Consider the following 54,183-nt stretch of genomic DNA (forward strand, 5'->3'; position numbering starts at 1 on the left):
ACCAGCCGCGCCCCGGCTCGGCGCCCGACCGCCGCGTCGCGCCCGCGCCGCCCCGAGGAGGATCCCCATGGCTCCCGCCCGCATTCCCGAACCGGCGCCCCGCCACCTCCGCCCGTCGCGCTTCTCGCACATCGTGCTGCAGACGCCGCGCTTCGAGGAGATGACGGCCTGGTACAAGACCGTCCTGTCCGCCCGGCCGCTGCTCGAGAACGACGTCGTCTGCTTCCTGACCTACGACGAGGAGCACCACCGCGTGATGATCGGCCGCAACCCGAACGCGACGCCGCGCGACGCGCGCGCGGCGGGCGTCGTGCACTTCGCCTACGCGATGGAGTCGCTCGCGGATCTCGTCGGCGCCTACGAGCGGCTCGCCGCGGAGGGGATCGAGCCCGTGCGCTGCATCGACCACGGCTTCACGACCTCGCTGTACTACGCGGACCCGGACGGCAACGAGGTCGAGCTCCAGGTCGACAACTTCGCCACGCGCGACGAGTTCAACGCCTGGTTCGCGACGGGAGCCTTCGACCGCAACTTCGTCGGCGTCGCGTTCGACCCGGCGCGCATGGTCGCGCTCCACCGCAGCGGGCTTCCCGAGGCGCAGATCCTGCAGCGCGAGCTCACGGCGTGAGCGCGCCCGGAACGCGCCTCGCCCCGCTCGCGCCGGGCGCTCTCGACGACGCACAGCGCCGCCTGTACGACGCGGTGGTCGCGAGCCCGCGCGGGCAGGGCGGCGCGCGTGCGCTGCTCGTGCGCGACGACGGCTCGCTCACGGGCCCCTTCGACGCGTGGCTGCGCACGCCCGCGCTCGGCGCGCACCTCGAGCGCGTCGGCATGGCGCTGCGCGAGGACACCGCGCTCGCGCCCGCGGCGCGCGAGGTCGCGGTGCTCGTCGTCGCGCGCGCGTGGAGCGCGGCGTTCGAGTGGGGCGTGCACCGTCTCGTCGCGCGCGCGAGCGGCGTCGCGGACGATGCGATCGAAGCCATCGCGCACGGGCGCCGGCCCGCGCTCGCCGACGCGGCGGCGCAGGCCGCGCACGACGTCGCGCGCGAGCTCGTCGACCGCAGGCGGCTCGCGCCCGACGTCGCCGCGCGCGCGCGCGCGGCGCTCGGCGAGCGCGGGCTCGTCGAGGTCGTCACGCTCGTCGGCTTCTACCAGCTCGTGTCCGGCGTGCTCGCGAGCTTCGAGCCACCGCCGCCCACGGCGTCGATCCCGCTCGCGCCACTGCCCGCGGCGGCCCCGCGAGCGGGCATCGACCTGTACGAGGCCGCGAGCACGACGCGCGCCGTGCGACGCCTGCGGCCCGACCCCGTTCCCGACGACGTGCTGCGGCGCGTGCTGCGCGCCGCGACCTTCGCGCCGTCGGGCGGCAACCTGCAGCCGTGGCACGTGCTCGCCGTGCGCGACGTCGCGACGAAGCGCGCGCTCGCCGCGCACTACGAGGAGCTCTGGAGCGAGTACGCGGCGGCGCGGCGCGCGCTGCTCGCGCTGCTGCCCGAGCCGCAGCGCGCGCCGGCCGAGCGCGCGCTGCGCGCGGGCGACCACCTCGCCGCGCACTTCGCGCAGGCGCCCGTCGTCGCCGTCTTCTGCTTCCAGCCCGAGCGGCTCACGATCACCGACGCGGCGCTCGCGCGCCCGTCGGTCGTCGGCGGCGCGTCGCTCTACCCGGCCGTGCAGAACTTCCTGCTCGCGTGTCGCGCCGAGGGGCTCGGCTGCACGCTCACGACGCTGCTCTGCAGCCGCGAGGAGGCGTTGCGCGAGCTGCTCGCGCTGCCCGCGCCGTGGGCGACGTGCGCGTTCGTTCCCGTCGGCTGGCCGCTCGCGGGCGGGCACGGCCCGCTCGCGCGCCGCCCCGTCGAGCAGGTCGCGTTCGGCGACCGGTTCGGCGAGCCGCTCTTCCCCGCGCCCGAGGAGGACTCCCCGTGATCGAGCTCTACCACTTCGCGTTCTCGACCTGCTCGCAGAAGGTGCGCCTCGTGCTCGCCGAGAAGGGCCTCGACTTCGCCTCGCGCGAGGTGAACCTGATCGCGGGCGGCCAGCACGACCCCGAGTACGTGAAGCTCAACCCGAAGCACGTCGTGCCGACGCTCGTGCACGATGGCCACGTGCTCGTCGAGTCGTCGCTCATCGTCCAGTACCTCGACGACGCGTTCCCGGAGCCGGCCATGCGTCCGGCCGACGCGCTCGGACGCCACGCGGTCGGGCGCTGGCTGCTGCGCGCGGACACCGAGATCCACGTCGCCGCGCCGACCGTGACGTTCGCGCTCGGCCCGCGCGCCGTGCTGCTGCAGCAGCCGGCCGAGGTTCGCGAGGCCAACCTCGCGGCGATCCCCGACCCGGTCGACCGCGCGAAGCGCCGCAGCGTGATCGAGCACGGCGTGCGCGCCCCCGAGTTCGCGGGCGCGCTGCGCGTGTTCGTCGCGATGCTCGACGACATGGAGGCCGCGCTCGCGAGCGCGCCGTGGCTCTCGGGGTCTTCGTTCGGGCTCGCCGACGCGACGATCGTGCCCTACGTGCTGCGCCTCGAGCACCTCGCGATGGACCCGCTGCTCGACGCCGCCGCGCGGCCGCGCGTCGCGGACTGGCTCGCGCGCGCGAAGTCGCGCGCTAGCTTCGCCGCGGCCGTCGACGCCTGGGCGCCGCAGGCGCTCGTCGACGGGATGCGCGCGCAGGGCAAGGAGGCCTGGCCCGAGGTCGAGGCCGCCCTGCGCGGCGCCGCCTGACGCCGCGCGCGACGCGCGCTCGAGCCGCGCGGGCGGATCGAGGAGGCGACGTGGACGACCCTCGCGAGCTCCCGATCGGCTGCGACTGCGGCGCGCTGCGCGGGGCGCTCGTCGGCGCGTCGGCGCGGCGCGGCAATCGCGTCGTCTGCTACTGCGACGACTGCCAGGCCTACGCGCACCACCTCGGGTGCGCGGCGCGCGCGCTCGACGCGTACGGCGGGACGGAGGTCTTCCAGACGTCGCCCGCGAACGTCGTCCTGCGCGACGGGCTCTCGCACCTCGCGTGCCTCCAGCTGCGGCCGGCCGGGCTGCTCCGCTGGTACGCGAGCTGCTGCCGCTCGCCGCTCGGCAACACGCTCGCGCGGCCCGGCGTCCCGTTCGTCGGCCTCGTCGTGCGCACCCTCGCCGCGCCGGCGGGCGGAGCCGGGCCCGACGCGGCGGGCGCGCCGGCGCTCGCGCCCGACGTCGACGCGGCGCTCGGGCCGGTGCGCGGCGCCATCTTCGGGAAGTTCGCGCGCGGCGGCGCGCCGCTCCGCGACGCTCGCGCGCGGCCGCCGCTCGGGCTCGTGGCTCGCTCGGTCGCCCTGCTCGCCGCGGCGCGCCTGCGCGGGGACCACGTGCGCTCGCCGTTCTTCGACGCCGGCCGGGGCGCGCCCGTCGTCGCGCCCTGCGTCCTGCACCCCGACGAGCTCGCCGCCGCCGAGGCGGCCGCTCGTCGCGCGCCGATCCGGAGCTAGGCTGCCGGCCCGCCCGCGGCGCCGCGCGCGCGGACGCCACCGAGGAGACCGGCATGCGCTTCGCCTACCACGCCACCATGTGCGACCCCGACTTCTACCTCCCGCTCGCGATGGCGGTGGAGGAGGCCGGCTTCGACACCTTCACGCTGCCCGACAGCATCTGCTACCCGCAGGACTCCGACAGCAAGTACCCCTACAACGGCACCGGCGACCGCGAGTTCCTCGACGGCGTCCCCTTCCTCGAGCCGTTCTCGGTGATCCCGGCGATGGGCGCCGTCACGACGAAGCTGCGCTTCTCGACGTCGGTGATGAAGCTCGCGATCCGCCAGCCCGTGGTCGTCGCGAAGTCGGTCGCGACGGTCGCGGTGATGACGCACGGCCGCTTCGCGTTCGGCGTCGGCATCAGCCCGTGGCCCGACGACTTCGCGGCCTGTCAGATCCCGTGGGAGAAGCGCGGCCAGCGCCTCGACGAGATGATCGACATCGTGAAGGGGCTGATGACGGGCGAGTACTTCGGCTACCAGGGCGAGATCTTCCAGCTCGACCCGATCAAGATCTGCCCCGTCCCGAAGGAGCCCGTCCCGATCCTGATCGGCGGCCACGCGAAGCCCGCGCTGCGCCGCGCGGCGCGCGTCGCCGACGGCTTCATCCACGCGGGCGGCTCGTTCGAGGACCTCGCCGCGACCGTCCGCGAGATCGACGCCTTCCGCAAGGAGTACGGCCGCGACCACCTGCCGTTCGAGTACCAGTCGATGAGCGCCGAGGCGTTCAGCGTCGACGGCGTGCGCCGGCTCGAGGACCTCGGCATCGAGGAGGCGATCGTCGCCTTCCGCAACCCCTACGCCGCCGAGCCCGACACCCAGACGCTCGACGACAAGATCGGCGCCATCCGCTGGTTCGCGGACTCGATCATCCAGAAGGTGCGCTGACGCCGCGCTCGTGACCGGCATCGGGACGCTCGGCGAGGGCCCGCTGCACGCGGCGCTCAAGGAGTGGTACCGCCAGCCCGGCGACCGCACGGAGATCGCGCTCGAGGGATTCGTCGTCGACCTCGTGCGCGGCGACGAGCTCGTCGAGATCCAGACGCGCGGCTTCTCGAAGATGCGGCGCAAGCTCGACGTGCTGCTCGATCGCCACGCGCTCCGGCTCGTGCACCCGATCGCCGCCGAGCGATGGATCCGCCGCGTCGACGCGCGCGGCGCCGACGTGTCGCGACGGCGGTCGCCGCGCCGCGGCCAGCTCGCCGACGTCTGCACGGAGCTCGTCTCGTTCCCCACGCTGCTCAGTCACCCGAACTTCACGCTCGACGTCGTGCTCGTGCGCGAGGAGGAGGTGCGCGCGCCGGCGCGCGGAGCGCGGCGGCGCCGCGAGTGGAAGGTGGCGGAGCGGCGCCTCCTCGACGTCGTCGAGTGCGCGACGTTCTCCGCGCCGGCCGACCTGCTCGCGCTGCTGCCGACCGGCCTCGCCGACCCGTTCACGACCGCCGACCTCGCCGCCGCGCTCGGGCGCGACCGCGCCTTCGCGCGCGAGGTCGCCTACTGCCTGCGCACCGCGGGTGTGCTCGAGGCGGTCGGCCGTTCGCGCGCGGGCGTCGCGCACCGCAGGGCGGGGGGCTGAGGCGCGACGCGTCGCGCGGGCCGCGCGAACTCACGCAGCGGTGCGCGGAATCGGCCGCGGGCTGCGCGCGCGGGCGGCCGGCGGCGCGCCGAGGCGTCGCGCGCGGCTGGCACCGTTGTTGCTCTTGCGCGCGTGCACGCCTCCTCGTACCGCGAGTGCGAGCACCGGGAGCGCGCAGACCGCATCCACATCACGGGAGATCCGACATCATGCATCGCATCGCGAAGACGCGTTTCCAGGCCGCCCTCGTCCGACTCACCGGCATGGCCGCGGTGGCCGCGGCCGTCGTCGCCGCCGCGCCCGCCCACGCCGCGCTCGAGACGAGCTGCTCCGTCTCGATCACGGCCACGCGCGACGGCGCGATCGTCGAGACCTACGGCACGGACTTCACCGTCGCCCGCAACGTCCCCTTCGTCGACGACTTCTCGACGCCCACGCGGCAGAAGGAGTTCACCGCGAGCGTGACGCGCGAGGCCGACGGCGTGAAGGTCCACATCGGCTACTTCAGCGACCTCGGCACGTTCCACGCCGCGTCGTTCGACGCCGACATGCTGGTCGCCGCGAAGGCGCGCACGACCTCCGGCCGCACCGGCTTCTTCCTGTCCTCGGGCAACACGCCGGTGAACGGCAACCACGTGGTCGCCTACACGCTCACCTGCAATCGCTGACGGAGCGGGGCCCGGCGAGCGCCCGTCGACGTCGTCCACACGTCGGCGGGCGCTCCGCGCGGGACGCGCCCGTCTCGGCGCGCGGCTTCCACGCCGCCCGCGCGCCGTCGTACGATGCCCCGGAACCGACCGAGGGAGGCATCGATGGCGAACGAAGGGCTTCACGAAGAGATCGCGGACCTCTCCGACGCGACGCGCGACATGCACCGCGCGATCGTCTCGCTGATGGAGGAGCTCGAGGCCGTGGACTGGTACAACCAGCGCGTCGACGCGGCGAAGGACCCGGAGCTGAAGGCCATCCTCGCGCACAACCGCGACGAGGAGAAGGAGCACGCCGCGATGGTCCTCGAGTGGATCCGCCGCCGCGACCCGGCCTTCGACCACGAGCTGCGCGACTACCTGTTCACGAAGGAGCCGATCGCGCGCCTCGAGCGCGACGCGCACGACTGAGCGCGGAGCGAGCTGCGGCGCGCGGCGCGCGCGTCGGTTCAGGCGCGCGCGGCCTCGACCTGCGTGCCCGCCTCGCCGTCGAGCATGCGCTCCGCATCCTCGAGCGCGCCGATCACCGCGCGGCCGCCGGTGCGCTCGACGAACCGACAGGCGGCCTCGACCTTCGGCGCCATCGAGCCGGCCTCGAAGGAGAGGGCGCGCAGCTCGCGCGGCGTCGCGCGGCCGATCGCGTCCCGCGCGGGCCTGGGCCAGTCGCGGAACACGGCGGGCGCGTCGGTCAGCAGGAGCAGCGCGTCGGCGCCGAGCTGCTCGGCGAGCAGCGCGGACGAGAGATCCTTGTCGATCACGGCGTCGACGCCGCGCGCCGCGCCGTCGGCGGTCGCGACGACGGGGATGCCGCCCCCGCCCGCGCACACGACCAGCACGCCCGCCTCGACGAGCAGGCGGATCGCCGCGAGCGCGAGGATGCGGCGTGGCTCGGGAGAGGCGACGCGGCGACGGTCGTCCCCCGTGCCGATCGGTTTCGCGGGGTGCGCGAACGCCGGGTCGTCGCCGTCGACCTCGACCTGCGTCAGCAGCGTCGCGACCTCGCGGCCCGGCAGCTGCGCGCGGAGCTCCCGCTCGATCCAGTAGCCGATCATGCCCTCCGTCTCGGCGCCGAGCACGTCGAGCGACGCGCCGGGCGACGCGCGCGCGAGCAGGCCGATCTGCGGCCCGTTGCCGTGCGTGACGACGAGCGCGTGGGCGCGCGCGATCCCGGCGAGCGCGCGCGCGGCGCGCCGCACGTTGTCGCGCTGCGTCGCCGGGTCGACGGGCTCGCCGCGGCGCAGCAGGGCGTTCCCGCCGAGTGCGGCCACGACGCGCATGCTAGGCGAGGCCGCGCGCGGCGAGCAGCGCATCGACGTGGCCGGCGAGGCCCGGCTCGTCGAGCTCCTCGAACTGGTAGCGCGCGCGCACGACGGGCTTCGTGAGCGCGAGCAGCGCGGCGAGGTCGATCGGCGTGCCGCTCACGACGACCTCGGCGGCCGAGCGCTCGATGGTCTCGCGCAGCGCCTCGCGCTGGGCGTCTCCGTAGGCCATCGCGGGCAGCACGCGGCCGATGTGCGGGTACTGTGCGAACACGTCCGCGATCGCGGGCGCCGCGCTCGCGCGCGGGTCGACGAAGCCGGCGGCGCCGGCCGCGGACGCCGCGACCCAGCCCGCGCCGTACGGCATGCCGCCGTGCGTGATCGTCGGGCCGTCCTCGACGACGAGCACGCGGCGGCCGCGCACGGCGCCCGGGTCGTCGAGGCGCACGGGCGATGCGGCGCGCACGATCGGCACGCCGGGGAGCAGGGCGCGCACGCCGTCGACGGCGCGCTGCACGTCCGCGGCCGCCGCGGCGTCGGCCTTGTTCACGACGACCACGTCGGCCATGCGCAGCGTCGCCTCGCCGGGGTGGTGCGTCGCGAGCTGGTCGGGGCGCAGCGCGTCCACCAGCACGACGTGCAGGTCGGGACGCACGAAGGGGAAGTCGTTGTTGCCGCCGTCCCAGACGACGAGCCGGGCCTCGCCTTCGGCCGCGGCGAGCACCCGGGCGTAGTCGACGCCCGCGAACACGGTGGCGCCCATCTCGAGATAGGGCTCGTACTCCTCGCGCTCCTCGGCCGTGCAGTGCGCGGCGTCGAGGTCGGCGCGGGTGGCGAAGCGCTGCACGCGCGCCGCGAGCAGGTCGCCGTACGGCATCGGGTGGCGGAGCGACGCGCAGCGCACGCCGCGCGCCGCGACGCGCGCGGCGATCCAGCGCGCGACCTGCGACTTGCCGCAGCCCGTGCGCACGGCGGACACGGCGATCACGGGAAGGCGCGAGCGCAGCATCGTGCGCGCGGGGCCGAGCAGTGCGAAGTCCGCGCCGCACGCGAGCGCGCGCGATGCGAGGTGCATGACGTGCGCGTGCGGCACGTCGCTGTACGCGAACACGACCTCGTCGACGGACTCGCGCGCGCAGATCGCCTCGAGCTGCGACTCGGGCTCGATCGGGATGCCGTCGGGATAGGCGTCGCCGCACAGTGCGGCGGGGTAGCGGCGCCCCTCGATGCCCGGGATCTGCGTCGCGGTGAACGCGACGACGCGCGTCGACGGGTCGTCGCGGTAGGCGACGTTGAAGCAGTGGAAGTCCCGACCCGCGGCTCCGAGGACGACCACGCGACGCTGTGCGCGGCGCTCGCTCACGGTCGCGCACTCTAGCGCCCGGGCCTCGGCCGCGACGCAGAGCCCGGCCCGGCGGACATCGGAGTTGGGGGGGGGAGCGTCCGCCAGGCCGGGCGATGCGGACGCGATCAGCCGATCGCGGCCTCGTACTCCGCACGGGTCAGATGCCCGTCGCCGTTCGCGTCGGCCTTCGCGAAGTCGAGCCCGTCGACCTTCGCGGCCTCGGACTTCGACACCATGCCGTCGTCGTTGCTGTCCACCTCGTCGAACTTGGGCGTCGTCGCGAACGACGCTCCGGCGAGGCCGAGGGCCAGCGCGAACGCGAGTGCGCTCGTCCACTTCCGCATGTCGGTTCTCCTGCGACGCTCCGACGCGAGTCGGAGACGCGTCGCCCGTTGACGAGCCGGCTCGACTCCCGGTGAGTCGACGGCTCGCGACGGTCCGTTGCATCCGTCGCGCCAAGCGACGCGACCGGGAGTGCGATGTGAGGCGGGTCACGCGATCGTCCGCGGCCGCGATGCAGGTGCGAGCGCGCGGTCCGGCGCGCGGCCGCGGGCGATCGCAGTTTCTACAACTGGCGCGGATGCGTGTGCGAAGTGCCGCCGCGCTAGCGCGCGCGCGCCCGGACGAGACCCCAGCGGCCGTCGTTCTTCACGAGGTGCAGGATGGGCTCGGTGCGCACGTCGAGCACGCCGGGCAGGGCCTTGACGACGTCGTCGACGAAGCGGACGAGCTCCGACGGGCCGTCCTGCTGGACGATCGCGAGGAGGTCGGCTCGCCCGAGGAGCGAGGCGACGAAGCCGACGAGCGGCTGCGCGGCGAGCGCGCCCGCGATCTCGCGAAGGAGCGCGCGGTCGCACGTGATCCACAAGTAGGCGAACGCCGACGCGCCCAGCGACTCGATGTTCTGCAGCGTCGTGATGCGCACGACGCCGTCGGCCTCGAGGCGCTTGAGCCGCGACCGGATCGTTCCCTCGGAGACGCCGAGCGCGGCCGCGATCGACTGGTGGCTCCGGCGCGCGTCGCTGCGCAGGGCGGCGATGAGCGCGCGGTCGATGTCGTCGAGCGGGCGCGACGGCACTAGAAGCGCGACCAGGCGCTCTCGAACTTGAACAGCTCGAGGCCGAGGGCGGGCGACAGCCGCTCGATGCCGTCGATCGACGACAGGCGCTGCGCGACGAGCTCGCGCAGCGTGTCGTGGTCGGCGGAGAGGATCAGCACCTCGAGGTCGAACTCGCCGCTCACGACGTTGACCGCGCACACCTCGTCGAGGGCGGCGAGCTCTTCCGCGACCTCGAGCGTCGGACGGCCGCGCACCGAGAGGCCGACCGCGAGCACGAGGTCGTTGCCCGCCTCGAAGACGTCGGCGACGGCGGCGACGCGCACCTCGCGCCGCTCGAGCATCGCGTCGATCCGCGCGCCGACCGCGCGCGGCGAGAGCCCGAGCGCGTCGGCGATGGCGCGGTGCGAGGCGCGCCCGTCCTCGCGCAGCAGCTCGGCGATGCGTCGGTCCGTGTCGTCCATCGTGCGCCGCAGGGTGCCTCGGGCCGGCGGGGTTCGCCGGAATCGCGAAATGACCCGTTCTGAGCTGCGATATTGGATGAAAATTTCTCGTCGCGCACCATTTTTTCGTAGATTCACCCGCGAAGATCTGCGAGGGTGTGCGTGCGGGAGGTACGCATGAGCAGCACGGACGCAGCGGTGGTCGCGCTCGGCTACGTGGTCGTCGACTCCGCCCAGGCCGACGCCTGGCGCGCCTTCGGCGCCGACGTCCTGGGCGCGCAGCCCGTCGCCGGCGGCGACGCGCTCTGGCTGCGGCTCGACGACCGGCCGTACCGGCTGATCGTGAACGCCGCGCAGCGCGAGGGGCTCGCGGCCGTCGGCTGGGAGGTGCGCGACGCGGGTGCGCTCGCGAGCCTCGAGACGGCGCTCCGCTCGGCGGGTGTCGACGTCCGGCGCGCGAGCGACGCGGAGGCGTTCCGGCGGCGCGTCGGCGGGCTCGTCCGCTGCGACGATCCGTCGGGCACGCTGCTCGAGCTCTACCACTCGCCGCTGCGGGCGAGCTCGCGCTTCGTGTCGCCGGCGGGCGTCGCGGGCTTCGTCACGGGCGACATGGGGCTCGGACACGTGGTGCTGCCCGCGCCGGCGTTCGACGCCACGACCGACTTCTACACGCGCCTGCTCGGGTTCCGGCTCACCGACCGCATGCGCCTCGGCGCCGACGGCGACGGCGCGGGCGGCATGCGCCTCCAGTTCTACCACTGCAATCCCCGGCACCACTCGCTCGCGCTGATGGAGGCGCCGCATCCGGCGGGCCTCGTGCACCTCATGCTCGAAGTGCCGACGCTGGACGAGGTCGGCTATGCGCTCGATCGGCGCGGCCGCGGCGGCGCGCCGCTCAGCGCGACGCTCGGGCGGCACACCAACGACAAGATGGTCTCGTTCTACATGAAGTCGCCCTCGGGCTTCGACATCGAGTTCGGGTTCGGCGGCGTCCGGCTCGACCTCGACGACGTCTCGACGTCGGAGATCACGTCGGTCAGCGACTGGGGTCACGACTTCAGCGTCGGCTTCCGCGCCTAGCAACACGCCGGCCGTGGGGCCGGCGCAGGAGGGCTCCGATGGACGCCCACACGCTCGTCGACACCGCGCGCGCGCTCGCCCCCACGTTGCGGGAGCGCGCGCGCCGCACCGAGCAGGAGCGCGAGGTTCCGGCGGCGACGATCAAGGAGCTGCGGGAAGCCGGGCTGTTCCGCGCGCTCCAGCCGAAGCGCTACGGCGGCCACGAGCTTCCGCCGACCGCCTTCTACGACGCGGCGATCGAGCTCGGCGCCGCGTGCGGGTCGACGGGCTGGGTGTACGGCGTCGTCGGCGTGCACGCGTGGCAGCTCGCGCTCTTCCCCGCCGAGACGCAGGACGAGGTCTGGGGCGAGGACACGGCCGTCCTCGCGTCGTCGAGCTATGCGCCGACCGGCATCGTCGAGCCGGTCGACGGGGGCTACCGCATCCGCGGCCGCTGGAGCTTCTCGTCCGGGTGTGCGCACTGCACGTGGGCGCTGCTCGGCGGCATCGTCGTGAAGGACGGGATCCCGGACCACTACACGTTCCTCGTTCCCGCCTCCGACTACGCGATCGACGACGTGTGGCACGTCGCGGGGCTCGCGGGCACGGGCAGCAACGACGTCGTGATCGAGGACGCGTTCGTGCCCGAGCGGCGCGCGCAGCCGACGGCGAGCCGGATCGGCGGCGCCGGCGTGTATGCGAGCCCGCTCTACCAGCTGCCGTTCGCGTCGGTCTTCTCGAACGCGATCACCGCGGCGACGCTCGGCATCGCCGTCGGCGCCGTCGACGCCTATCGCGCGCACACGCTCGGGCGCGTGCGCGCGTCGAACGGCGAGAAGGCGGCGGCCGACCCGTTCGCGCAGCTGCGGCTCGCGGAGGCCGCGGGCGAGATCGACGACGCCCGCGTGCAGCTGCGCCGGAACATGGAGGAGCTGCTCGCGCTCGCCGAGGCGGGGCGCGAGATCCCGATGGAGCTGCGGACGCGCGTCCGCAGGGATCAGGTGCGCGGCTCGCGCGCCGCGCTCCAGGCGACCGACCGCGTGTTCGAGGCGGCCGGCGGCCGCGCGCTCTTCCTCGACCAGCCGATCCAGCGCGCCTGGCGCGACGTGCACGCGGCGCGCGTCCACGCCATCAACGACGTCGAGCGCGGCCTGCTCGTGTACGGCGCGCACGCGCTCGGCGGCGCGCCGCCGCTCGGAAGCATGATGTGAGCGACGCGGCGCGGAAGTCCGCGGCGATCGTCGGGTCGGGCCACATCGGCACCGACCTGATGTGCAAGCTGCTGCGCTCCGATCGCATCGCACCGCGGTGGATGGTCGGGATCGACGCCGGGAGCGCGGGCCTCGCGGAGGCGCGGCGCCTCGGCCTCGAGACGATCGACGACGGCGTCGAGACGCTGCTCGCGAGCGCGGAGCGGCCGGACCTGATCCTCGAGGCGACGTCCGCCGCCGTGCACGTGCGGAACGCGCCGCGCTACCGCGCGCTCGGCATTCCGGCGGTCGACCTCACGCCGGCGGCGATCGGGCCCTACGTCGTGCCGCCGATCAACCTCGAGAGCCTGAGCGGCGAGCAGAACGTCAACCTCGTGACGTGCGGCGGCCAGGCGACGACGCCCATCGTGCACGCGGTGTCGCGCGTGGCGCGCGTCGACTACGCGGAGATCGTGGCCAGCATCGCGTCCGCGTCGGCCGGGCCCGGGACCCGCGCCAACATCGACGAGTTCACGCACACGACGGCGAAGGCGCTCGAGGTGCTCGGCGGGGCGCGCTGCGGCAAGGCGATCATCGTGCTCAACCCGGCCGAGCCGCCGATGATCATGCGCAACACCGTCTTCTGCAGCCTCGCGCGCGACGCGGACCGCGACGCGGTCGCCGCGTCGATCCACGCGATGGTCGAGCAGGTGCAGGAGTACGTCGCCGGCTACCGGCTGCTCGACGAGCCGCAGTTCACCGACGACCGCGTGGAGGTGCTGCTCGAGATCGAGGGCGCGGGCGACTTCCTGCCGCGCTATGCGGGCAACCTCGACATCATCACCTCGGCCGCCGTGCGCGTCGCCGAGCGGATGGTGGCGGGGCGGGGCTAGGCATGGGCTTCTCCGCCGCGCTCGACGTCCGCATCACCGACTCGTCGCTGCGCGACGGCTCGCACCCGAAGCGCCACGCGTTCACGCAGGACGAGGTCGCGCGCGTCGTCGCCGCGCTCGACGCGGCCGGCGTGCCCGTGATCGAGGTGAGTCACGGCGACGGCCTGAGCGGCTCGTCGTTCGCCTACGGTCGCAGCGCGGTCGACGAGCGCGAGCTGATCGCGGCCGCGGTCGCGCACGCGCGGCGGGCGAAGATCGCGGCGCTCATGCTCCCGGGCGTCGCCGTGAAGGACGACATCGCGCGCGCGGCCGACCTCGGCGTCGCGATCGTCCGCATCGCCACCCACTGCACGGAGGCCGACGTCTCCGTCCAGCACTTCGGGCTCGCGCGCGAGCTCGGGCTCGAGACGGTGGGCTTCCTGATGATGGCGCACACCTCGCCGCCCGAGGCGCTCGCGCGCCAGGCGCGCATCATGGCCGACGCGGGCTGCCAGTGCGTCTACGTCGTCGACTCGGCGGGCGCGATGATCCTCGACGACGCGGGCGACCGCGTGGCGGCGCTCGTCGCCGAGCTCGGCCGCGACGCGCAGGTCGGCTTCCACGGCCACCAGAACCTCTCGCTCGCGGTCGCGAACAGCGTGTGCGCCATCCGCGCGGGCGCCGTCCAGGTCGACGGCTCGACGCGCGGCTTCGGCGCGGGCGCGGGCAACGCGCCGGTCGAGGCGCTCGTCGCCGTCTGCACGCGGCTCGGCATCCGCACCGGGATCGATCCGATGGCGATCATGGACGCGGCCGAGGACGTCGTGCGGCCCGTGATGCCCGAGGAGTGCGTCGTCGACCGGCTCTCGCTCACGATGGGGTTCGCGGGCGTCTACTCGAGCTTCCTGAAGCACGCCTTCGCGCAGGCGAAGCGCTTCGAGGTCTCCCCGGTCGACATCCTGCTGCGCGCGGGCGAGCGCAAGCTCGTCGGCGGGCAGGAGGACCAGCTGATCGACATCGCGCGCGAGCTGCGGCGCGCCGCGACGAACGCCTAGCAAGGAGGATCCATGTCGAGCGCGCCGTACAGCTTCGAGTCGACGAGCCGCTTCGCGCAGCTCGGCGACCTGCGTCTGCACTACAACGAGGCCGGCGAGGGCGACGCCCTCGTGATGCTCCACGGCGGAGGGCCGGGCGCGACGGGCTGGAGCAACTTCAAGCAGAACGTCCCGGCGTTCGCGAAGCGCTTCCGCGTGCTGCTCGTCGACCAGCCGCAGTTCGGCCTCTCCGACAAGCCCGACACCGACGAGCAGTTCAACGTGGTCGCCGCGCGCGCGGTGCGCGACCTGCTCGACCAGCTCGGCATCGCGCGCGCACACTTCCTCGGGAACTCGCTCGGCGGCGGCACGTCGCTGCGCTTCGCGCTCGACTACCCGGATCGCGCGAACCGCCTCGTGCTGATGGGGCCGGGCAACTCCTGCGTGCCCGTGCTCTCGCCCGAGCCGAGCGAGGGGCTCAAGATCCTCGCGCGCTTCCTCGCGCCGCCCGGCCCGAGCCGCGAGAAGCTCGAGGAGTTCGTGCGCATCATGGTCTACGACCCCGCGCTCGTGACGCAGGAGCTCGTCGACGAACGCTACGCGGTCGCGAGCGACCCGTCGGTGCTGAAGGGGCTCGTGAACTTCTTCCGCACGGCGATGGGCCCGGGCGAGAAGCAGCGGCGCGAGGGCGAGGTCTGGCGCGAGATCGACCGCATCGAGCACCGCACGCTGCTCACGTGGGGGCGCGACGACCGCGTGCTCCCGCTCGACGGCGCGCTGTTCGCGCTGCACCGCATGAAGGACGCGCGCCTGCACGTCTTCCCGCGCTGTGGGCACTGGGCGCAGCTCGAGCACGCGCGCGAGTTCGAGCGCATCTCGCTCGACTTCCTGACGGCCGAGTGAGCGCGGGCCGAGTGAGCGCGGGCCGAGTGAGCGCGCATCCGGCGGTGCGCGGCGGGAGCGCGCGATGACCGAGGCGCGCCTCGCCGGGCGGAGCGTGCTCGTCACGGGCGCGGGCTCGGGCATCGGGCGCGCGCTCGCGGAGCTCGCCGTCGCATCCGGCGCCGATGCGACGCTCGTCGACGTCGACGGCGCGTCGGTCGCGGGCCTCGCGCCCGCCGGCCGCGGGCGGGCCTGCGCGATGGACGTCGCCGACGCCGCCGCGTGGGAGCGCCTTCCGCGCCCCGAGCGCGGCTGGGACTTCGTCGCGCTCAACGCGGGCGTGATGACGGCCCCGCCCGACGCGCCGCGCGAGGCGACGCACCTCCTCACGATGGACCTCGCGCGCTACGAGCGCGTCATGCGCGTGAACGTCGACGGCGTCGTCCACGGCGTCCGCCGCGTCGTGCCCGACCTCGTCGATGGCGGCGCGATCGTCGTCACCGCATCGGCGGCCGGACTGGTCGGCTATGCGCAGGACGTCGCCTACTCGATGAGCAAGCACGCGGTCGTCGGCCTCGTGCGCGGGCTCGCGCCGCTCCTCGATCGCAGGAAGAAGGGGCAGCGCGTGTGCGCCCTCTGCCCGGGCGGCGTGCGCACGCGCATCGTGCCGGCCGTCTTCGAGACGATGCCGCTGATGGAGCCCGCGGTCGTCGCGCGCGAGATCGCCTTGCTGTGGCTCGACGGCGCGAACGGCGACGTGAAGGCGAAGATGCGCCCCGAGCTCCCCGCGCTGCGGATCGACGAGCCGGAGCTGCCGCCGTGGTGGTAGGAGGGCCAGCGATGTCCGCGAACCGAGCCGAGGCCGCGCGCGCGCTGCGCGAGGCGGAGACGTCGAGGACGCCGATCGCGCCGATCGCGGCGCGCTGGCCCGGGCTCACCGTCGTCGACGCCTACGCGATCCAGCGCGAGAACATCGAGCACCGCCTGGCGGGCGGAGCGGCCGTCCGCGGTCACAAGGTCGGCCTCTCGTCCCGCGCGATGCAGGAGATGATGGGCGTGCGCGAGCCGGACTACGGCCACCTGCTCGACGACATGTTCGTCTTCGAGGGCCAGGAGGTCGCCGCGCACGAGCTCATCCAGCCGCGCGTCGAGATCGAGGTCGCGTTCGTGCTGGGCGCATCGCTGCCGACGCGGGGCTGCCACGCGGCCGACGTGATCCGCGCGACCGAGTTCGTGCTGCCCGCGATCGAGATCATCGACAGCCGCATCGCCGACTGGAAGATCGGCATCGTCGACACGATCGCCGACAACGCGTCGTCCGCGAAGGTCGTGCTCGGCGGCAATCCCGTGCGGCTCGACGACGTCGACGTCCGCGGCATCGGCGCGTCGCTGCGGCGCAACGGCGCGCTCGTCGAGACGGGCACGGCCGCCGCGGTGCTCGGCAACCCCGTCACCGCCGTCGCGTGGCTCGCGCGCACGATCGGCGCCTACGACATCGCGCTCGAGGCGGGCCACGTCGTGCTCCCCGGCTCGTGCACGCGCGCCGTGTCCGTCCGCGCCGGCGACGCCGTGCGCGCCGACTTCGACCGGCTCGGTCACGTGGAAGTCGCGTTCGTCTAGGCCGCGCGGAGACGGGCGTCGCGCGCGCGCGGGCGCGCCGGAGGAGGTCGAACCTTGCGCAAGCTCGCCGTCGCCGTCGCGACCGCCGTGCTCCTGCTCGTGCTGATCGCGTGGCTCGCCGGGCGCGGCGTCTTCGGGCATGCCGAAGCGCCGGGCGCCGTCGCGGAAGCGCGCCGCCCCGAGGCCGCGCTCGCGCGAGAGGCTCGCGCGCAGCGCGAGGCCGCGGCGGCGGCCGGCGTCGCGCAGCCCAGGCAGATCCTGTTCGGCGACCTCCACGTGCACAGCACGTTCTCGCGCGACGCGTTCATGTTCTCGCTGCCGATGCTCGGCGGCGAGGGCGCGCACCCGCCCGCCGACGCCTGCGACTTCGCGCGCTTCTGCTCGGCGCTCGACTTCTGGTCGATCAACGACCACGCGTCGAACGTCTCGGCCGGCGAGTGGGCCGACACCGTCGACACCATCCGGCAGTGCAACGCGGTCGCGGGCGACGGCAGCGACCCCGACACGGTCGCGTTCCTCGGCTGGGAGTGGACGCAGGTCGGGCTCACGCCGGAGACGCACTACGGACACAAGAACGTCGTGCTCGCGGGAACGGGCGAGGGCGACGTGCCGCCGCGGCCGATCGCCGCGGTGCGCGAGCTCGGCGGCGGACCGCCCGTGCTCGCGCGCGGCGCGGCCGCGCTCGTCGCCGGCGGCCGCATGCACGACTGGGCGGCGATGCTCGCCGCCGCCGAGCGCCGCGAGGCGTGCCCCGACGACGTGCCCGAGGCCGACCTCCCGCCCGACTGCCTCGAGGTCGCGGCGACGCCCGCCGACCTGTTCCGCAAGCTCGACGCGAGCGGCGTCGACGCGATCGTGATTCCGCACGGCACGACGTGGGGGCTGTACACGCCGCCCGGCTCGAGCTGGGACAAGCAGCTGCGCGGGCCGATGCACGACCCGGCGCGACAGACGCTGATCGAGGTCTACTCGGGCCACGGCGAGGCCGAGGTCTACCGCGACTGGCGCGCCGTCGACGTCGCCGAGGACGGCTCGCTCTCCTGTCCGCCGCCGAGCGCCGACCATCTTCCGACGTGCTGGCGCGCCGGCGAGATCGTGCGCGAGCGCTGTCGCGCGGCCGGGGAGGGCGACGACGAGTGCGATCGCCGCGCCGCCACGGCCCGCCAGCACGCCGTCGATGCGCGCGTCGCGGTCGCGCGCACGGTGCCGGGCGCGCACGCGGAAGACTGGCTCGACGCCGGCCAGTGCCGCGACTGTCGCGAGCCGGCCTTCAACTATCGTCCTGCGAGCTCGGCGCAGTACATCGCGGCGCTCGGCAACTTCGACGAGGCGGGCGAGCCGCGCCGCTTCCGCTTCGGCTTCATGGCCTCGAGCGACAACCACTTCGCACGCCCGGGAACCGGCTACAAGGAGGTCCACCGGCGCGGCTTCACGGAGAGCGTGGCCGACGCGTCGATCGACGCGGGCTCGTTCACGCGCATGCTGCTCCCGGGCGACGACGAGCCCGTGCCCACTTCGGTGCCCTTCCGGCTCGAGAAGCTCGGCTTCGACGTCTTCGAGACCGAGCGCCAGGGCTCGTTCTTCGTGACGGGTGGGCTCGTGGCCGCGCACGCCGAGGGGCGCGACCGCGCCGCGATCTGGTCCGCGCTGAAGCGACGCGAGGTGTACGGCACGAGCGGCCCGCGCATCCTCCTGTGGTTCGACCTGCTGAACGCGCCGGGCGCCGTGCGCGGCGCGGCGCTCCCGATGGGCGGCGAGGTCGCGATGGCCGAGGTGCCGATCTTCCGGGCGCGCGCGGTCGGCTCGTTCGAGCAGCTTCCCGGCTGTCCCGACTACGCGGGGCAGGCGCTGTCGCCCGAGCGCCTCGAGCACGTCTGCAAGGGCGAGTGCTACCACCCGGGCGAGACGCGCCGCGCGATCACGCGCATCGAGGTCGTGCGCATCCGCCCGCAGCGCGAGCCGGGCGAGGACGTCGCGCGGCTCGTCGACGACCCGTGGAAGACGTTCGCGTGCGAGCCCGACCCGGCCGGCTGCACGGTGACGTTCAGCGACCCTGACCACACCGCCGCGGGCCGCGACGCGCTCTACTACGTGCGCGCCTTCGAGGCGCCCGCGCCCGGGGTGAACGCCGGCAACGTCCGCTGCGAGCGCGACGCGCAGGGCGCGTGCGTGCGCGCGCACCTCTGCCCGTCGCCCGACGGAAGCGACCCCGACTGCCTGTCGCCGCACGAGCCGCGCGCGTGGTCGTCGCCCATCTGGGTCGACCACCCGGCGGCGCGCGACTAACAGCCCGCGCGGGCGCGCGCCTCCCCGTCGTAGTGCGAGAACTTCTTCTCGACGGCCTCGAGCGCCGTGCAGCGATCCGCGGGCGTCTCGAAGCGCGGGTCGGCGACGACGTCGCGCGCGAGGCGCTCGGCGGTCACGTAGTCGGCCGACATGCGGAGGCCGCCGTCGGCCTCGCTGTCGAAGATCATGAAGCGCGGGCTCGCGTCGCTCGACGCGTCCCACGCCGTCCACGCGGGCAGGTCGCCCGACTCGCCGCGCCCCGGGTCGCCCGTGCGCGCGAACTGCGCCCAGTAGCTCCCCATCGCGTCGACGAGCGGCTGGCGCGCGGCGATCGTCGCCTCGCCGCCGAGCAGCTCGAGCAGCGGCCCGAGCGAGTCGTTGCCCATCACGAAGGGGATCTCGATGCCGTGGCTCGCGCCGATCAGCGTCGCGAAATCCGTGCCGAGGCGCGGCGGCAGCTCGTCCCAGTCGAAGCGATAGCCGTAGACGGGCGACGCCGCGTGCGCGGCGATGCGCTCGGCGATCTCGTCCGCGCCGTCCGCCTTCCACGACAGGCTCGCGTACTCGGCGTCGCGCAGGTAGCGCTCCTCGTCGCGGATGCGCGGCAGCAGGCCGAGCAGCTTCCACGTGTACTTCGGGTCCATCATCAGGAAGAGGCGGTTCTCGTCGCGGTTCGTGCCGAGGACGGTCGGCACGCGCGCGTGGCTCCCGCGCGCGAAGCTCTCGAGCATCTCGCCTTCCGGGACGACGCTCCCCTCGCGGATCGTGAGCGGCACCGTGCTCATGCCGACGGCCTCGCGATCGGCGAGCGCGGCCATCAGCTCGGCCGCGCTGCGGCCGCGCATCCACGCGCCGAGCTCGGCCGCACTCGCGCCGTCGATCGCCGCCACCGACTCCGCGCGCGATTCGCCCGGGTGCTCGGCGGCGCGCAGCTTCGCCATCAGCTCGCGCGAGCTGAACGGAAGCCCCGGCGCCTGCGGGTCGTCCGCCCAGTTCTCGGCCTCGGCGACGCTCGCCGACCACGTCCCGCCGCTCTGCGAGATCGCGCGGTGGAAGAGCCCGCGCGCCGGCGGCGACAAGAGCAGCGCGATCACGTCGTTGCCGCCCGCGGATTCGCCGAAGATCGTCACGTTGCCCGGGTCGCCGCCGAAGGCCGCGGCGTTGTCGCGCACCCACTCGAGCGCGCGCACGAGGTCGAGCGTTCCATAGTTTCCCGAGCGGTCGAGCGCGTCGTCGCGCTCGTCGTGCAGCGCCGGGTGGCGCAGCCAGCCGAAGATGCCCAGTCGATAGTTGGTCGCGACGACGACGACGTCGTGCTTCGCCGCGAACGCGCTCCAGTCGTAGTTCCCGCTCTCGCCCGTCAGGTTCGCGCCGCCGTGGATCCACAGCATCACCGGCCGCCGCTCGGCACCCGTCGGCACCGCCCCCGGCGCGAACGCCGGCGCGAACACGTTGAGCGTGAGGCAATCCTCCGACCCGATCGGCCGGTCGTACGGCCCCTCGTCGAGCAGCGGCGTCGGATACTGCACGCACCGCTCGCCCGGCAAGAGCGCCTCGCGCACCCCGCTCCACCGCGGCAACGGCTCCGGCGCCCGCCACCGCAGCTCGCCGACGGGAGGCCGCGCGAACGGAATGCCCTGCCACGCATGCGCACCCGACGCCGTCGCATGCCCGACGACCTTCCCGGCCGGAAGGTCGCGAAGCGTGGCCGCATCGGCAGTGGGAGCCGGAGGCGGAGCGGGGCTCGCGCAGGACGCGAGGAGTGCGGCGCCGAGGACGAGGGCGAGAACGAGGCGAGCGGTCGTGAGGCGGCGGTGCATGGGGCTCCTGTCGAGGGGGAAGGGGGGTGACGGAATCTCGCAGAACCTGGACCGGTCGATGCAGGAAAATCGCCGGAGGGAGTCGTCCCGCCAACCCCGGCCCGTCGTTCGGGCGGGGGGCACGGCGGGGCGCCTCGATCGAACACCCAGATTCGGGGTCATATGACCCAACTATTGGGTTATCATGCCGGCGCTCCGATGGGGTCGGTCCGCATGCTCGAAGGCATCTTCGGAAACGCCAGCGCCGAGAAGGTCCTGCTGTACCTCGAGCAGTACGAGGAAGGCTATGCGACCGCGATCGCGCGCACCTTCGACGACCTGACGCTCCACATGGCGCAGCGGCAGCTCGAGCGGTTCGAGCGCGCGGGCGCGCTGGTGAGCTCACTCCAGGGACGCACCCGGCTCTATGGCTGGAACCCTCGCTACCCGTTCCGCGGCGAGCTGCGCGCCCTCCTCCGGAAGGCGCTCGACCAGCTGCCCGCGTCCGAACGGAAGCGCTACTTCAGCGAACGCAGGCGGCCGCGCCGAGCGGGCAAGCCGCTTTGAGCAGGAAGCCTCGGATCGGCGCGCGCACCTCCCTCGAAGACCTGGCCGCTCTCGTCTGCACCACACTCGACGCGCACGGCATCGCGGTCGTGCTCTCGGGGGGTGCAGTCGTGTCGATCTACTCCGACGCCGAGTACGTCTCGTACGACCTCGACTTCGTTCCGACCGGGCTCGCCCGGAAGGTCGAAGCCGCCATGCAATCCCTCGGCTTCGTGAAGACCCAGCGCCACTGGACCCACCCGAAGAGCCGCTACTGGGTCGAGTTCCCGCCCGGCCCCGTCGCGATCGGCGAGGAAACCATCCGCAGCTTCGCCGAGCGCGAGACGCGAATGGGAACGCTCCGCCTCTTGGCGCCGACCGAGTGCGTCATGGACCGGCTCGCGTGGTACTTCCACGACGCGGACACGCAGTGCCTCGAACAGGCACTACACGTCGCGACGCGGCACCCCGTCGACCTCGAGCGCATCGGCAAGTGGGCGCGCGGCGAGCGCCCGCACGGTGAGGAACGGTTCCGCGAGTTCGAGCGGCGACTGCGCGAGGTCGCGGGCGGGTAGGTGCACGAGCCCGAGAGGGTCGGAGCCGCGACGCGCGACTCAGCGCCGCACCTCGCCCGTCTCCGCGAGCGCGAGCGCATCGAGGGCGCGCTCCGCATAGCCGGACGGAAGGACTCGCGCCCGCACCATGTCGCGCACGAGGTCGACACACATGTCGCGGCCCTCCTCGCGCCGCTCATCGGCTGCGAGCTCGGGTCGGCCCTCGTTCGCGCGTGCCTTCGGTGCGATCCGATCGGCGACCTGCGTGAGTATGATGTGGGGCCCCTCGGTGCGGACCTCGACTCCATCCCACTCGGCGACGAGACGCGTGCGCGTCACCTGAGCGCTGCCCGGAGAGCCCATCTCGACCCTTCGTGTCCGCTCGGGAGACGCGCTCAGCTCGTCGATGATCGCCGGCCAGTTGTGCCGCATGACGTGTCCTCTCACGATCCGGAGCGCATGCAGAGGCCGGCCGTCGAGGCCGGACTCGACCCACCGAGCCTTCGAGGAACCCGGGGCGGTTCGATGAGAACACGAGCAGCCTCGAGGAGGAAGGGCCTTGACGAAGAAGATCGCACTCGTGACGGGCGCGGGAGGTGGCCTCGGCAGCGAGATCACGCGGCAGCTCGTCACAGCCGGATACGCCGTCTGCGCGAGCGACATCGACATCGAGAAGACGGCGCACCTGGAAGGTCCCGACATCCACACGCTGGCGATCGACGTGACCGACATGGACTCGGTCGAGTCTGGCGTGGCGGGCGTCCACGAGGTGCACGGACGAATCGACCTGCTGATCAACAACGCCGCCATGCCACAGTTGGGCGCCATCGAGTGCGTTCCGATCGAGACCCTGCGACTGCTCTTCGACATCAACGTGATCGGCTACGGGCGCATGCTCCAGGCCGTGCTGCCGATCATGCGCGCTCAGCGCTCCGGACACGTCGTGAACGTCAGCTCCACCATCGCACGGACCGTGTTGCCCGGGTTCGGCTGGTACGCCGCGACCAAGCGCGCCGTCGAGGGGATGTCGGATGCCCTGCGGATGGAGGTGTCCATGTTCGGGATCGACGTCACGATCATCGAGCCCGGCCTGATCGCGACGCCCTTCATCGCGAAGCAGAGTGGCGGCCTCGCGGGCATCGTGCAGCTGGACGACTACGCCGCGCTCCACGAGCCAGCCGCGGCATTCGGCATGCAGGGCGAGGGCTCCACGCCTGCGGAGATCGCTGCGGGTGTGATCGATGCGGTCCTGGCGTCGCGGCCCCCGACACGTTGCGTGATTCCCCAATCCATGACGAAGCGGTTCGACGCGCAGCGCGAACTCGACGACCGACAAGTCGACGAGATCATGAGGGGAATGCTGGGGCTCCCCGCGCGCGTCGGCGCCGCACCGAACCGGTGACGGACGTTCGACAGCGTCGACCTACGGGCGCATCCGCTGCCTGCCTCGGCGTGACCACGTGTCGACTTCGAGCGAATGGACGGGACGACGCAAACCATCGGTTCGCTCGAGGTCTCGTCGCGTCGAGTGAGGCGGTGAGGCTGCACTTCCAGGTCGTAGACCTGATGCCCTCGCTTGCCCCGCGCCCGATCGCCGCATGCGCAAGACCGCGAATCCGTCGACGGATGAAGCAGCAGACAGGGGCTTTCGAGGGAACGGAATCGCGAACGCAGACGATCGAAGCTGCGAAGAATGGTGGAGGCGGCGGGAATCGAACCCGCGTCCGCATGGCGTCCAGCAGGCGCGTCTACGTGTGTAGTCTTCGCTCGATCTCGGGCGGGCCTGTCGCGAAGACGGGAGGAGCCTCGCCCCAGATCCACGTGGGTCTCGCTCCCGGGTACGGCGGATCGGCGATCCGGGAGCCAGCCTTCGGATGACATCCGCTCCCCGCTAGAAGGCGTCGCGGACGGATGTCGCTAGTTCCTAGGGGTTAGCTAGGCAGCGAGTGCGTAGTTGTCGTCGGCAGGTGTACTACCAACTTGCCACTGTTTCACGAGGTGGTGACGACCTCGACACGCAGCGCCGGCCTTCGACCACCCGTCGAAGCCGATCGCCCCCAACGGCGACGGAGGGTAGGGCGGCAGGTCGCGATGGCAACCGGGCGGGCCGCTGCGCGGTGGCTAGTCCTCGAGCACGAGGCCGTGCGGGATCTCGTCGCGGTCGTCGGGGGCGGGCGGCAGGGGGTGCGCGAGCATCGCGCCGCAGAGGCGCACGCCGAGGGCGATGCCGTCGGCCGCGCGGCCGGTGCGGAGCCCTTCGAGGATGGCGTCGACGACCTGCTGCCAGCTCTCGTCCGGGCCGAGCGCGCGATCGATCGCCTCGTCGCCGAGCACGACGACGCGGTGCTCGAAGAGCGCGACGAGGATGAGGATGCCGGTGCGGGCCTCGGTGCGGCGCAGGCCGTGCTCGGCGAACGCGCGGCGCGCCTCGCGCTGGGCGCGCTCCTCGAGCTCGCGCTCGGGGACGAGCGCGCGGCGCACGGGGTCGAGGAGGCACGCGGCGTGCGCGGCCGCGCCGGCGACGAGCACGCCGGCGAGCAGCTCGAGCGCGCGCGCGTCGGGCGCGAACGCGGCGGCGGCGACGAGCACGGCGGCCGCGGCCCAGGCGGCGAGCCGCCACGGCGCGGCGGCATGGCGGTCGCACGCGCGCACGACGGCCACGACGATCTCGCCCGCGGTGCCGCGCTCGGCGTCGCGCACGGCCTGCTCGATGCGCTCGCGGTCTTCGGGCGTGAGGAGCTGCGAAGGCTTCACGTCACCAGCTCCCCGAGGCGCCGCCGCCGCCGAAGCCGCCGCCCCCGCCGCCGAAGCCGCCCCCGCCTCCGAACCCGCCGCCTCCGAAGCCCCCGCCGCCGAAGCCGCCGCCGCCGAAGCCGCCGCGCGTCCCGTGCGTCGGGCCCATCCCGAGGAGCGGGGCGAGCAGCGCGCCGCCGGCCGCACTCCCGAGTGCGAGCGCCATCGCGCGCGTCGCGGCGAACGCGATGCCGGCGGCGACGAGGCCGCCGACGAGCGCGGCGAGCGCCCAGCGCTTGCGGCCGAGCACGGCGCCGATGCTCGCGCCGAAGAAGACCGCGAAGAAGAGCGGCTCGAGGCCGCGCACGGCGTCGCGCCCGCGCGCCGTCGCGGGAAGTGGCGGCAGCGCCTCGCCGCGCGCCGCCTGCATGAGCGCGTGCGTGCCGTCGACGATGCCCGCGCCCATCGCGCCCTCGCGGAAGCGCGGGATCATGCGCTCGCGCAGGATGCGCGCGGCGACGGCGTCGGGCACGACGCCCTCGAGCCCGTAGCCGACTTCGATGCGCGCGCGCCGGTCGGCGGCCGCGACGATGACGATCGCGCCGTTGTCGCGCCCGGCGTGCCCGACCTTCCACGCCTCGCCGACGCGGATGCCGAAGCTCTCGATCGCCTCGCCCTCGAGGCTCGCGACGGTGAGCACGACGATCTGGTGCGTCGTCTCGCGCTCGAACGCGGCGAGCTCGCTCTCGAGCCGCGCGGCCTCGCCGGGCGCGAGCACCGAGGCGCCGTCGACGACGCGGCCGGTGAGCGGCGGGACGTCGCGTGCGCGCGCGGGCGGCGCGAGCGCGGCCGCGCCGACGAGCGCCGCGGCGAGCGCGGCCGCGAGCGCGCGCGCCGTGCGGCGCGCGCGGCTCAGAACTCGACCTCCGGCGGCCGGTCGGTGACGTCGCTGCGCGCCTCGAACGTGGCCTTGCGCTCGGCGCCGAACAGCTTCGCGGTGAGGTTCACGGGGAACGAGCGGATGAGCGTGTTGTAGGACTGGACGGCGTCGATGTAGCGCCCGCGCGCGACGGTGACGCGGTTCTCCGTGCCCTCGATCTGCGCCTGCAGGTCGCGGAAGGCGTCCGTCGCGCGCAGCTCGGGGTAGCGCTCGGAGACGGCGAACAGCCGCGACAGCGCGCTCGTGAGCTGACCCTGCGCGTCCATGAAGCGCTGCAGGGCGGCCGGGTCGTTCACGAGCTCGGGCGAGAGCTCGATGCTCGTCGCCTTCGCGCGCGCGGACACGACGGCCTCGAGCGTCTCGCGCTCGAAGCTCGCCGCGCCCTTCACGACCTTCACGAGGTTGGGGATGAGGTCGGCGCGGCGCTGGTACTGGTTCGCGACCTCGGCCCACGCGGCCGAGACGGCCTCGTCGCCGGCCTGGATGTCGTTGTAGCCGCAGCCGCTCGTCGCGGTGAGCGCGAGCAGGGCGGCGAGCGCGGCGGTCGCGCGGCGCGCGCGCACAGGGGTCGGTCGACTCACGGCGGGCCCTCCCGTGCCGAGTGGCGCGCCGACGGGCGCGCCGGCGGTCGTCGGCGCGCGCGAGGCTAGCGCGCGCGCCGCGGGCGATCGCGCGCCGGCGGCGCGCGGGCGTGCAACGCGAGCCCGATTCGTGGGAACCTACGCGCGCGCTCGCCGTGCGCGGGCGCGGTGTGCCGGTGTGCGGGTATGCGGGTCTGCGCGCCGCGCGGGCGCGGAACGCGCAGCGCGAAGAGCGAGGGACGAGCATGCGGTGGCAGCGCGGGCGACGGAGCCAGAACCTCGAGGATCGCCGCGGCAACGCGGGGCGCGGGCGGCTTCCCGGCTTCCCGGGCCTCGGAGGCGGCGCGCAGGGCGGGCGCGTGCGCATCCCGATGGGCGGCGGGCGCGGCGGCGGCCTCTCGCTCGGCGGCCTCGTGCTGATGCTCGGCGTCGCGTGGCTGCTCGGCGTGAACCCGCTCGACATGCTAGGCGGCGCGGGCGGCGGCGCGGTGGGGGTCGACCTCGACGGCGGCTTCCCGGGCGCCGCGATGCCCGAGGTCGGCGCGCGGCCGCCCGCGACGACGACGCCCGCCGAGGAGGAGCTCGTCGAGTTCGTCTCGTTCGTGCTCGACGACCTGCAGGCGACGTGGGGCGAGCTGCTCCCCGGCTACCGCGACGCGAAGCTCGTGCTCTTCCGCGACGCGACGCCGTCGGCGTGCGGCATGGGCCAGAGCGCGATGGGCCCGTTCTACTGCCCGGGCGACCAGAAGGTGTACGTCGACCTCGCCTTCTACGACGAGCTGCGACAGCGCTTCGGCGCGCCCGGCGACTTCGCGCAGGCCTACGTGCTCGCGCACGAGATCGGCCATCACGTGCAGCGGCTCACGGGCGTCGAGGAGGCGGTGCGGCGCGAGCAGCGCGCGGCGTCGTCGCGCGCGAACGAGCTCTCGGTGCGCATGGAGCTGCAGGCCGACTGCCTGGCCGGCGTGTGGGGCCACGCGACGTCGCGCCGCGGCGTGCTCGAGCCGGGCGACGTCGAGGAGGGGCTGCGCGCGGCCGCGGCGATCGGCGACGACCGCATCCAGCGCATGAGCGGCCGCGGCGTGCAGCCCGAGAGCTTCACGCACGGCTCGTCCGAGCAGCGCACGCGCTGGCTGCGCAAGGGGCTCGAGAGCGGCGACCCGAACGCCTGCGACACGTTCGAGGTGTCGCGCCTCTAGCGGCGTCCCCGCCTAGCGTCCCGGCTCGCCGGCCTTCGCGATCAGCGCGGCGAGCGCGGCGACGGCCGCGCTCCGCTCGTCGCGCGTGCGCACGCCCGCGTCGACGCGCGTGTCGAGCACCGAGATGAGCAGGTTCGCGTCGAAGGCGAGCATGAGGCTCGTGGCGAGGAGCTTCGGGTCGTGCCCGGGCGGCGCGATCTCGGCGACCGTCTGCGTGATCGTCCCGGCGAAGCGCTGGTTCAGGTCCATGATCGCGGTGATGACGAACTCGCGGAACGCGGGCGACTCGATCGCCCAGCGGATGAACGCGCCGATCTCGCGGTGGTGGTCGCGCGCGAAGCGCTCGGACATGGCGAGCTGCTCCTGCAGGCGCTTGCCGGGCTCGACGTCCGACCAGTCCTGCTCGAGCGACGCGCGGAACGGGTCGCACATGCGCGTGAACGCCTCGCGGAAGAGCGCGGCCTTCTCGCTGAAGTGCCAGAAGACGGTGGCGCGGCTCACGCCCGCGCGGTCGGCGACGTCCTGCACGGTCGTGCTCTCGTAGCCGCGCTCGATGAAGAGCTCGGTCGCGGCGGCGAGGATGCGCTCCTGCGTCGCGGCCTTGCCGAGCTCGCGCCTGGCCTCGGGCTTCGTCTCGTCCATCGCCGCCTCCCTCGCACTCTCGCGCCCGCCGCTCGCGCGCCGCGCACCGCTCGCACACGCTAGCCCGATCCGCCGCGTGCTTCGCGCGCTAGAGTCGCGCGGCTCGCGAGCGGGGGGCGACATGGACGAGGCAGGCCGGTCGACGCTCGCGCCCGCGCGCCTCCCGCTGCCGATCCGCGCCATGAACCGCATGGGCCCGCTGCTCGCGCGCGCGCGCGTCTTCCCCGCGCGCCTCGAGCCCGAGGCGCTGCTCGACGAGGCCGCGCGCGCCGCGGGCTGCGACGACTTCGGCCCCGACGAGTTCCGCGAGGGCTACGAGCGGCTCGTCGCGTCGCTCGAGGGCGACGCCGCGCTCACGCCGTTCGGCCGCTTCTTCGCGAAGCGCCAGCTGATGGAGCTGCTGACGCAGCGGCTCGCGCTCGTCGACTGGCGCAAGCGCCACCCGGAGGTCGCGCGCGAGGCGATCGCGCGGCCGCTCGTCGTGATGGGGCTCCCGCGCACGGGCACGACCATTCTCTACGGGCTGCTCGCGCAGGATCCCGCGCACCGCTCGCCGCTGTCGTGGGAGGTCGACGACCCGTGTCCGCCGCCCGAGGCGGCGACGTACGACGTCGACCCGCGCATCCGCCGCACCGAGAAGCGCTTCGCGCAGCTGCGCGGGCTCGCGCCGACGTTCCAGGCCATCCATCCGATCGGCGCGCTCCTGCCGCAGGAGTGCATCGTGCTCACGGCGTCGGCGTTCCTGAGCATCCGCTTCGAGATGTGCTTCGACGTCGCCGCCTATCAACGCTGGATCGTCGGCGCCGACCTCGCGCCCGCCTATCGCTGGCACCGCGCCTTCCTGCAGCACCTGCAGTCGCGGCACCGCCGCGAGCGCTGGGTGCTGAAGTCGCCCGGGCACCTCGGGCCCGTGGCCGCGATGATGGCCGAGTATCCCGACGCGATGGTCGTGCAGACGCACCGCGACCCGCGCAAGGTGGTGCCGAGCGTGTCGAGCCTCGAGTACGCGATGCGCTGCGTGTCGACCGCGGCGCCCGATGCGCACGCGCTCGGGCGCCAGCAGCTGTGGCTGTGGTCGACGTACCTGCAGCAGGGGCTCGAGGCGCGCGCCGCGCTGCCGCAGCACGCGGGGCAGTTCCTCGACCTCCACTTCCACGAGATCGCGGCCGACCCGCTCGCGAGCGTCGCGCGCATCTACGACCACTTCGGGCTCGCGCTCTCCGCGGAGGCCGAGGCGCGCATGCGCGCCTTCCTCGCCGCGAATCCGCGCGACGCGCACGGCACGCACCGCTACACGCTCGGCATGTTCGGCCTGCAGAGCGACGAGGTCGACGCCGCGTTCAAGGGCTACTGCGAGCGCTTCGGCGTCGTGCCCGAGCGCGCAGGCTGAGCGCGGGCGCTCGGCCCGCGCGCTCAGACGCGGCGCGCATCCGTGCGCGCGTTGACGTAGCCCGCGAGCGCGGCGAGCGCCGCCGACGGCGGCGACAGGAAGCGCACGCCGAAGCTCACGCGCGCGTCGCTCTCCCTCGGCTCGATCGCGAACGCGACGCGCGCGCGCAGCGCGAGCGGCTCGCCCGAGAGCGCGAAGTGCGCGACGAGCTCGGTGCCGCGCGCGACGGGCTCCGCCGCTTCGAACCGGCCGCCCGAGACGGACAGGTCGCGGATCGTCGCGGCGATGCGCCGCTCGGCGTGCGACAGCTGGGCGCGGATGGCCGTCGGCACGCGCCGGTACGAGCGGCGCTCGGCGTCGATGCCGGGCGTCGCGATGTCGATCGCGAGCCGCAGGTCCTCGAGCTCGTAGGGCGTCCACAGGCCGATCGGCACGCCCGAGTCGCGAAGCAGCCGGCGCGTGTGGAGGTGGGGCGTCGCGCCGACCGCCACGAGCTGCGCGCTCCCGCGCGCGGCCGTGCGCAGCTGCTCGAGCGCGGGGCGCAGCCCGTGCTCGGGGTAGTGGGCGTTCAGGAAGACGAGCCCATTGAGCGGCGTCCCTCGCGCGAACTCGCGCGAGGCGGTGCCGAGGTCGTCGACCTCGAGCGGAAGGAACCCGAGCTGGAGCAGGTCGGAGCGCAGCTCCGCCGCACCACGGGGAAAGCCGACCACCAGGACGCGGCCCTTCGCGGACAAGGCGTGCTCCCACCCCGTACCCGGCGGTCGCTTCGCATGTCACGGCGGGCGGCGGCCCTCGCAGCACACCGCCCCACCCTGCGGCAGCTCCGCCGCACGCGCGCTCGGGGCCTGGTTCGCGCCCCGAGCCGCCGGGGTCGTGTAAGGCGTGGCCGTCCCACCTAGCAACCCTCATTTGGGGGTTTTCTCGCGGGGAACGATGGCGGACGATGCACCACGTCCTGGCTCCGAACCGGGTACCGGCGCCTGAGTTCGGAGTAGTGCGCCTTGAGCAAGATCCTCGATCTCCTCGCGCGTCTGTTCCCGCCCGATGCCGCCGAGCCCGACTGGGATTCCCTCGTCGCCGCCGTCTCGCGCGAGCTCGGTGGCGCCCACTGCATCGCGTGGGTCGAGCCCGGGCTCGGCGCGCCGACGGCCGCGAGCACCGAGGCGGTGCGCGAGCGGCTCGCTGCGTACGACGGCTCGCCGAGCGATCACGAGGTCGACTACTGGCGCGTGAGCCGGTTCCCGATCGGCGAGGTGTGGTCGACCGACGTCGCCGAAGCGCGCGGCCTCCCGCGCCTGCGGCAGACCGTGCTCGACCCGCTCGACATGCGCGAAGGCCTGGTCGTCGGCGTCCCGCTCGCGTCCGACCGGGCGAGCATCGTCGGGCAGCTGTGCGTGTTCCCGAACGGCGATGCGAAGCCGGGCCACGAAGCGGTCGCGCTGCTCGAGGAGCTCGCGCCCTGGCTCGTGCACGCGGCCCGCGCCACGGCGCGACAGCGCGCGCTCACGGCGACGAGCTCCGCGCTCTCGCGCTCGATCGATCGCCTCCGCATCGGCGTCGTGCTGCTCGACGACGACGGCCACGTCGTCCTCGCCAACCGCTCGGCGGTCGCCATCCTCGAAGGTGCGGACGGGAGCTCGTTCGTGGCTGCGACGGCGCTCGGCGCGCGGCGCGAGCGGATGCAGCAGGCGGTCGCGCGCCTGCTCGACTCGCACGGAAGCGTCACGGGGCACGTGCGCCCGCACGTGAGCGTCTCGCGCCTGGCCCCGCCGGACGAGCTCGCGACGTTCATGGGCGCGACGACCGCGGTCTTCATTCCCGATCCCGCGACGGTCGAGGTCGAGCTCGTCGAGCCGCTCCGCAAGCACTACGGGCTCACGCCCGCCGAGGCGCGGCTCGCCGCGCTGCTCGCGTCGGACTTCACGCTCGACGAGGCCGCCGAGCACCTCGGGCTCACGGTCGGGACGGTGCGCACGCGGCTCAAGCGGCTGTTCGAGAAGACGGGCACGAACCGCCAGGCGAGCCTCGTGCGCCGCATCGTGACGGGCCCCGGCCTGTTTCGCGACGGCGAGTGAGCGGCGCGTGCGCGTCGCGTCAGCCCATCTTGTAGACGCGGGCGAGGATGCGATCGCGCAGCGAGACGGGAATCGTGCGCATGAAGCCCGACTGCATGCGCGCCGAGAACGGGACGTAGTAGCGCGCGCGCGGCGACGCCGCGGTCGCGGCCAGCGCGACGACCTCGCCGACCGCGCGCGGCTCGATCGCGTGCTCGAGCTGTCCGTAGGCGAACTCCTCGAGGTCGAACATCAGCTGGCGGTACGGGTTGTCGGGGTCGTTGCGCAGGAACTCGCCCCACTCCTTCGCCTTGTCGAAGACGGGCGTCTTCACGAAGCCGGGGACGACGAGGCACATCTCGATGTTCCACGGCGCGAGCTCGAGGCGCAGGCAGTCGGTGGCCGACTCGAGCGCGCCCTTCGTCGCGGCGTAGGCGACGGCGAGCGGCGCGGGCACGCGGCTCGCGAGCGAGCTGATGTTGACGACGCGCCCGCCGCCCTGCGCGCGCATGAGCGGGACGAGCAGCCCGGTGAGCTGCAGCCCGCCGAACAGGTTCACCTCGAACGTGCGGCGCAGGTCGTCGCGCGACATCTGCTCGAGCGCGGCCGACAGGCTGAAGCCCGCGTTGTTGACGAGCAGGTCGACGCGGCCGAAGGCCTCGAAGGCGCGGTCGACGAGCGCCCGGCACGCCGCCTCGTCGGCGACGTCGGTCGGGACGGCGAGGGCGCGGCCGCCGGCGCGCTCGATGCGCGCGGCGAGCGTCTCGAGCGGGTCGCGGCTGCGCGCGGCCGCGACGACGGCGAAGCCCTCGGCGGCCAGGCACTCGGCCGTCGCCTCACCGATGCCCGAGGAGGCCCCCGTGACGATCGCGACCCCCCGCTCGGCTGCCATCCGATCCCCCATTCTTGGTTAGCGCGGCGGGGTTGGTTAGCGCGGCGGGGCGCCGGCGCGGGCCCCGCGGGTCGGCTGCGAGCGCCCGGCCGCTCCTGCCGCTCCGGCTGCGCCCGGCCGCGGCGCCGGCCGCGGCGCGGGAATGTCGGCCTTCGGGTCGGCGGCGGCCATGCGCATCGCCCGACCCGGCCGGCGCGGGAGTCGAGCCGCGCCCGCCCGGGCGGTCGGCACGGCCGATCGGCCCTGGCCATCGGATTTCTTCGGAACCTGAGGGTTCGATGAAGGCACTCCCTGGCATGGACTCGAGCTCGCGCGCCTTCGGTCTCACGGTCGCGATCGCGGCCGCGTGGGTGGCCGTGGCGCTCGTGGGGCTCGTGACGGCCGACCCGGTCGGCGCGGTCGACCTCGCGGCCGGCGCGGCGGCACCGTCGGTCGCCGCCGGCCCGGCGGCGGGCGCGCGCCTCGAGTTCCTCGCATCGGGCGCGGTCGGCGCCGCGGTCGCGCTCGTCGCGTCGCGCTTCGCGCGACGGCGCCCGCACGACCGACGCGCGCACTGAGCGCCGCGCGCGCACTCGCTCCCTCGCGCTCACCGGCGGGCCCGCGCGTGGCTCGTTCTTCGTAGGCTTCCCAGGAAGCGATGCGCGCTTGTAGGATGCGCGCATGGCCACACCCGAGATCCCGACCACCACGCGGTACACGCTCGAGTATCCCTATACGAGGACGACCGGTCCCGTCATCGGGCGCTTCCTGACGGCGCTGCGCGACGGGAAGATCCTCGGCGTCCGCACGGGCGGGCGGGTCGTCGTGCCGCCGATCGAGTTCGACCCGGAGACGGCGGAGGAGATCGCGAGCCCCGAGTACGTCGAGGTCGGGCCCGGCGGCACGGTCGTCACCGCGACGTGGATCGCGGAGCCGACGCGCAAGCATCCCTTCCAGGAGCCGTTCGCGTTCGCGCTCGTCCTGCTCGACGGCGCGGACACCCCGCTCGTGCACGCGGTGAAGGCCGCGTCGCCCGACGCGGTGCGCAAGGGCGCGCGCGTGGCCGCGCAGTTCCGCGACGAGCGGCGCCAGGCCATCACCGACGTCTACTTCGTGCCGGAGGCCGAGGCGCGCAAGCAGTACATCGAGCCGGGCCAGGGCGAGGTCGAGATGACCGAGCACCTGATCTCGCTCGAGTTCGAGGAGCGGCTCATCCCCGCGCGCCGACGCTATTTGAAGGGCCTCGTCGAGGGGCGCTTCGTCGGGCAGAAGAGCCCGGTGAGCGGCAAGGTCTACGTGCCGAGCAGGGGCTACGACCCGATGGAGCGCGTGCCCATGACGGAGGCCGACGACGTCGTGCTCCCGCTCACGGGCACCGTCGTCACCTACACGATCATCACGCCGGTGCAGTACTACGGGCAGAAGGAGACCGAGCCCTACGTGCGCGCCTCGATCCTGCTCGACGGCGCCGACACGGTGATCGGGCAGCAGGACATCCGGAACATCCCGCGCGACGAGTTCCGCGCGGGCATGCGCGTGCGCTGCGTCTTCAAACCCGTCGGCGAGCGCGACATCAGCGAGATCGACAACCGCTGGGGCGGCACGGGCGGCGTCATCGATCGGTGGGAGCCGACCGGCGAGCCCGACGTCCCCTTCGAGAAGTTTTCGGAGCACCTGTTCTGATGGCCGGAGAAGACATCGCAATCGTCGCGTTCGCGCAGACGCCCTCGTACCGCTCCTATGCGGACAGCGAGGTGTCGCTGCTCATGGGGCTCACGAACCAGGTCCTCGCCGACACGAAGCTCGACCGCAACGAGGTCGACTTCACCATCGCCGGGAGCTGCGACTACCTGTCGGGCATGCCGTTCGCCTTCGTCTCGAACGTCGACGGCTTCGGCGCGTGGCCGCCCGTCTACGAGTCGCACGTGGAGATGGATGGCGCGTGGGCGCTGTTCGAGGCGTACGTGCGCCTGCAGATGGGCGACATCGACGTCGCGCTCGTCGCGGGCTCGGGCAAGAGCTCGCCCGGCCGGCCGCGCGAGATCTTCCCGCTGCAGATGAACCCGTACTACCACGCGCCGCTCGGGCTCGACCCGGTGTCGATGGCCGGCCTGCAGGCCAGCGCGCTCGTCGACGCGGGCCTCGCGACCGAGGCGGACTTCGCCGAGGTGGTCTCGCGCTCGCGCCGCGACGCGCTCGCGAACCCCTACGCGCAGGTCGCGAAGGACGTGTCGGTCGACGCACTGCTGAAGGAGCCGTACTACGCGGCGCCGCTCCGCAAGCACGACCTGCCGCCCATCAGCGACGGCGCGGCGATGGTGCTGCTCGCGCGCGGCGAGAAGGCGCGCGCGCTGACGGACAAGCCCGTCTGGATCCGCGGCATCGACCACCGCATGGACTCGAGCCATCCCGGCCTTCGCGATCTCAGCGAGTCGGCCTCGACGCGCATCGCGGCCGAGAAGCTCGGCATCGACGGCGGCGCCTTCGACATCGCCGAGCTGTGCGTGCGCTACAGCCCGGAGGAGATCGTGCTGCGGCGCGCGCTCGGGCTCTCGGACTCCGTGCGCGTCAACCCGTCGGGCGGGCCGCTGTGCGGCCACCCGGTGATGGCGACGGGGCTCACGCGCGTCGTCGAGGCGGCGCGGCGCATCGCGAACGGCGAGGCCGGGCGCGCGCTCGCGCACGCCGCGAGCGGGCCGGCCCTGCAACAGAACCTGCTCTGCGTGCTCGAAGGGGGGGCGTAATGGCGGCCGAACGCTGCGCCATCGTCGGTCTCGGACAGACCAAGTACAAGCGCAAGCTCGACGTGTCGCTCGACGGCCTCGTGCGCGACGCCGCGCTCGAGGCGCTCGCGGACGCCGAGCTCACGTGGAAGGACATCGACGCCGTCGTGATCGGCAAGGCGCCCGACGCGCTCGAAGGCGTCGTGATGCCGGAGATCTCGCTCGCCGACGCGCTCGGCGCGGTCGGCAAGCCCATCCACCGCGTGCACACCGCGGGCTCGGTCGGCGCGTCGACCGCGATCTCGGCCGCGACGCTCGTCGAGAGCGGCATGTTCGGCACCGTGCTCACGCTCGGCTACGAGAAGCAGAGCGACGGCAACGCGACCTGGGCGCTCGGCGGCGGCCGCAGCGGCAGCCAGGGCGCGGGCGGCTCGTTCGCGCCGTGGATCCGCAACTACATCCGCAAGAGCGGCGCGCCCGAGCACATCGGCTGGAAGGTCGCGGTGAAGGATCGCCAGAACGCGCTCCGCAACCCGAAGGCGCACCTGCACATCCACGACATCTCGATCGAGAAGGTGAAGGAGTCCCCGATGCTGTGGGACCCGCTGCACTTCCTCGAGTCGTGCCCGTCGAGCGACGGCGCGGCGGCGATGGTGCTGACGAACGCGGCCGGCGCGAAGAAGGCGCCGAAGAAGCCGGCGTGGGTCGTCGCGCACGCGAAGCGCACCGAGTTCTCGCAGTTCCCCGGCCGCGACCCCGTGAAGCCGCAGGCCGGCGTCGATTGCGCGAAGGCGCTCTACAAGAAGGCCGGCATCACCGACCCGCGCCGCCAGATCGACTGCGCGGAGCTCTACGTGCCGTTCAGCTGGTACGAGCCGATGTGGCTCGAGGGTCATCTCATCGCGCCCGAGAACGAGGGCTGGAAGATGACGGACGCGGGCGCCACCGAGATCAAGGGCGACTTCCCCGTGAACATGTCGGGCGGCGTGCTGTCGTCGAACCCGATCGGCGCGTCGGGCATGATCCGCTGCCTCGAGGCGGCGAACCAGGTGCGCGGCACGGCGGGCGAGTACCAGGTGGACGGCGCGCGCGTCGCGCTCGGCCACGCCTACGGCGGCGCCGCGAACTACTTCGCGATGTGGATCGTGTCGTCGGACCCGAGCCCGACGTTCTAGGGCGCACGGCCCGGGAGCGTCGCGCCGCGCGACGCCGCCGGTCGACCGCATGACGACCGAGACGTGGATCGCGCTCGCCCCGACGCTCGCGCTCGTCGCGTTCGCCGCCGGCGTGCAGGGCTTCTTCGGCTTCGGCTACGGCATCATCACGATGGGCGTCCTGACGGCGCGCGTCGACATCGTGCACGCCTCCGCCTTCGTGAACCTGACGGCGCTCGCGCTCTCGCTCGCGATGGTCGCGCGCGCGCACGGCCACGTGATGTGGCCGCTCGTCGCGCGCATCGTGCCCTCGCTCGTCGTCGGGCTCGTCGTCGGGCTGCTCGCCCTGAGCCGGCTCCCGCGCGACCTGCTCGTCGGCCTGCTCGGCGCGACGATCGTCGGCATCTCCGCCTGGAACGTGTTCGGGCGCCCGATGCCGCCGCGCGCGTCGGCGCCGCTCGACGTCGGCGTCGGCTTCGTCTCCGGCCTCTTCAGCGGCGCGTTCCAGACGGGCGGGCCGCCGCTCGTCGTGCACCTCTACCGGCGGCCCGAGCCGCCGCTCGCGATCGTCGTGACGCTGCAGATGATCTTCGTCGCGAGCGGCCTCGCGCGGCTCGGTCTCGCGGGAACGCAGGGGCTGATCCCGCGCGCGACGGCCGTCGAGGCGCTCGTGGCGACGCCGGCCGTCGTCGCCGGCACGCTCGCGGGCGTCGCGCTCGCGCACCGCACCGACCCGGCTCGCTTCCGGCGCGCGGCGTGGGTCGCGCTCGGCGCGCTGGGCGTCGCGCTGCTCGTCTCGGTCGCGCGCGGCGCGGGCGCGCCGTGAGTGCGGCCGGCGTTCGCCGCTACAGCCACCGCTACAGCCACATGGCGTAGAGCCACGCGAGCGCGCCGAGCACGAGGAGCGTGACGAGCGCGCCCGCCGCGAGCACGGCCGGCGTCGCGCGCGAGCCCTCGTCGTGCGACTCCTCGTCGTACTCGACGTCCCGCACCAGCTCCTCGATCCGCATCTCGGCGGCGTCGCGCTTGTCGTCGCGGTGGTGGAGCTGGTCGGCGGCCTCGGCCCCGAGCGCGTCGTCCTGCGAGCGTTCCCTGGTCGTCATCGGCGGTCGTCTCCCGGGATCGCGCCGAGCGGCGTGTCCCCTTCGAGCGCGGCGAGATGATGCGCGATCCGCCACGCGTGGTGTGCGACGCGCTCCGCCCAGCGGTGCGCGTCCATGCGCTCGAGCGCCGTCTCCGTCGGGATCGCGCCCGCCGCGGTCGCGGCGACCGCGCGCTCGCGCGCCGCGTGCTCGGACGCCTCGAGCTCGGAGGCGAGCTTCGCGAGCGCGTCGCCGCCGCGCCGCGCGTCCTGCGCGCACGCGCGCAGCAGGTCGCTCGCGCGCGCGCGCAGCGCGGCCAGCTCCGGGTCGGCGCGCAGCGCGTCGATGCGGTCGGTCTGGTGGCCGCGCGCGACGAGCCGGTCGAGGCGGTCGAGCGCGTGCAGCGCGTGCATCACGCGCTGCTGGGCGAGCGACGGGCGGCCGGCGGCGCGCGCCGGCACGACCGGGATCGCGGCGAGATAGGCCTGCGTCTCGCCGACGGCGAGCTCGACGAGGTCGAGCCGCTCGCGCGCGCCCGCGCGCCCGTCGAGCAGCTCGCCGAGCGTCGCGAACGTCTTGCGCGCGAGCTCGTCGAGCGTCGGGCCGAGCGCGCGCGCGGCGATCGCCGGCTCGGCGAGCAGCCGGCGGTCGAGCCGGCGCGTGAAGGGCGTCGGCCGATCGCGCACGATCGCCTCGACGAGCCTCGCGAACGGCCGCGCGACGGGCAGCACGGCGACGACGCCGGCGAAGTTGAAGAACGTGTGGAACGCGACGAGCGCGAGCTCGGGGCGCTGCGCGGCGACGTCCGGCGCGAAGCGCGCGACCGCCGCGGCGAACGCGGGCAGCAGCGCGAACGCGCCGATGCCCGTCAGCACGTTGTAGATCACGTGGGCGAGGCCGGTGCGGCGCGCGGGGAGCGACGCGCCGATGGTCGCGAGCGCCGCCGTCGCGGTCGTCGCGACGTCCATGCCGACGACGAGCGCCGCGGCCTGCGGCAGCGCGACGAGCCCGTTCGAGAGCGCGACGATCGCGAGCGCGACGCCCGCGCTCGACGACTGCGTGACGAGCGTGATCGCGGCGCCGATGCCGACGAGCTCCGCGCGACCGACCCACGTGTCGGGCGGGAAGTGCGCGGGCTCGACGAGCCCCTGGAAGCCGGCGAGCCCGTCGCGCAGCGCGTCGATGCCCATGAAGAGGAGCGCGAAGCCCGCGAGCGCACCGCCCGCGTCGCGCGCGCGCCCGCGCGCGAACAGGCGCGCGAGCACGCCGGGGAGCAGCGCGACGGGCGCGATCGCGCCGAGCTCGAGCTGCACGCCGAAGGCCGCCACGATCCAGCCCGTGACGGTCGTGCCCACGTTCGATCCGATCACGATGCCGAGCGCGTTCGCGAAGTCGAGCAGGCCCGAGCCGACGAAGCCGACAGCGAGCACGGTCGTCGCGCTCGACGACTGGATCAGCGCCGTCAGCACGGCGCCTGTCGCCGCGCCGCTCGTCGGGCTGCGCGTCAGCCGCTCGAGCGTGCGCTCGAGCCCGCGCCCGGCGACGCCGCGCAGCCCGTCGGTCATCGTCAGCATGCCGAGGAGGAACAGGGCGAGACCGCCCGCGCTGCGGATCAGGCTCTCGGTCATGGGGCCCTCTCGTGCAAGCGTCGCGCCACCGCCGGTGCGACTTCGCGCCCGCGCACGGGCCGCGAGCGGGGCGCGCGGCCTCGCACGCCGCGTCCGGTGCGGTCGCGCGTCACGCCGCTCGCATCGCCCTCGCGCCTTCGCGCGTGCACGCGCGACTTCGCGATGGTATGCCGCGTGCAACGCCACGCCGCCGAGGAGGTCCGCTCCATGTCGACCGCGAAGCCCGGCCTGACCGTTCTCTACGAGCGTCTTCGCGAGCGCCGGCGCGCGCTCGAGCGGCGCCTCGGCCGCGTGACCGGAGACCGGCGGCGCGAAGGCGGCGCGCTCGACCCCGACTTCGCCGAGCAGGCCGTGCAGCGCGAGAACGACGAAGTGCTCGACGTGCTGTCGGACACCGAGCGCGTGGAGCTCGGGCACATCGACGCGGCGCTCGCGCGCATCGACGCGGGCTGCTTCGGCATCTGCGACGCGTGCGGCGCGGACATCGACCCGATGCGGCTCGACGCGCTGCCGAGCGCGGACCTCTGCGTCGACTGCGCGACCGAGCGCGAGCACACGAGCGCGCGCTCCTGACGCGCGGGCCCGCGCCGCCGCCCGGCGCTGCCCGGGATCCCATCGCGACGCGCCGATCGCGCCTGTGGCTCGGCGCGGAGCACGTCTTCAAGGAGCCGCTCCCGCCCGCGCCGGCCGACGACGCGCGCGCGGGCCACGCGCCATCCACCGCAGCCGCCGCAGCCGCTGCGTTCGACGCGCGCGCCGCGTGCGAGCGGCTGCTCGAAGACGGCCGGGCCTTCGCGCCCGATGTCTATCTCGACGTCGTCGCCATCGGAGGTACGTCCGCCGGCGACGCGTCGCCGGCGCGAGCGGCGAGCCGCTTCGCCGTCCGCATGCGCCGGCTCCCCGAGCGCGATCGCGTCGACGTGCGCCTCGCCGAAGGCCGGCTCCGCCGCCGCCACGTGCGCGCGGTCGCTCGCTCGCTCGCCGCACTCCACGCGCGCGCGCCGCGCGTCGCGCCACAGGGCGAGCCCGCCGACGCCTTGCGCGCGTGCATCGGGCTGCGCGTCGCCGACTTCGAGGGGCTCGCGCGGTCGCGGAGCGCGCCCGCCGCGCGCGCCGAAGCCGCGCCCCCCCTGCACGCGGCGATCGCGCAGCCCCCGCCCGACGCCGCGGCGAGCGCCGAAGCGCCCGACGAAGCGACCGCGCGCGCGCTCGCGCGCGCCGAGCGCTGGCAGCTCGAGCAGGTCGAGCGGAGCGAGGCGCTGCTCGTCGAGCGCGCGGCGAGCGGGCGGCTTCGCGACGGGCACGGCGACCTCGCACTCGATCGCGTCTTCGTCGCGGGCGACCGCGAGGTGCGGGTCGTGTCGCGGCTCGACGCCGCGCCCGCCGTGCGCGGCGGGGACGTGTGCGCCGACGTCGCGGCCTTCGCGAGCGCGCTGGCGGCGGAAGGGCGCAGCGATCACGCGGAGCTCTTCCTCGCCGAGTACGCGCGCGCCGCCGCCGACTACGACGCGTTCGGGCTCGTCGACCTCTACGCGAGCCTCGCGGCGAGCACGCGCGCGCGGCTCGAGCTCGCGTGTGCGCGCGTCCGCGCGCCGGACGAGCGCGCGAGTGCCGCGAGCGCGGCGGCCGCGCGGCGCTGCGCGCTGCTCGCCGTCTCGGCGCCGTTGCGGCCGCTGCTCCCGCCGGTCGTCGTCGCGATCGGCGGCGAGGTCGCGACCGGGAAGACGACGGCCGCGAAGTGGATCGCGCGGCGCGTCGGCGCGCCCTTCGTCACGGCCGACCGCGTGCGCTCGGAGCTGCTCGGCGGGCGTCGCGACGGCGCGCACCACGAGGTGCACTGGGAGCGCGCCTACGCACCGGGGTTCGGCGAGCGCGTCTACGCCGAGGTCGTGCGACGCGCGCGCGCCGTGCTCGCGAGCGGACGCCCCGTGCTGCTCGACGGCTGCTTCCGCTCGCGCGCGCAGCGCGCGCTCGCCCGCGCGCTCGCGCGCGAGTTCGGGCACCCGTTCCTGTTCGTCGAGGTGTGCGCGACCGCCGAGGCGCAGCGCGCGCGCCTGCTGCGGCGTGCGCGCCGCGACGGCGAACCGGCGTCGACGTGGCTCGAGATCGCGCGCGCGCTGCGGCGCGAGTGGGAGCCGCCGGTCGAGCTCCCGGACGCCGAGCGCATGCGCCTCGACGCGTCGGCTCCGCGCGCGGAGCTCGTCGCGCAGGTGCGCGCGCGCATCCCGACGTGGCCGCGCGAGCTCACCGGCTGACGCGCGCGCCGTCGCCGAAGCCCTCGATCAGCGTGCACAGCTCGGTGTGCGAGTCGACGACCCAGTCCGCGTCCGGGTAGCCCGTGCGGTCGTCGTGGAGCGCGCGGATGCGCACCGCCTTCATGCCGACGCCGTGCGCACCCGCGACGTCCGTGCGCCGCAGGTCGCCGACGTGGAGGCCCGACTCGGGCGGCGTCCGGAGCTCGCGCAGCGCGCCGAGGAAGACGGCGCGGTGGGGCTTCGGGACGAGCCACTCGTCGGAGAAGACGGTCGCGTCGAGGTGCGCGAGCAGGCCGAGCCGATCGAGGTGGCGGCGCACGATGCGGCCGGGCGTGAGGCCGGTGTCGCAGACGAGCGCCATCCGCACGCCGCGCGACGCGAGCCGCTCGAGCGTCTCGCCGGCGCCCTCGAGCGCGACGACCTGCGAGGAGTGCGAGGCCTCCTCGAGCCGGGCCACGAGCTCGTCGAACGCCGCGCCGCGCGGCGGGGCGCCGAGCTCGGCGAACGCCCAGCCCGCGACCTCGCGCGCACCGCTCGCGACGCCCATCTCCCAGAGCTGCATGTGGCGCTGCCAGGCGTCGTCGAAGGCGCGTCCGACCCGCGCGCGGTCCGCGGCCGCCTCGCCGAGGCCGGCGGCGCGCGCCGCGCGCTGGAGCGCATCGACGCGCAGCCCGTGCGCAACCTGCCAGTCCTTCTCCGCGAGGAGCGTGTTCCAGCAGTCGAAGGTCACCGCATCGAGTCGTTGCACGCCGCAACGTTAGCGCGGGATGAACGCGCGGATGGATGCGCGTCGCGCGCTCGAGCCCCCGCATCCCGCAATGTCCTCGCGGACTCCATGGGATAGAGTCTGCGCGCCATGTCGAAGGGCCGTCCCAAGACGTTCGACGAAGTCGACGCACTCGATCGCGCGATGGAGACCTTCTGGCTCCACGGGTACGAGGCGACGAGCCTGTCGCTGCTCGTCGGCGAGATGGGCATCTCGCGCCAGAGCCTCTACGACACCTACGGCAACAAGCGTCAGCTCTTCCTGCGCGCGATCGACCACTACCGCGCGACGCGCCTCGTCGAGGGGCTCGATCTGCTCGAGCGTCCGGGCTCGCCGGTCGAGAACGTGAAGGCGCTCATCCATTTCTTCGAAGCGATCGCGGGCGACGAGCGGTGTCGCGGATGCTTCGTCGCGAACACGCTCGTCGAGCTCGGGCCGCACGACGCCGAGGTCGCGGCCGTGCTGCACGGCATCCTGAGCGCGCTCGAGGGAGCGATCGCGGCGAGCCTCGAAGAGGCGCGGCGCACGGGCGAGCTCGCGCCGGGCAAGGATCCGCAGGAGCTCGCCTCCGCGCTGCTGAACGCGATCATCGGCATCGCCGTGACGGGCAAGCTCGCGCGCAACCGCTACTCGCTGCCGCGCATCCTCGCCGGCACCCTGCGCATGCTCGACTAGCCGGCGGAGCGCGCCCCGCGCGCTCGATGCTAGGCGAGCCGGACGCTCTCGCGGTACTCGGGCACCGAGGCCGGGATGTCGAGCCGGTCCTGGATCTCGCGTCGCAGCGTGTCGGCGGGAACCGCCTCGCCGTGGTTCACGAACGCGTGCCGCGGGCGGCGCTCGGCGGCGCCGAGCCACGCGAGCAGGTCGGCCTGGTCGGCGTGCGCGGAGAAGACGTCGAGCTGCACCACCTCGGCGCGGACCGGCACCTCGACGCCGTGGATCTTCACCGAGCGCGCGCCGTGGACGAGCGCATCGCCGCGCGTGCCGGGGGCCTGGAAGCCCGGGAAGAGCACGGTGTGGCGCGCGTCGGGGAGCAGCGCGCGCAGGTGGTGGAGCACGCGACCGCCCGTCGCCATGCCGCTCGCCGACACGATCACCGCGGGCTCGCGTCGCTCCGCGAGCTGGCGCGACTCCTCGACGCTGCGCACGAAGCGCGCGACGTCGCAGACGGATTCGCACAGCTCCTCGGCGAGCCGGTGGTGCTCGCACGACGCGCGGAAGAGGCTCGTCACGTCCGTCGCCATCGGGCTGTTCACGTACACCGGCACGCGCGGCGCGAGGCCGCGCGCGAAGATCTCGTGGAGCGCGTAGAGCATCGTCTGCGCGCGCCCGACCGCGAACGACGGGACGAGCAGGATGCCGCCGCGCTCGATCGTTGCGCGCAGGATGCGCGCGAGCGCGTCGAACGGGTCGACCGACGCGTGCAGCCGATCGCCGTACGTCGACTCGACCACGACGTAGTCGGGGCGCCCGGGCGGCGCGGGCGGGTGCATGAGCAGGTCGTCGGGCCGGCCGAGATCGCCGGAGAACAGCACGCGCAGGTCGCCGTGCCGCAGCTCGACCGACGCGGCGCCGAGGATGTGGCCGGCGCGCGCGAGGCGCGCGCGGAACGGGCCCGCGTCGAACTCGACGTCGAACGGGCGCGCGACGAGCGCGCCGAGTGCGGCCTCGGCGTCGGCCTCCGTGTAGAGCGGCAGCGCGGGCGCGTGCTTCGAGAAGCCCTTGCGGTTCGCGTAGCCCGCGTCCTCCTCCTGCAGGTGGCCGGCGTCGGGGAGCAGGATCTCGCACAGCGCGAGCGTCGGCGCGGTGCAGTACACGGGGCCGGCGAAGCCGTCGCGCACGAGCGCGGGCAGGTATCCGCTGTGGTCGACGTGGGCGTGCGTGAGGACGACGGCGTCGATCGACGCCGGCTCGACGGGCAGCGGCTTCCAGTTGCGCAGGCGCAGCTGCTTGACGCCCTGGTAGAGGCCGCAGTCGACGAGCACGCGCGCGCCACCGGCCTCGACGAGCGTCTTCGAGCCCGTCACCGTGCCGGCGGCGCCGAGGAAGGTCAGCTCCACCCGGGCGGCTCTCCGTCCGCGCCCGGCCCGCGCGCGTCGTCGTCCGGGTCGGGCGACGCGGGCGGGTCGAAGATCGAGAGGCCGCGCGTCTCGTACCAGCCGAGGATGCGCTGCCACGCCTCCTCCGCGGTCTCCGCGAACGTGAAGAGGCCGCGGTCGGCGGGATCGATCATCCCCTCGTCGACGAGGAAGTCGAAGTCGATCGCGCGTCGCCAGAAGGCGGCGCCCACGAGGACGATCGGAAGCGCGGCGCGCTTGCGCGTCTGCACGAGGCACAGCGCCTCGAAGAGCTCGTCGAGCGTGCCGTAGCCGCCGGGCAGCACGACGAGTGCGCGCGCGCGCAGCATGAAGTGGAGCTTGCGCAGCCCGAAGTAGCGGAACTCGAAGCCGAGCCCGGGCGTGACGTACGGGTTCGGCGCCTGCTCGAGCGGCAGCGCGATGTTGAGCCCGACCGACGCGGCGCCGACGTCGTGCGCGCCGCGGTTCGCGGCCTCCATCCCGCCCGGGCCGCCGCCCGTCATCACCACGAGCCGGTTGTCGCCCGGCCCGCAGCCGCAGCCGCCCACGATGCGACCGAGCTCGCGTCCGACCTCGTAGTAGCGGCTGCGGTCGAGCGCGGCGCGCGCGCGCGCGACGCGCTGCGAGGCTTCCGCCGCCGCGCGACCGTCGGCCGCGCGCAGCGCGCCCTCCGCGGCGGCGAGCTCGGCGCGCGCGGCCGACGGCTCGACGAGCCGCGTGCTCCCGAAGACGACGATCGTGTGCTCGATCCCGAGGTCGGCGAACGCGAGCTCGGGCTTCAGGAACTCGAGCTGCAGCCGCACGGGGCGCAGCTCGGGGCGCGCGAGCAGCGCGAGGTCGCGGTCGGCGCGCGTGCTCGACGGCGCCTTCGCGGCGGCGTCGCCCTCGTCGCCTCGGCCCGGGTCGCGCTCGCGCCCGGGCGCGGGCGGGCCCGACGCGCACGCCCGCGTCGCGGCGCCCGCGCGCGGCGGCTGGCCCGGATCGCCGGAGTCGATGGCGCTCCCCCTGCGTCGGTCGCGCGCGTCGTGCGCGCGACACGGTGGGCGGACGGCGGGCGAGGGTAGGCGACGCCGCCGGGCGTGCCCACGGCGCGCGCCGCCCGGCGCCGACTAACGAGAGGGGCGCGATGCCTCGCCGCGGCGGCGCTCGCGCCGCGTCGCGTCGCCGCAGCCGCGTCCGCGATGCGCCTCGTCGCGCGCAGCCGCGCCTCGCGCTGCGGCATGCGCGTTGCACGGCGCTCGCGGTAGGGTCGCGACCGCGCGGTCCCGCCCGGAGCCCTCCGAGCCACACGGCGGAGGAGCGGGCGAGCGCAGAAGAGGAGGACGGGGCATGAGCACCTTGCGCGATCGACTCCAGGAGGACGTGGACAAGCTGCGCCAGCGGCGCGACGAGCTGCGCGTCCAGATCGACCTCGGCAAGAAGGACGCGGCCGACGCGTGGCGCGAGGTCGAGCACCGCTGGCACCACCTCGAGGCCAAGCTCGAGGTGCTCGCCGCCGAGGCGAAGGAGAGCGCGGGCGACGTGCGCGAGGCGGCCGCGCTGCTCGTCGACGAGATCCGCGAAGGGCTCGCAAAGGTCGCGCGGCACCTCTAGGGCGGGTGCACGCGTGGCGGGCGACGGGCGGGAGCGCGAGCGCGCCGCGATGGTGGAGCGCGTCGCGGAGCTGTTCGCCGAGACGGCGGCGCAGACGGGGCTCCCGGCGCTCGACCCTCGCGTGCGCGCCGCGCTCGAGAGCGTGCCCCGGCATCGCTTCGTTCCCGACACGTGGGCCGACGCGGCCTACGACGACGCGGCGCTCGCGATCGGCCGCGGACAGACGATCTCGCAGCCGTTCATCGTCGCGCTCTCCGTGCAGCTCGCCGAGGTCGGGCCGGACGCGACGGTGCTCGAGGTCGGCGCGGGCTCCGGCTACCAGGCGGCCGTGCTCGCGCGGCTCGCCCGGCGCGTCTACGCGATCGAGATCGTGCCCGAGCTCGCGGCGCGCGCGGCAGCCACGCTCGCGGCGCTCGGCGTCCAGAACGCGCAGGTGCGCGCGGGCGACGGCCACGCGGGCTGGCCCGCGCACGCGCCGTTCGACGCCATCGTGGTCGCGGCGGCAGCGCGCGAGCCGCCGCCGCCGCTCGTCGCGCAGCTCGCGCCGGGCGGGCGGATGGTCGTGCCGGTGGGGCCCCCCGGCGGACGCCAGGACCTGCTCCAGCTCCGCAGGGACGCGGCCGGCGCGGTCGCGACGGTCGCGCGGCTCGCGGTGTCGTTCGTGCCGTTCACGCGCGCCGCGCCGGGCGGCGGCGGCGACGCGTCGGGCCCGGGCGAGGGCTGAGCGGTGCGCGCGGCGCGCGGCCCGTCAGTCGCGCCGCCAGCGCACGCGCACGAGCTCGTCCTGCTCCGCCGACGTCGGCGAGTGCTCGAGCTTGCCGTCGTAGGCGTGTTCGAGCGCGCGCCCGAACGTCTGGGCGAGGTGGCCGTCGGTGGTCGTCACCGCGAAGCCGTCGTCGTCGTCCTCGATCGCGCCGATGCGCTTGAGCGGATGCTCGGCGCGCTCGCGCTCCTCGATGTTGCGCAGCAGCCCGAGCAGCTCGTCGCGGTGGCCCGCTGCGAACGCGCCGCCGACGTGGACGACGCCCGCCCAGTGCTTCGTCTCGATCCGCTCGCACGCCGGGCACCGGTGCTCGTAGGATCCGACCGGAGCCGCCTTCCACGTCCAGCGCCCGTCGCGATAGCTCGCGCGGCAGTGCGGGCACACGGCGAGGTCGGCGAGCTTGCCCGGACCCTCTTCGTGGATGCGCCGCGGAGGGCGCGGCGTGGAGGCGGCCGGATGCGTCTTCGAACGGTGGTCCCGGGACATGCGCGACTCCTCGACTCCGCAGCAGGCGGTGGAAGGGCGCAAGTGCAAGCGACGTGCCGCGGCCGGGTGTGCATCGCGACGCGCGGCGGCCTCGGGAACGCGCCGGCCGCACCGCGCGAAGCGATGCGCGCCGGGGCGGGGCGTCTCGCTCCGGCGCGATCCGCCCCGGTCGTCGGGGGACGCGCCGCGTGAAGTCGCTTCCCGACGGCGTGCGCGCCTACAAGCGGACTGCGGAGTTCGACGCGGCGAGCGTGCCGGCCGGGCTGCTCCGCGCGCACCGCACGAAGGCGGGCGTCTGGGGGCGCATCCGCGTGCTCGAGGGCGAGCTCGTCTACCGCATCCTCGAGCCTGCGCTCGAGGAGCACGTGCTCGCGCCCGGCCGCGACGGCGTCGTCGAGCCGCAGGTGCCGCACGAGGTCGAGCCGCGCGGCGCGGTGCGCTTCTTCGTCGAGTTCCTGGCCTGAGCGCGTCCGGGCGACGGGCTAGCGCGCGCCGCCGGGCGACGCGGACGACGCACCGTCGCGCGCGGCCGCTTCCTCCGCGTAGTGCGCGCGGCACTCCACCTCGCGACCGCGCACGACGCGGCGCCCGGCGAGCTCGCCGCGCGTCTCGTCGACGACCGTGCACTGGCCCTCGTCGCCGTCGCGCGCGTAGTAGACGACGACCCAGTCGCGCGTGCGGCCGAGCTGGTGCGCGCGCGCGGTGTTCGAGAAGAGGGCGGTCGCGTGCCAGCCGTCGCGGTCCGTGTGGAGGACGGGCAGCCAGGCCTCGCCGCGCGGGTTGAAGCGGCGCGGTGCGATCGTGCGCAGCGCGCCGCGCCGCGCGCGCTCGCGGTAGTCGGCGTCGACGGCGAGCAGCGTCGCGACGCCGGGTCGGCGCGGCGCGTGCGCGGCGGCGGGCCCGCCCGCACTGCGGTGGCTCTCGATCCATGCGCTGCGCCGCGCGCGGCGGCGCGCCGAGCGACCGAGCATCGAGCCGAGCTGCTCGCGCACGGCGCGCACGCGGCGCGGCCCGAACCCCGGCACGGAGGTGAGCCGCCCGTCGTGCGCGGCGACCTCGAGCTCCTCGAGCGTCTCGACGCCGAGGTCGTGCACGATGCGCGACGCGAGCTCGGGCCCGAGCCCGGGCACGGTGAGCAGCAGCTGCTCGGGCGACGACTCGCCCTCGAGCCGGTCGAGCAGCGCGAGCGAGCCGCGCTGCAGCAGCTCGGCCACGTGTGCCGCGATCGTGCGGCCGATGGTCGGGAGCGCGTCGAGCGCGGCCGTGCCGCCGCGTTCGTAGAGCGCGCCGAGCGGCTCGTCGTGTGCGCGGATCGTCGCGGCGGCGTTGCGGTACGCGCGCACGCGGTAGGCGTTCGCCTCCTGCGCCTCGAGCAGGTCGGCCACGCGCTCGAGCGCGTCGGCGATCTCGGCATTCGCGACGGGCTGCGCGGCCATCGCGGGCCTCCGGGCGGGCCGAGTGCGCCCGCGTCACTCGCGGCGGAGCGGCATCTCCGACGCGCCGTGGTGGCGCGGCTCGTGGCAGTAGGTGCAGGAGCCCGACACGCGGCCGGCCCAGAAGTAGTCGGGCGGCTCCTTCTGGACGGCGGCGAGCGCGCGCTCGATGTCGCCGATCAGGCGCGGCGCCTCGTGGTGCACGCGCGGGCGGTTCGACTCGCCTCCCTCGCCGAGCCGGCTCGCCAGCTCGTGCATGCGCTCGAGGATCGCGACCACGTCGTCGCGCGCCTCGGCCGGCGACGCAGTCTGCGCCCACATCACGCGGTCGAGCGAGTCGACCTCGCGCGCGAGCGCGCCCATCGTGGTCGTCAGCTCCTCGCGCGTGAGATAGTCGAAGTCGGGCGGATAGGTGAAGTCGCGCACCTGCGCGAGGTCGGCGCCCGTGCAGCTCGCGACGGCGAACGCGGCGACACCGGCGAGCGCGGAGGCGGCGAGGCGCCAGCGCGAGCGCGCGCGGGGCGAGTGTGCGCGGGACGGGAGGAGGGACGACGACATGGCGGAGATCTCCTCGGGGCGGATCGGGTCGACGAAGGCGTCGGCGTTCGGGTCGACAGCATGGCAGATGCGCCGCGCGCGCGCGCGGGCGAGGCGCGGCGCCGCGGTCGCGCTGCGGCGGCTCGCGTTCGCATGCGCGCTCGCGCTGCTCGCGACCGGCGCGTGCGTGTCGTCGCGCGCGCCCGTCGTGTCGGTGCGCGCGGCCGCGCCCGGGCTCGCGCCGCTCGCGCCGCCGCCCGACCGCGCCGTCGTCGTGTTCGTGCAGCCGACGAAGCGCACCTACGACTGGGCCGCGATCTACGAGGACGATCGCTTCGTCGCGGTCGTCCAGGATCGCAGCCACGCCGTGCACGAGACGGCGCCCGGCGCGCACCGCTACGCCGTCGTGAGCGAGGCCGCCGACTTCCTCGACGCCGAGCTCGCGGGCGGACGCGTCTACTTCGTGCGGGTCGAGCCGCGCATGGGGGGCGTGCGCATGCGCTACACGCTGATCCCGATCGCCGCCGGCCTCGAGCGCTGGGACGAGCTCCCCGGCTGGCTCGCCGCGACGCACGCCGCGACGCCGAACGCGCGCGCGCTCGAGTGGGTCGACGCGCACGCCGAGGGCGCGGCGCGCCTGCGGGAGCGCTACCTGGAGAAGTGGCTCGGCCGGGCCGACCGCCCGGCGCTCGCTCCGCGCGACGGCGTCGCCGCGTGGCCGCCGGGCGCCGACTAGCATCGGTCGCGTCCCCGCGCCGCGGCGCGCGTCTCCCGGGCGCGGCCCCGGCGCGCTCCTTGGCTAGTCGCGGTCCGGGGCTAGTCGCGGTCCGGGGCTAGTCGCGGAACAGGAAGCGCTCGACCATCTCGGCGGTGTTGCGCGCGGCGGCGTCGATCTCGGCGGGCGTCCCGTGCATGTACGCGTGCACGGCGTTCCACTGCACCGCGTTCACGACGATCAGCGCGGCGCCCTCGACGTCGAGCCCGTCGCGCAGCTGCGCGGGGCCGATCGCGCGCGCGAAGTCGACGACCGCGCAGCGCAGCCGCTCGCGCACGCGCTCGAACGGCGCGTGGAAGTCGGGGTCCTTGAAGTAGCGCTCCCACAGCACGCGCTGGATGCCGGGGCGCAGCGTCTGCATGTGGAAGAGCGTGTCGATCAGCTCGCGCGTGTGCTCGCGCACGTCGCCGCCCGCCCAGCGCTCGGGGTCGAGCCCGCGCAGCACGACGTCGGCGAGCTCCGTCGACCACAGGCCGAAGAGGGTCAGCAGGAGCTCGCGCTTGTCGGGGAAGTAGCCGTACAGCGTGCCGACGCCGATGCCCGCACGCGCCGCGATCATGGCCGTCGTCGTGTCGTCGTAGCCGTGGTGCTCGAAGCAGTCGACGGCGGCAGCGAGGATGCGCTCGCGCGTACGGCGGCTGCGCGCCTGCTGCGGGACGCGTCGGCGGGCGGGCCGCGCGGGGGCGTTCGAGGCTCGGGCCATGACCGGAATCTACCTGAAACCAAAGAGGATTCGCGACAAATGCGAATCCGACGTCGATTTTCATTGACGCTCCGTGGGCGCCCGCGTACGGTGCCGCCGTCGCCCACGCTCGGGCGCGCGACGCGCGCCCGCCCGCACCACGCGCCCGCACCCAGCACCCGCAGGAGGGGAGCTCGATGGCCACGGCTTCGGATGTGAACCGGCTCGGGAGCCTCGATCGCGAGATCGAGACGATCCTCACGTCCTTCGACACGAACTACGTCTGGAACTACGGGAGCATCCACGAGGGGCTCCACGACCTGTACGAGAAGGCGAAGCGCGACCAGTGGAACTCCACGACGCAGCTCGCGTGGGACACGCAGGTCGACCCCGAGGCGAACATCCTGCCGCAAGGCGTCAACCCGCTGCAGGGCTGGGGGCCGTTCGAGAAGCTCGACGACAAGGAGCGCCAGCGCTTCCACCACGCGCAGGTGGCGCTCCAGCTCTCGCAGTTCCTGCACGGCGAGCAGGGCGCGCTGATCGTCGCGTCGCAGCTCGTCGGCGGCGTGCCGTGGATCGACGCGAAGTACTACGCGGGCACGCAGACGATGGACGAGGCGCGCCACGTCGAGGTGTTCAGCCGCTACCTGCACGAGAAGCTCGAGTGGGAGTGGCCGATCAACCAGCACCTGAAGGCGCTGCTCGACGCGACGATCAAGGAGTCGCGCTGGGACTTCAAGTATCTCGGGATGCAGGTGCTGATCGAGGGGCTCGCGATGGGCGCCTTCGGCAACCTGTTCCTGGTCGCGCAGGAGCCGCTGCTCAAGGAGCTGCTCAAGTACGTGATGAAGGACGAGTCGCGCCACGTCGCGTTCGGCGTGCTCTCGCTGCGCGGCTACTACGACGAGATGTCCGCGAGCGAGCTCGCCGACCGCGAGGAGTTCATCATCTACGCGTGCCGGCTGATGCGCGATCGCCTGGTCGGCGACGACATCGCGCGGCTCTACGGGTGGAACCCGACCGACGTGCAGCAGCTCGTGCTCGCATCGCCGGTCGGCAGGCAGTTCCGCACGCTGATCTTCCAGCGCGTCGTGCCGAACCTGAAGAAGCTCGGGCTCCTCACGCCGAAGGTGCGCCGCGCCTTCACGGAGATGGAGATCATCCACTTCGAGGACTTCGACACGGACGCGGCGGACGCGGCGCTCGGCTTCGCGTAGGTGACCGCGCGGCGGGCCGCGGCCGGCGGTCGAGGCGCGCGCCGGGGGCCTGCCAAGGGGCGCGAGCTGGGGTAGAACCTGCCCCGGCCCGCGCCGCCCCCCGCGCGCTCGCCGCGCCGTCGCCGCGCGTGCTCCGGGGCCCGACGGGTATCGCCCGGAGGCACCCCGCCCATGTACATCGGCCTGAACGAGGAGCAGCAGGCGCTGCGCGCCGAGCTCCGCGCCTACTATGCGAAGCTGCTGACGCCCGAGATCCGCGAGGCGCTGCACGCCGAGGCCGGCTGCGGCCCCGTGCATCGCCAGGTCATCCGCCAGATGGGCGAGGACGGCTGGCTCGGCATCGGCTGGCCCGCGCAGTACGGCGGGCAGGGCCGCTCGCAGATCGAGCAGTTCATCTTCTTCGACGAGTCGATGCGCGTCGGCGCGCCCGTGCCGATGCTCACGATCAACACCGTCGGCCCGACGCTCTACCAGAACGCGAGCGAGGCGATGAAGGCCGAGCTCCTGCCGAAGATCACGGCGGGCGAGATCCTCTTCTGCATCGGCTACACCGAGCCCGGCGCCGGCACCGACCTCGCGTCGCTCAAGACGCGCGCCGACCGCGACGGCGACGAGTACGTCATCAACGGGCAGAAGATCTTCACGTCCGTCGCCGGCGACGCGGACTACATCTGGCTCGCGGCGCGCACCGACCAGGAGGCCGCGAAGCACGGCGGCATCTCGATGTTCGTCGTGCCGATGGACACGCCCGGCATCCGCATCGAGCCGATGCACCTGCTGTCGCACCACGACATCAACACGACCTTCTTCGACGACGTGCGCGTGCCCGCGAGCGCGCTCGTCGGCGGCGAGAACAAGGGCTGGAAGCTCATCACGAGCCAGCTCAACCACGAGCGCGTCACGCTCTGCTCGTCGGGCATGATCGAGGGCACGTTCGAGGCGGTGCTCGCGTGGGCGCGCGAGACGAAGCGCGCCGACGGCACGCGCGTGATCGACCAGGAGTGGGTGCGCACGAACCTGGCGCGCGTCTGGGCGGGCATCCAGTTCATGCGCCTCCAGAACTGGAAGGTCGCCTTCGACGCCACGCACGGCGAGCTCGCGCCGCAGGACGCCTCCGCGCTCAAGGTCTACGGCACCGAGTTCTACATGCAGGCGATCCGGCTCATGATGGAGGTCATCGGGCCGCGCGCGTATCTCGTGCGCGAGTCGGCCGAGGCCGTCCTGATGGGCCAGCTCGACAACGTCTACCGCTCGCTCCTCATCCTGACGTTCGGCGGTGGCACCAACGAAGTGCAGCGCGACCTGATCGGGCTGTTCGGGCTGCGCCTGCCGCGCATCCCGCGGATGTAGTCCGGCCGCGGCCGGCACGGAGACGACGATGGACTTCGGTTACAGCGACGAGCAGCAGGCGATCGTCGAGCTCGCGAGCCAGGTGCTCGCCGAGCACTCGAGCCACGAGCGGCAGCGCGCCGTCGAGACGAGCGGCGGGCCGCGCTTCGACGCCGAGCTGTGGAAGCAGCTCGCGGAGACGGGCCTGCTCGGCACGGCCGTGCCCGAGGCGCAGGGGGGCGCGGGCCTCGGCTTCCTCGAGGTCGCGGCGATCTGCGAGAAGGTCGGCCGGCACACCGCCGCGGTGCCCTTCCTCGAGACGGTCGTCGGCGGCGTGCTGCCGATCGCCGAGTTCGGGAGCGAGAAGCAGCGCGAGGAATGGCTGCCGCGCGTCGCGGAGGGCCGCGCGATCCTGACCGCGGCGCTGCAGGAGGACCAGGCGGACCCGGCGAAGCCCGCGACGAGCGCGCGCCGCGACGGCGCGGGCTGGGTGCTCTCGGGTGCGAAGCTTCCCGTCGCGTTCGCCGAGCTCGCCGATCTCGTGCTCGTGCCCGCCACGCTCGACGGCGGCGACGTCGCCGTGTTCCTCGTCGACCCGAAGGCGAAGGGCGTGTCGCTCGTGCCGCTCGCGACCATGACGGGCCAGCCCGCGTCGCTCCTGCGCCTCGACGGCGTGCGCGTCGGCGAGGACGCGGTGCTCGGCGGCGTCGGCGCGGGGCGCCTCGTGCTCGACGGCATGCGGCTGCGCGCGACGGCCGCGCAGTGCGCGGCGGGTGCGGGCCTGTGCGAGGCCGCGCTCGAGATGACGGCCGCCTACATCAAGGAGCGCAAGCAGTTCGGACAGCCGATCGCGATGTTCCAGGCCGTCGGCCACCGCGCGGCCGACGCGTTCATCGACGTGCAGGCCGTGCGGCTCACCGCGCAGCAGGCGTGCTGGCGCATCGCGGCGGGGCTGCCCGCCGAGAGCGAGGTCGCGCTCGCGAAGTACTGGCTCGCCGAGGCCGGCGCGCGCGTCGTCGCGGCCGCGCAGCACCTGCACGGCGGCATGGGCGTCGACCGCGACTACCCCGTCCACCGCTTCTACCTGTTCGCGAAGCAGCTCGAGCTCGATCTCGGCGGCGCGACGCGGCAGCTGCTGCGCATCGGCGACCACCTCGCCGAGATGCCGCTCGGCGAGGTGGGGGCGCGCTTCCAGCCGTGATCACCGAGCTCGACGACTACGCCGTCCACCAGACGACCGACCCGGTCGCGCACCCCGCGACCGGCGATCGCAACTTCTACGACCGCTACTGGTTCAACGGCATCGACGCGGGCGGCGCGTTCACGTTCGAGGTGGGCTTCGGCCTCTACCCGAACCGCTTCGTGCAGGACGGCCACGTGAGCGTGCTGTGCGACGGCGTGCAGACGAGCTTCCACGGCTCGCGGCGCGCGCCCGCCGAGCGGCGCGACGGCTCGGTCGGGCCGCTGCGCGTCGCGGTCGAGCGGCCGCTGCGCGAGGTGCGCGTCGTGCTCGCGGCGAACGAGTCGGGCGTCGAGTGCGACCTG

Annotated in this window: 60 protein-coding genes and 1 other RNA gene (1 of these 61 running past the window's edge); 38 read left to right on the forward strand and 23 right to left on the reverse strand. The window is 74.3% G+C overall.

Features of this window, described 5'->3' with window-relative positions; translation table 11 throughout:
• The first annotated feature begins 67 nt into the window (after window positions 1-67).
• The 8 genes from R3E88_14695 to R3E88_14730 all read left to right on the forward strand — a co-directional run bounded on the left by R3E88_14695 (window position 68) and on the right by R3E88_14730 (window position 6,192).
• Window positions 68-628 (forward strand): VOC family protein, encoded by a 561-nt coding sequence (locus tag R3E88_14695; protein ID MEZ4217730.1) that lies wholly within the window; start codon window positions 68-70, stop codon window positions 626-628.
• Window positions 625-1,923, forward strand: a complete 1,299-nt coding sequence (locus R3E88_14700) for a nitroreductase family protein (GenBank protein ID MEZ4217731.1) — start codon at window positions 625-627, stop codon at window positions 1,921-1,923. Before R3E88_14695 ends, R3E88_14700 begins: the two co-directional genes overlap by 4 nt.
• A complete protein-coding gene (locus R3E88_14705) occupies window positions 1,920-2,720 on the forward strand; it encodes a glutathione S-transferase family protein (protein MEZ4217732.1) in 801 nt (266 codons plus the stop codon). The genes R3E88_14700 and R3E88_14705 overlap by 4 nt, the downstream gene beginning before the upstream one ends.
• Before the next feature lie 50 nt (window positions 2,721-2,770).
• Window positions 2,771-3,457 carry a DUF6151 family protein gene (locus tag R3E88_14710; protein ID MEZ4217733.1) on the forward strand — a complete coding sequence of 229 codons (687 nt, stop codon included), beginning with the start codon at window positions 2,771-2,773 and terminating at the stop codon, window positions 3,455-3,457.
• Between the two features lie 53 nt (window positions 3,458-3,510).
• Window positions 3,511-4,386, forward strand: a complete 876-nt coding sequence (locus R3E88_14715; protein ID MEZ4217734.1) for a TIGR03619 family F420-dependent LLM class oxidoreductase — start codon at window positions 3,511-3,513, stop codon at window positions 4,384-4,386.
• A 10-nt stretch (window positions 4,387-4,396) separates the two neighbouring features.
• Window positions 4,397-5,074, forward strand: a complete 678-nt coding sequence (locus tag R3E88_14720) for a hypothetical protein (protein MEZ4217735.1) — start codon at window positions 4,397-4,399, stop codon at window positions 5,072-5,074.
• 209 nt (window positions 5,075-5,283) lie between these two features.
• Window positions 5,284-5,742: a hypothetical protein gene (locus R3E88_14725; GenBank protein MEZ4217736.1), complete on the forward strand. Its 459-nt coding sequence runs from the start codon at window positions 5,284-5,286 to the stop codon at window positions 5,740-5,742.
• Window positions 5,743-5,886: 144 nt separating this feature from the next.
• Window positions 5,887-6,192: a ferritin-like domain-containing protein gene (locus tag R3E88_14730; protein MEZ4217737.1), complete on the forward strand. Its 306-nt coding sequence runs from the start codon at window positions 5,887-5,889 to the stop codon at window positions 6,190-6,192.
• A gap of 38 nt (window positions 6,193-6,230) precedes the next feature.
• On the opposite strand, the gene R3E88_14735 is transcribed toward R3E88_14730, so the two are convergent.
• The 5 genes from R3E88_14735 to R3E88_14755 form a co-directional block, all read right to left on the reverse strand.
• Window positions 6,231-7,058 (reverse strand): carbamate kinase, encoded by an 828-nt coding sequence (locus tag R3E88_14735; protein MEZ4217738.1) that lies wholly within the window; start codon window positions 7,056-7,058, stop codon window positions 6,231-6,233.
• A 1-nt stretch (window position 7,059) separates the two neighbouring features.
• Window positions 7,060-8,403: a GTPase gene (locus R3E88_14740; GenBank protein MEZ4217739.1), complete on the reverse strand. Its 1,344-nt coding sequence runs from the start codon at window positions 8,401-8,403 to the stop codon at window positions 7,060-7,062.
• A 107-nt stretch (window positions 8,404-8,510) separates the two neighbouring features.
• Window positions 8,511-8,729, reverse strand: a complete 219-nt coding sequence (locus R3E88_14745) for a hypothetical protein (GenBank protein MEZ4217740.1) — start codon at window positions 8,727-8,729, stop codon at window positions 8,511-8,513.
• 260 nt (window positions 8,730-8,989) lie between these two features.
• A complete protein-coding gene (locus R3E88_14750) occupies window positions 8,990-9,463 on the reverse strand; it encodes an Lrp/AsnC family transcriptional regulator (GenBank protein MEZ4217741.1) in 474 nt (157 codons plus the stop codon).
• Complete coding sequence (locus tag R3E88_14755) at window positions 9,463-9,906, reverse strand: Lrp/AsnC family transcriptional regulator (protein MEZ4217742.1); 444 nt, start codon at window positions 9,904-9,906, stop codon at window positions 9,463-9,465. Before R3E88_14755 ends, R3E88_14750 begins: the two co-directional genes overlap by 1 nt.
• Window positions 9,907-10,062: 156 nt before the next feature.
• On the opposite strand from R3E88_14755, the gene R3E88_14760 reads away from it, so the two are divergent.
• From R3E88_14760 to R3E88_14795, 8 genes are all read left to right on the forward strand, one after another.
• Window positions 10,063-10,965 (forward strand): VOC family protein, encoded by a 903-nt coding sequence (locus R3E88_14760; GenBank protein ID MEZ4217743.1) that lies wholly within the window; start codon window positions 10,063-10,065, stop codon window positions 10,963-10,965.
• 38 nt (window positions 10,966-11,003) lie between these two features.
• Window positions 11,004-12,155, forward strand: a complete 1,152-nt coding sequence (locus R3E88_14765; GenBank protein ID MEZ4217744.1) for an acyl-CoA dehydrogenase family protein — start codon at window positions 11,004-11,006, stop codon at window positions 12,153-12,155.
• On the forward strand, window positions 12,152-13,027 hold the full coding sequence (locus R3E88_14770; GenBank protein MEZ4217745.1) for an acetaldehyde dehydrogenase (acetylating): 876 nt from the start codon (window positions 12,152-12,154) through the stop codon (window positions 13,025-13,027). The genes R3E88_14765 and R3E88_14770 overlap by 4 nt, the downstream gene beginning before the upstream one ends.
• Before the next feature lie 2 nt (window positions 13,028-13,029).
• The gene (gene dmpG, locus R3E88_14775) at window positions 13,030-14,061 is read left to right on the forward strand and encodes a 4-hydroxy-2-oxovalerate aldolase (GenBank protein MEZ4217746.1); all 1,032 of its coding nucleotides are present in this window, start codon (window positions 13,030-13,032) and stop codon (window positions 14,059-14,061) included.
• A 12-nt stretch (window positions 14,062-14,073) separates the two neighbouring features.
• Window positions 14,074-14,943, forward strand: a complete 870-nt coding sequence (locus tag R3E88_14780) for an alpha/beta fold hydrolase (GenBank protein MEZ4217747.1) — start codon at window positions 14,074-14,076, stop codon at window positions 14,941-14,943.
• A 64-nt stretch (window positions 14,944-15,007) separates the two neighbouring features.
• The gene (locus R3E88_14785) at window positions 15,008-15,751 is read left to right on the forward strand and encodes an SDR family oxidoreductase (GenBank protein MEZ4217748.1); all 744 of its coding nucleotides are present in this window, start codon (window positions 15,008-15,010) and stop codon (window positions 15,749-15,751) included.
• 11 nt (window positions 15,752-15,762) lie between these two features.
• Window positions 15,763-16,542 carry a fumarylacetoacetate hydrolase family protein gene (locus tag R3E88_14790; protein ID MEZ4217749.1) on the forward strand — a complete coding sequence of 260 codons (780 nt, stop codon included), beginning with the start codon at window positions 15,763-15,765 and terminating at the stop codon, window positions 16,540-16,542.
• 54 nt (window positions 16,543-16,596) lie between these two features.
• Window positions 16,597-18,828, forward strand: a complete 2,232-nt coding sequence (locus R3E88_14795) for a DUF3604 domain-containing protein (GenBank protein MEZ4217750.1) — start codon at window positions 16,597-16,599, stop codon at window positions 18,826-18,828.
• Here the strand turns inward: R3E88_14795 and R3E88_14800 are convergent.
• Complete coding sequence (locus tag R3E88_14800; GenBank protein ID MEZ4217751.1) at window positions 18,825-20,810, reverse strand: carboxylesterase family protein; 1,986 nt, start codon at window positions 20,808-20,810, stop codon at window positions 18,825-18,827. The two genes, R3E88_14795 and R3E88_14800, sit on opposite strands and share 4 nt — an antisense overlap.
• A 51-nt stretch (window positions 20,811-20,861) precedes the next feature.
• On the opposite strand from R3E88_14800, the gene R3E88_14805 reads away from it, so the two are divergent.
• Window positions 20,862-21,194 (forward strand): ArsR family transcriptional regulator, encoded by a 333-nt coding sequence (locus R3E88_14805; GenBank protein MEZ4217752.1) that lies wholly within the window; start codon window positions 20,862-20,864, stop codon window positions 21,192-21,194.
• Window positions 21,191-21,748 carry a hypothetical protein gene (locus R3E88_14810; GenBank protein MEZ4217753.1) on the forward strand — a complete coding sequence of 186 codons (558 nt, stop codon included), beginning with the start codon at window positions 21,191-21,193 and terminating at the stop codon, window positions 21,746-21,748. The genes R3E88_14805 and R3E88_14810 overlap by 4 nt, the downstream gene beginning before the upstream one ends.
• 39 nt (window positions 21,749-21,787) lie before the next feature.
• On the opposite strand, the gene R3E88_14815 is transcribed toward R3E88_14810, so the two are convergent.
• Window positions 21,788-22,159 carry a hypothetical protein gene (locus R3E88_14815; GenBank protein ID MEZ4217754.1) on the reverse strand — a complete coding sequence of 124 codons (372 nt, stop codon included), beginning with the start codon at window positions 22,157-22,159 and terminating at the stop codon, window positions 21,788-21,790.
• 127 nt (window positions 22,160-22,286) lie between these two features.
• Here R3E88_14815 and R3E88_14820 point away from each other — a divergent pair, with 127 nt between their 5' ends.
• Entirely contained in the window at window positions 22,287-23,129 is an 843-nt protein-coding gene (locus R3E88_14820; GenBank protein ID MEZ4217755.1) for an SDR family oxidoreductase, read from the forward strand.
• 292 nt (window positions 23,130-23,421) lie between these two features.
• Here R3E88_14820 and ssrA read toward each other — a convergent pair.
• The 4 genes from ssrA to R3E88_14840 form a co-directional block, all read right to left on the reverse strand.
• Window positions 23,422-23,786: a transfer-messenger RNA gene (ssrA, locus tag R3E88_14825) on the reverse strand.
• 62 nt (window positions 23,787-23,848) lie between these two features.
• A complete protein-coding gene (locus R3E88_14830) occupies window positions 23,849-24,481 on the reverse strand; it encodes a TPM domain-containing protein (protein ID MEZ4217756.1) in 633 nt (210 codons plus the stop codon).
• A 1-nt stretch (window position 24,482) separates the two neighbouring features.
• Window positions 24,483-25,376 carry a TPM domain-containing protein gene (locus R3E88_14835; GenBank protein ID MEZ4217757.1) on the reverse strand — a complete coding sequence of 298 codons (894 nt, stop codon included), beginning with the start codon at window positions 25,374-25,376 and terminating at the stop codon, window positions 24,483-24,485.
• On the reverse strand, window positions 25,373-25,981 hold the full coding sequence (locus R3E88_14840; GenBank protein MEZ4217758.1) for a LemA family protein: 609 nt from the start codon (window positions 25,979-25,981) through the stop codon (window positions 25,373-25,375). The genes R3E88_14835 and R3E88_14840 overlap by 4 nt, the downstream gene beginning before the upstream one ends.
• 245 nt (window positions 25,982-26,226) lie before the next feature.
• Here R3E88_14840 and R3E88_14845 point away from each other — a divergent pair, with 245 nt between their 5' ends.
• Window positions 26,227-27,180 (forward strand): neutral zinc metallopeptidase, encoded by a 954-nt coding sequence (locus R3E88_14845; GenBank protein MEZ4217759.1) that lies wholly within the window; start codon window positions 26,227-26,229, stop codon window positions 27,178-27,180.
• Between the two features lie 12 nt (window positions 27,181-27,192).
• Here the strand turns inward: R3E88_14845 and R3E88_14850 are convergent, their stop codons facing one another.
• Complete coding sequence (locus R3E88_14850; GenBank protein ID MEZ4217760.1) at window positions 27,193-27,822, reverse strand: helix-turn-helix domain-containing protein; 630 nt, start codon at window positions 27,820-27,822, stop codon at window positions 27,193-27,195.
• A 121-nt stretch (window positions 27,823-27,943) separates the two neighbouring features.
• Between R3E88_14850 and R3E88_14855 the strand changes: the two genes are divergently transcribed.
• Window positions 27,944-29,212 carry a sulfotransferase gene (locus tag R3E88_14855; protein MEZ4217761.1) on the forward strand — a complete coding sequence of 423 codons (1,269 nt, stop codon included), beginning with the start codon at window positions 27,944-27,946 and terminating at the stop codon, window positions 29,210-29,212.
• 23 nt (window positions 29,213-29,235) lie between these two features.
• On the opposite strand, the gene R3E88_14860 is transcribed toward R3E88_14855, so the two are convergent.
• A complete protein-coding gene (locus tag R3E88_14860) occupies window positions 29,236-29,946 on the reverse strand; it encodes a PilZ domain-containing protein (protein ID MEZ4217762.1) in 711 nt (236 codons plus the stop codon).
• A 267-nt stretch (window positions 29,947-30,213) separates the two neighbouring features.
• On the opposite strand from R3E88_14860, the gene R3E88_14865 reads away from it, so the two are divergent.
• Window positions 30,214-31,287 carry a hypothetical protein gene (locus R3E88_14865; protein MEZ4217763.1) on the forward strand — a complete coding sequence of 358 codons (1,074 nt, stop codon included), beginning with the start codon at window positions 30,214-30,216 and terminating at the stop codon, window positions 31,285-31,287.
• A gap of 19 nt (window positions 31,288-31,306) precedes the next feature.
• Here the strand turns inward: R3E88_14865 and R3E88_14870 are convergent, their stop codons facing one another.
• Window positions 31,307-32,158: an SDR family oxidoreductase gene (locus R3E88_14870; GenBank protein ID MEZ4217764.1), complete on the reverse strand. Its 852-nt coding sequence runs from the start codon at window positions 32,156-32,158 to the stop codon at window positions 31,307-31,309.
• Window positions 32,159-32,436: 278 nt separating this feature from the next.
• Here R3E88_14870 and R3E88_14875 point away from each other — a divergent pair, with 278 nt between their 5' ends.
• The 5 genes from R3E88_14875 (at window position 32,437) to R3E88_14895 (ending at window position 36,840) form a co-directional block, all read left to right on the forward strand.
• A complete protein-coding gene (locus tag R3E88_14875; protein ID MEZ4217765.1) occupies window positions 32,437-32,715 on the forward strand; it encodes a hypothetical protein in 279 nt (92 codons plus the stop codon).
• 103 nt (window positions 32,716-32,818) lie between these two features.
• Window positions 32,819-33,820 carry an OB-fold domain-containing protein gene (locus tag R3E88_14880; protein ID MEZ4217766.1) on the forward strand — a complete coding sequence of 334 codons (1,002 nt, stop codon included), beginning with the start codon at window positions 32,819-32,821 and terminating at the stop codon, window positions 33,818-33,820.
• Entirely contained in the window at window positions 33,820-34,881 is a 1,062-nt protein-coding gene (locus R3E88_14885) for a lipid-transfer protein (protein ID MEZ4217767.1), read from the forward strand. The genes R3E88_14880 and R3E88_14885 overlap by 1 nt, the downstream gene beginning before the upstream one ends.
• Complete coding sequence (locus R3E88_14890) at window positions 34,881-36,035, forward strand: thiolase domain-containing protein (protein ID MEZ4217768.1); 1,155 nt, start codon at window positions 34,881-34,883, stop codon at window positions 36,033-36,035. Before R3E88_14885 ends, R3E88_14890 begins: the two co-directional genes overlap by 1 nt.
• 49 nt (window positions 36,036-36,084) lie before the next feature.
• Complete coding sequence (locus R3E88_14895) at window positions 36,085-36,840, forward strand: sulfite exporter TauE/SafE family protein (GenBank protein ID MEZ4217769.1); 756 nt, start codon at window positions 36,085-36,087, stop codon at window positions 36,838-36,840.
• A gap of 31 nt (window positions 36,841-36,871) precedes the next feature.
• Here the strand turns inward: R3E88_14895 and R3E88_14900 are convergent, their stop codons facing one another.
• Both R3E88_14900 and R3E88_14905 read right to left on the reverse strand, forming a co-directional pair.
• Complete coding sequence (locus R3E88_14900) at window positions 36,872-37,117, reverse strand: hypothetical protein (GenBank protein MEZ4217770.1); 246 nt, start codon at window positions 37,115-37,117, stop codon at window positions 36,872-36,874.
• Window positions 37,114-38,724 carry a Na/Pi symporter gene (locus R3E88_14905; GenBank protein ID MEZ4217771.1) on the reverse strand — a complete coding sequence of 537 codons (1,611 nt, stop codon included), beginning with the start codon at window positions 38,722-38,724 and terminating at the stop codon, window positions 37,114-37,116. The genes R3E88_14900 and R3E88_14905 overlap by 4 nt, the downstream gene beginning before the upstream one ends.
• A 207-nt stretch (window positions 38,725-38,931) precedes the next feature.
• Here R3E88_14905 and R3E88_14910 point away from each other — a divergent pair, with 207 nt between their 5' ends.
• Window positions 38,932-39,297, forward strand: a complete 366-nt coding sequence (locus R3E88_14910; GenBank protein MEZ4217772.1) for a TraR/DksA family transcriptional regulator — start codon at window positions 38,932-38,934, stop codon at window positions 39,295-39,297.
• Window positions 39,298-39,611: 314 nt separating this feature from the next.
• Complete coding sequence (locus R3E88_14915) at window positions 39,612-40,979, forward strand: AAA family ATPase (GenBank protein MEZ4217773.1); 1,368 nt, start codon at window positions 39,612-39,614, stop codon at window positions 40,977-40,979.
• Here the strand turns inward: R3E88_14915 and R3E88_14920 are convergent.
• A complete protein-coding gene (locus tag R3E88_14920) occupies window positions 40,969-41,727 on the reverse strand; it encodes an HAD family hydrolase (GenBank protein MEZ4217774.1) in 759 nt (252 codons plus the stop codon). The two genes, R3E88_14915 and R3E88_14920, sit on opposite strands and share 11 nt — an antisense overlap.
• 108 nt (window positions 41,728-41,835) lie before the next feature.
• Between R3E88_14920 and R3E88_14925 the strand changes: the two genes are divergently transcribed.
• Entirely contained in the window at window positions 41,836-42,420 is a 585-nt protein-coding gene (locus R3E88_14925) for a TetR family transcriptional regulator (protein MEZ4217775.1), read from the forward strand.
• Window positions 42,421-42,449: 29 nt separating this feature from the next.
• On the opposite strand, the gene R3E88_14930 is transcribed toward R3E88_14925, so the two are convergent.
• Together R3E88_14930 and R3E88_14935 are read right to left on the reverse strand one after the other, a co-directional pair.
• Entirely contained in the window at window positions 42,450-43,805 is a 1,356-nt protein-coding gene (locus R3E88_14930) for an MBL fold metallo-hydrolase (GenBank protein ID MEZ4217776.1), read from the reverse strand.
• Window positions 43,796-44,626: an LOG family protein gene (locus R3E88_14935; GenBank protein ID MEZ4217777.1), complete on the reverse strand. Its 831-nt coding sequence runs from the start codon at window positions 44,624-44,626 to the stop codon at window positions 43,796-43,798. Before R3E88_14935 ends, R3E88_14930 begins: the two co-directional genes overlap by 10 nt.
• A gap of 526 nt (window positions 44,627-45,152) precedes the next feature.
• On the opposite strand from R3E88_14935, the gene R3E88_14940 reads away from it, so the two are divergent.
• A complete protein-coding gene (locus R3E88_14940) occupies window positions 45,153-45,416 on the forward strand; it encodes a hypothetical protein (GenBank protein MEZ4217778.1) in 264 nt (87 codons plus the stop codon).
• A gap of 13 nt (window positions 45,417-45,429) precedes the next feature.
• Entirely contained in the window at window positions 45,430-46,140 is a 711-nt protein-coding gene (locus R3E88_14945; protein ID MEZ4217779.1) for a protein-L-isoaspartate(D-aspartate) O-methyltransferase, read from the forward strand.
• A gap of 24 nt (window positions 46,141-46,164) precedes the next feature.
• Here R3E88_14945 and R3E88_14950 read toward each other — a convergent pair whose 3' ends face one another.
• Complete coding sequence (locus R3E88_14950; GenBank protein ID MEZ4217780.1) at window positions 46,165-46,665, reverse strand: BCAM0308 family protein; 501 nt, start codon at window positions 46,663-46,665, stop codon at window positions 46,165-46,167.
• A gap of 188 nt (window positions 46,666-46,853) precedes the next feature.
• On the opposite strand from R3E88_14950, the gene R3E88_14955 reads away from it, so the two are divergent.
• Window positions 46,854-47,129, forward strand: a complete 276-nt coding sequence (locus R3E88_14955; protein MEZ4217781.1) for a DUF1971 domain-containing protein — start codon at window positions 46,854-46,856, stop codon at window positions 47,127-47,129.
• 18 nt (window positions 47,130-47,147) lie between these two features.
• Here the strand turns inward: R3E88_14955 and R3E88_14960 are convergent, their stop codons facing one another.
• Window positions 47,148-48,101: a helix-hairpin-helix domain-containing protein gene (locus R3E88_14960; protein MEZ4217782.1), complete on the reverse strand. Its 954-nt coding sequence runs from the start codon at window positions 48,099-48,101 to the stop codon at window positions 47,148-47,150.
• Between the two features lie 33 nt (window positions 48,102-48,134).
• Window positions 48,135-48,656 (reverse strand): hypothetical protein, encoded by a 522-nt coding sequence (locus R3E88_14965; GenBank protein ID MEZ4217783.1) that lies wholly within the window; start codon window positions 48,654-48,656, stop codon window positions 48,135-48,137.
• Here R3E88_14965 and R3E88_14970 point away from each other — a divergent pair.
• Entirely contained in the window at window positions 48,655-49,371 is a 717-nt protein-coding gene (locus tag R3E88_14970; protein MEZ4217784.1) for a hypothetical protein, read from the forward strand. The two genes, R3E88_14965 and R3E88_14970, sit on opposite strands and share 2 nt — an antisense overlap.
• A 97-nt stretch (window positions 49,372-49,468) precedes the next feature.
• Here the strand turns inward: R3E88_14970 and R3E88_14975 are convergent, their stop codons facing one another.
• Complete coding sequence (locus R3E88_14975; GenBank protein MEZ4217785.1) at window positions 49,469-50,113, reverse strand: helix-turn-helix domain-containing protein; 645 nt, start codon at window positions 50,111-50,113, stop codon at window positions 49,469-49,471.
• Between the two features lie 176 nt (window positions 50,114-50,289).
• Here R3E88_14975 and R3E88_14980 point away from each other — a divergent pair, with 176 nt between their 5' ends.
• The 4 genes from R3E88_14980 to R3E88_14995 form a co-directional block, all read left to right on the forward strand.
• A complete protein-coding gene (locus R3E88_14980) occupies window positions 50,290-51,309 on the forward strand; it encodes a ferritin-like domain-containing protein (GenBank protein MEZ4217786.1) in 1,020 nt (339 codons plus the stop codon).
• A 171-nt stretch (window positions 51,310-51,480) separates the two neighbouring features.
• Complete coding sequence (locus R3E88_14985; protein ID MEZ4217787.1) at window positions 51,481-52,659, forward strand: acyl-CoA dehydrogenase family protein; 1,179 nt, start codon at window positions 51,481-51,483, stop codon at window positions 52,657-52,659.
• 28 nt (window positions 52,660-52,687) lie between these two features.
• Window positions 52,688-53,839: an acyl-CoA dehydrogenase family protein gene (locus R3E88_14990; GenBank protein ID MEZ4217788.1), complete on the forward strand. Its 1,152-nt coding sequence runs from the start codon at window positions 52,688-52,690 to the stop codon at window positions 53,837-53,839.
• A protein-coding gene (locus R3E88_14995; protein MEZ4217789.1) for a hypothetical protein crosses the window boundary here: on the forward strand, window positions 53,836-54,183 show its 5' portion. It continues 804 nt past the right edge of the window; the window shows 348 of its 1,152 coding nt (coding positions 1-348); it begins with the start codon at window positions 53,836-53,838; the stop codon falls past the right edge of the window. The genes R3E88_14990 and R3E88_14995 overlap by 4 nt, the downstream gene beginning before the upstream one ends.

It is taken from the genome of Myxococcota bacterium (assembly GCA_041389495.1).
Lineage (GTDB): Bacteria > Myxococcota_A > UBA9160 > UBA9160 > UBA4427 > JAWKRT01.

What these genes read in the sequence shown, in the direction of transcription:
- R3E88_14875 (MEZ4217765.1), top strand. Translation starts at nt 32,437, where the DNA reads ATGAAGGCACTCCCTGGCATGGACTCGAGCTCGCGCGCCTTCGGTCTC.
- R3E88_14725 (MEZ4217736.1), top strand. Translation starts at nt 5,284, where the DNA reads ATGCATCGCATCGCGAAGACGCGTTTCCAGGCCGCCCTCGTCCGACTC.
- R3E88_14760 (MEZ4217743.1), top strand. Translation starts at nt 10,063, where the DNA reads ATGAGCAGCACGGACGCAGCGGTGGTCGCGCTCGGCTACGTGGTCGTC.
- R3E88_14800 (MEZ4217751.1), bottom strand. Translation starts at nt 20,810, where the DNA reads ATGACCCCGAATCTGGGTGTTCGATCGAGGCGCCCCGCCGTGCCCCCC.
- R3E88_14745 (MEZ4217740.1), bottom strand. Translation starts at nt 8,729, where the DNA reads ATGCGGAAGTGGACGAGCGCACTCGCGTTCGCGCTGGCCCTCGGCCTC.
- R3E88_14960 (MEZ4217782.1), bottom strand. Translation starts at nt 48,101, where the DNA reads ATGGCCGCGCAGCCCGTCGCGAATGCCGAGATCGCCGACGCGCTCGAG.
- R3E88_14895 (MEZ4217769.1), top strand. Translation starts at nt 36,085, where the DNA reads ATGACGACCGAGACGTGGATCGCGCTCGCCCCGACGCTCGCGCTCGTC.
- R3E88_14970 (MEZ4217784.1), top strand. Translation starts at nt 48,655, where the DNA reads ATGGCGGAGATCTCCTCGGGGCGGATCGGGTCGACGAAGGCGTCGGCG.
- R3E88_14870 (MEZ4217764.1), bottom strand. Translation starts at nt 32,158, where the DNA reads ATGGCAGCCGAGCGGGGGGTCGCGATCGTCACGGGGGCCTCCTCGGGC.
- R3E88_14915 (MEZ4217773.1), top strand. Translation starts at nt 39,612, where the DNA reads ATGCGCCGGCTCCCCGAGCGCGATCGCGTCGACGTGCGCCTCGCCGAA.
- R3E88_14965 (MEZ4217783.1), bottom strand. Translation starts at nt 48,656, where the DNA reads ATGTCGTCGTCCCTCCTCCCGTCCCGCGCACACTCGCCCCGCGCGCGC.
- R3E88_14815 (MEZ4217754.1), bottom strand. Translation starts at nt 22,159, where the DNA reads ATGCGGCACAACTGGCCGGCGATCATCGACGAGCTGAGCGCGTCTCCC.
- R3E88_14845 (MEZ4217759.1), top strand. Translation starts at nt 26,227, where the DNA reads ATGCGGTGGCAGCGCGGGCGACGGAGCCAGAACCTCGAGGATCGCCGC.
- R3E88_14910 (MEZ4217772.1), top strand. Translation starts at nt 38,932, where the DNA reads ATGTCGACCGCGAAGCCCGGCCTGACCGTTCTCTACGAGCGTCTTCGC.
- R3E88_14805 (MEZ4217752.1), top strand. Translation starts at nt 20,862, where the DNA reads ATGCTCGAAGGCATCTTCGGAAACGCCAGCGCCGAGAAGGTCCTGCTG.
- R3E88_14765 (MEZ4217744.1), top strand. Translation starts at nt 11,004, where the DNA reads ATGGACGCCCACACGCTCGTCGACACCGCGCGCGCGCTCGCCCCCACG.
- R3E88_14950 (MEZ4217780.1), bottom strand. Translation starts at nt 46,665, where the DNA reads ATGTCCCGGGACCACCGTTCGAAGACGCATCCGGCCGCCTCCACGCCG.
- R3E88_14980 (MEZ4217786.1), top strand. Translation starts at nt 50,290, where the DNA reads ATGGCCACGGCTTCGGATGTGAACCGGCTCGGGAGCCTCGATCGCGAG.
- R3E88_14890 (MEZ4217768.1), top strand. Translation starts at nt 34,881, where the DNA reads ATGGCGGCCGAACGCTGCGCCATCGTCGGTCTCGGACAGACCAAGTAC.
- R3E88_14975 (MEZ4217785.1), bottom strand. Translation starts at nt 50,113, where the DNA reads ATGGCCCGAGCCTCGAACGCCCCCGCGCGGCCCGCCCGCCGACGCGTC.
- R3E88_14695 (MEZ4217730.1), top strand. Translation starts at nt 68, where the DNA reads ATGGCTCCCGCCCGCATTCCCGAACCGGCGCCCCGCCACCTCCGCCCG.
- R3E88_14880 (MEZ4217766.1), top strand. Translation starts at nt 32,819, where the DNA reads ATGGCCACACCCGAGATCCCGACCACCACGCGGTACACGCTCGAGTAT.
- R3E88_14990 (MEZ4217788.1), top strand. Translation starts at nt 52,688, where the DNA reads ATGGACTTCGGTTACAGCGACGAGCAGCAGGCGATCGTCGAGCTCGCG.
- R3E88_14900 (MEZ4217770.1), bottom strand. Translation starts at nt 37,117, where the DNA reads ATGACGACCAGGGAACGCTCGCAGGACGACGCGCTCGGGGCCGAGGCC.
- R3E88_14985 (MEZ4217787.1), top strand. Translation starts at nt 51,481, where the DNA reads ATGTACATCGGCCTGAACGAGGAGCAGCAGGCGCTGCGCGCCGAGCTC.
- R3E88_14780 (MEZ4217747.1), top strand. Translation starts at nt 14,074, where the DNA reads ATGTCGAGCGCGCCGTACAGCTTCGAGTCGACGAGCCGCTTCGCGCAG.
- R3E88_14940 (MEZ4217778.1), top strand. Translation starts at nt 45,153, where the DNA reads ATGAGCACCTTGCGCGATCGACTCCAGGAGGACGTGGACAAGCTGCGC.
- R3E88_14715 (MEZ4217734.1), top strand. Translation starts at nt 3,511, where the DNA reads ATGCGCTTCGCCTACCACGCCACCATGTGCGACCCCGACTTCTACCTC.
- R3E88_14905 (MEZ4217771.1), bottom strand. Translation starts at nt 38,724, where the DNA reads ATGACCGAGAGCCTGATCCGCAGCGCGGGCGGTCTCGCCCTGTTCCTC.
- R3E88_14755 (MEZ4217742.1), bottom strand. Translation starts at nt 9,906, where the DNA reads ATGGACGACACGGACCGACGCATCGCCGAGCTGCTGCGCGAGGACGGG.
- R3E88_14925 (MEZ4217775.1), top strand. Translation starts at nt 41,836, where the DNA reads ATGTCGAAGGGCCGTCCCAAGACGTTCGACGAAGTCGACGCACTCGAT.
- R3E88_14730 (MEZ4217737.1), top strand. Translation starts at nt 5,887, where the DNA reads ATGGCGAACGAAGGGCTTCACGAAGAGATCGCGGACCTCTCCGACGCG.
- R3E88_14855 (MEZ4217761.1), top strand. Translation starts at nt 27,944, where the DNA reads ATGGACGAGGCAGGCCGGTCGACGCTCGCGCCCGCGCGCCTCCCGCTG.
- R3E88_14785 (MEZ4217748.1), top strand. Translation starts at nt 15,008, where the DNA reads ATGACCGAGGCGCGCCTCGCCGGGCGGAGCGTGCTCGTCACGGGCGCG.
- R3E88_14735 (MEZ4217738.1), bottom strand. Translation starts at nt 7,058, where the DNA reads ATGCGCGTCGTGGCCGCACTCGGCGGGAACGCCCTGCTGCGCCGCGGC.
- dmpG (MEZ4217746.1), top strand. Translation starts at nt 13,030, where the DNA reads ATGGGCTTCTCCGCCGCGCTCGACGTCCGCATCACCGACTCGTCGCTG.
- R3E88_14850 (MEZ4217760.1), bottom strand. Translation starts at nt 27,822, where the DNA reads ATGGACGAGACGAAGCCCGAGGCCAGGCGCGAGCTCGGCAAGGCCGCG.
- R3E88_14885 (MEZ4217767.1), top strand. Translation starts at nt 33,820, where the DNA reads ATGGCCGGAGAAGACATCGCAATCGTCGCGTTCGCGCAGACGCCCTCG.
- R3E88_14790 (MEZ4217749.1), top strand. Translation starts at nt 15,763, where the DNA reads ATGTCCGCGAACCGAGCCGAGGCCGCGCGCGCGCTGCGCGAGGCGGAG.